At 46.1% G+C, this 48,362-nt stretch carries 48 protein-coding genes; 13 read left to right on the plus strand and 35 right to left on the minus strand.

What is annotated here, in order from left to right:
* Positions 1–390: 390 nt before the first annotated feature.
* The 3 genes from QUB64_RS15840 to QUB64_RS15850 form a co-directional block, all read right to left on the minus strand.
* Positions 391–600 carry a CsbD family protein gene (locus tag QUB64_RS15840; RefSeq protein WP_333271889.1) on the minus strand — a complete coding sequence of 70 codons (210 nt, stop codon included), beginning with the start codon at positions 598–600 and terminating at the stop codon, positions 391–393.
* Positions 601–890: 290 nt separating this feature from the next.
* Complete coding sequence (locus tag QUB64_RS15845) at positions 891–1,730, minus strand: PHP domain-containing protein (protein ID WP_333271886.1); 840 nt, start codon at positions 1,728–1,730, stop codon at positions 891–893.
* 219 nt (positions 1,731–1,949) lie between these two features.
* Positions 1,950–2,231, minus strand: coding sequence for a hypothetical protein (locus tag QUB64_RS15850; RefSeq protein WP_333271884.1), 282 nt, complete (start codon positions 2,229–2,231; stop codon positions 1,950–1,952).
* A gap of 457 nt (positions 2,232–2,688) precedes the next feature.
* On the opposite strand from QUB64_RS15850, the gene QUB64_RS15855 reads away from it, so the two are divergent.
* Positions 2,689–3,015, plus strand: a complete 327-nt coding sequence (locus QUB64_RS15855) for a hypothetical protein (RefSeq protein ID WP_333271881.1) — start codon at positions 2,689–2,691, stop codon at positions 3,013–3,015.
* A gap of 170 nt (positions 3,016–3,185) precedes the next feature.
* Here the strand turns inward: QUB64_RS15855 and QUB64_RS15860 are convergent, their stop codons facing one another.
* Positions 3,186–3,659: a hypothetical protein gene (locus tag QUB64_RS15860; protein WP_333271879.1), complete on the minus strand. Its 474-nt coding sequence runs from the start codon at positions 3,657–3,659 to the stop codon at positions 3,186–3,188.
* Between the two features lie 236 nt (positions 3,660–3,895).
* On the opposite strand from QUB64_RS15860, the gene QUB64_RS15865 reads away from it, so the two are divergent.
* The gene (locus QUB64_RS15865) at positions 3,896–4,270 is read left to right on the plus strand and encodes a VOC family protein (protein WP_333271877.1); all 375 of its coding nucleotides are present in this window, start codon (positions 3,896–3,898) and stop codon (positions 4,268–4,270) included.
* 165 nt (positions 4,271–4,435) lie between these two features.
* On the opposite strand, the gene QUB64_RS15870 is transcribed toward QUB64_RS15865, so the two are convergent.
* The gene (locus QUB64_RS15870) at positions 4,436–4,726 is read right to left on the minus strand and encodes a hypothetical protein (protein ID WP_333271874.1); all 291 of its coding nucleotides are present in this window, start codon (positions 4,724–4,726) and stop codon (positions 4,436–4,438) included.
* 42 nt (positions 4,727–4,768) lie between these two features.
* Positions 4,769–5,440, minus strand: coding sequence for a phosphoribosyltransferase (locus tag QUB64_RS15875; RefSeq protein WP_333271872.1), 672 nt, complete (start codon positions 5,438–5,440; stop codon positions 4,769–4,771).
* A 267-nt stretch (positions 5,441–5,707) separates the two neighbouring features.
* On the opposite strand from QUB64_RS15875, the gene QUB64_RS15880 reads away from it, so the two are divergent.
* From QUB64_RS15880 to QUB64_RS15890, 3 genes are all read left to right on the plus strand, one after another.
* Positions 5,708–6,394, plus strand: a complete 687-nt coding sequence (locus tag QUB64_RS15880; RefSeq protein WP_333271869.1) for a uracil-DNA glycosylase — start codon at positions 5,708–5,710, stop codon at positions 6,392–6,394.
* Positions 6,395–6,671: 277 nt separating this feature from the next.
* Positions 6,672–8,483: a bifunctional serine/threonine-protein kinase/formylglycine-generating enzyme family protein gene (locus QUB64_RS15885; RefSeq protein WP_333271866.1), complete on the plus strand. Its 1,812-nt coding sequence runs from the start codon at positions 6,672–6,674 to the stop codon at positions 8,481–8,483.
* 536 nt (positions 8,484–9,019) lie between these two features.
* Positions 9,020–9,316 (plus strand): hypothetical protein, encoded by a 297-nt coding sequence (locus QUB64_RS15890; RefSeq protein WP_333271864.1) that lies wholly within the window; start codon positions 9,020–9,022, stop codon positions 9,314–9,316.
* On the opposite strand, the gene QUB64_RS15895 is transcribed toward QUB64_RS15890, so the two are convergent.
* From QUB64_RS15895 to tyrS, 4 genes are all read right to left on the minus strand, one after another.
* Positions 9,313–9,546: a hypothetical protein gene (locus tag QUB64_RS15895; protein WP_333271861.1), complete on the minus strand. Its 234-nt coding sequence runs from the start codon at positions 9,544–9,546 to the stop codon at positions 9,313–9,315. The two genes, QUB64_RS15890 and QUB64_RS15895, sit on opposite strands and share 4 nt — an antisense overlap.
* A 39-nt stretch (positions 9,547–9,585) precedes the next feature.
* Positions 9,586–9,939 carry a hypothetical protein gene (locus tag QUB64_RS15900; protein WP_333271858.1) on the minus strand — a complete coding sequence of 118 codons (354 nt, stop codon included), beginning with the start codon at positions 9,937–9,939 and terminating at the stop codon, positions 9,586–9,588.
* A 136-nt stretch (positions 9,940–10,075) separates the two neighbouring features.
* Positions 10,076–10,795, minus strand: a complete 720-nt coding sequence (pyrF, locus tag QUB64_RS15905; protein WP_333271855.1) for an orotidine-5'-phosphate decarboxylase — start codon at positions 10,793–10,795, stop codon at positions 10,076–10,078.
* Positions 10,796–11,035: 240 nt separating this feature from the next.
* Positions 11,036–12,268 (minus strand): tyrosine--tRNA ligase, encoded by a 1,233-nt coding sequence (gene tyrS / locus QUB64_RS15910; protein ID WP_333271897.1) that lies wholly within the window; start codon positions 12,266–12,268, stop codon positions 11,036–11,038.
* A gap of 321 nt (positions 12,269–12,589) precedes the next feature.
* Here tyrS and QUB64_RS15915 point away from each other — a divergent pair, with 321 nt between their 5' ends.
* Positions 12,590–14,506: a transglycosylase domain-containing protein gene (locus tag QUB64_RS15915; protein ID WP_333271853.1), complete on the plus strand. Its 1,917-nt coding sequence runs from the start codon at positions 12,590–12,592 to the stop codon at positions 14,504–14,506.
* Positions 14,507–14,812: 306 nt separating this feature from the next.
* Here QUB64_RS15915 and QUB64_RS15920 read toward each other — a convergent pair whose 3' ends face one another.
* From QUB64_RS15920 to rimI, 9 genes are all read right to left on the minus strand, one after another.
* Positions 14,813–15,136 (minus strand): DUF1825 family protein, encoded by a 324-nt coding sequence (locus QUB64_RS15920; protein ID WP_332943384.1) that lies wholly within the window; start codon positions 15,134–15,136, stop codon positions 14,813–14,815.
* A gap of 261 nt (positions 15,137–15,397) precedes the next feature.
* Positions 15,398–15,541: a hypothetical protein gene (locus tag QUB64_RS15925; protein ID WP_333271851.1), complete on the minus strand. Its 144-nt coding sequence runs from the start codon at positions 15,539–15,541 to the stop codon at positions 15,398–15,400.
* A gap of 32 nt (positions 15,542–15,573) precedes the next feature.
* Positions 15,574–16,167: a signal peptidase I gene (gene lepB / locus QUB64_RS15930; RefSeq protein ID WP_333271848.1), complete on the minus strand. Its 594-nt coding sequence runs from the start codon at positions 16,165–16,167 to the stop codon at positions 15,574–15,576.
* Positions 16,168–16,605: 438 nt separating this feature from the next.
* Complete coding sequence (locus QUB64_RS15935) at positions 16,606–19,083, minus strand: ATP-dependent Clp protease ATP-binding subunit (protein ID WP_333271846.1); 2,478 nt, start codon at positions 19,081–19,083, stop codon at positions 16,606–16,608.
* 599 nt (positions 19,084–19,682) lie between these two features.
* Positions 19,683–20,858, minus strand: coding sequence for a calcium-binding protein (locus QUB64_RS15940; protein ID WP_333271843.1), 1,176 nt, complete (start codon positions 20,856–20,858; stop codon positions 19,683–19,685).
* A gap of 48 nt (positions 20,859–20,906) precedes the next feature.
* Positions 20,907–21,383 (minus strand): hypothetical protein, encoded by a 477-nt coding sequence (locus tag QUB64_RS15945; RefSeq protein WP_333271841.1) that lies wholly within the window; start codon positions 21,381–21,383, stop codon positions 20,907–20,909.
* A 164-nt stretch (positions 21,384–21,547) separates the two neighbouring features.
* Complete coding sequence (locus QUB64_RS15950; protein ID WP_333271839.1) at positions 21,548–21,985, minus strand: hypothetical protein; 438 nt, start codon at positions 21,983–21,985, stop codon at positions 21,548–21,550.
* A 292-nt stretch (positions 21,986–22,277) separates the two neighbouring features.
* Positions 22,278–22,685, minus strand: a complete 408-nt coding sequence (locus tag QUB64_RS15955) for a hypothetical protein (protein ID WP_333325511.1) — start codon at positions 22,683–22,685, stop codon at positions 22,278–22,280.
* Positions 22,686–23,314: 629 nt separating this feature from the next.
* The gene (rimI, locus tag QUB64_RS15960; protein WP_442921665.1) at positions 23,315–23,962 is read right to left on the minus strand and encodes a ribosomal protein S18-alanine N-acetyltransferase; all 648 of its coding nucleotides are present in this window, start codon (positions 23,960–23,962) and stop codon (positions 23,315–23,317) included.
* Positions 23,963–24,237: 275 nt separating this feature from the next.
* Between rimI and lysA the strand changes: the two genes are divergently transcribed.
* From lysA to QUB64_RS15975, 3 genes are all read left to right on the plus strand, one after another.
* A complete protein-coding gene (gene lysA, locus QUB64_RS15965; RefSeq protein WP_333271833.1) occupies positions 24,238–25,662 on the plus strand; it encodes a diaminopimelate decarboxylase in 1,425 nt (474 codons plus the stop codon).
* Between the two features lie 198 nt (positions 25,663–25,860).
* Complete coding sequence (gene cdaA / locus QUB64_RS15970; RefSeq protein WP_333271830.1) at positions 25,861–26,754, plus strand: diadenylate cyclase CdaA; 894 nt, start codon at positions 25,861–25,863, stop codon at positions 26,752–26,754.
* Positions 26,755–26,774: 20 nt separating this feature from the next.
* On the plus strand, positions 26,775–27,521 hold the full coding sequence (locus QUB64_RS15975) for an isoprenyl transferase (RefSeq protein ID WP_333271827.1): 747 nt from the start codon (positions 26,775–26,777) through the stop codon (positions 27,519–27,521).
* 114 nt (positions 27,522–27,635) lie between these two features.
* Here the strand turns inward: QUB64_RS15975 and QUB64_RS15980 are convergent, their stop codons facing one another.
* From QUB64_RS15980 to QUB64_RS16005, 6 genes are all read right to left on the minus strand, one after another.
* Positions 27,636–27,908, minus strand: coding sequence for a DUF3143 domain-containing protein (locus tag QUB64_RS15980; RefSeq protein ID WP_333271825.1), 273 nt, complete (start codon positions 27,906–27,908; stop codon positions 27,636–27,638).
* Between the two features lie 113 nt (positions 27,909–28,021).
* On the minus strand, positions 28,022–28,501 hold the full coding sequence (locus QUB64_RS15985; RefSeq protein ID WP_333271823.1) for a J domain-containing protein: 480 nt from the start codon (positions 28,499–28,501) through the stop codon (positions 28,022–28,024).
* A 141-nt stretch (positions 28,502–28,642) separates the two neighbouring features.
* Positions 28,643–29,530: an Rpn family recombination-promoting nuclease/putative transposase gene (locus QUB64_RS15990; protein ID WP_333271820.1), complete on the minus strand. Its 888-nt coding sequence runs from the start codon at positions 29,528–29,530 to the stop codon at positions 28,643–28,645.
* 64 nt (positions 29,531–29,594) lie between these two features.
* Complete coding sequence (locus QUB64_RS15995; protein ID WP_333271817.1) at positions 29,595–30,494, minus strand: Rpn family recombination-promoting nuclease/putative transposase; 900 nt, start codon at positions 30,492–30,494, stop codon at positions 29,595–29,597.
* A gap of 80 nt (positions 30,495–30,574) precedes the next feature.
* Positions 30,575–32,149, minus strand: coding sequence for a chloride channel protein (locus QUB64_RS16000; protein ID WP_333271814.1), 1,575 nt, complete (start codon positions 32,147–32,149; stop codon positions 30,575–30,577).
* A 572-nt stretch (positions 32,150–32,721) separates the two neighbouring features.
* Positions 32,722–34,155 (minus strand): hypothetical protein, encoded by a 1,434-nt coding sequence (locus QUB64_RS16005; protein ID WP_333271811.1) that lies wholly within the window; start codon positions 34,153–34,155, stop codon positions 32,722–32,724.
* Positions 34,156–34,240: 85 nt separating this feature from the next.
* On the opposite strand from QUB64_RS16005, the gene QUB64_RS16010 reads away from it, so the two are divergent.
* Positions 34,241–34,843 carry a pentapeptide repeat-containing protein gene (locus tag QUB64_RS16010; RefSeq protein ID WP_333271808.1) on the plus strand — a complete coding sequence of 201 codons (603 nt, stop codon included), beginning with the start codon at positions 34,241–34,243 and terminating at the stop codon, positions 34,841–34,843.
* A gap of 130 nt (positions 34,844–34,973) precedes the next feature.
* On the opposite strand, the gene QUB64_RS16015 is transcribed toward QUB64_RS16010, so the two are convergent.
* The 8 genes from QUB64_RS16015 to QUB64_RS16050 all read right to left on the minus strand — a co-directional run bounded on the left by QUB64_RS16015 (position 34,974) and on the right by QUB64_RS16050 (position 41,961).
* A complete protein-coding gene (locus tag QUB64_RS16015; RefSeq protein ID WP_333271806.1) occupies positions 34,974–36,497 on the minus strand; it encodes a Dyp-type peroxidase in 1,524 nt (507 codons plus the stop codon).
* The gene (locus QUB64_RS16020; RefSeq protein ID WP_333271803.1) at positions 36,497–37,711 is read right to left on the minus strand and encodes a hypothetical protein; all 1,215 of its coding nucleotides are present in this window, start codon (positions 37,709–37,711) and stop codon (positions 36,497–36,499) included. The genes QUB64_RS16015 and QUB64_RS16020 overlap by 1 nt, the downstream gene beginning before the upstream one ends.
* 342 nt (positions 37,712–38,053) lie before the next feature.
* Positions 38,054–38,467, minus strand: coding sequence for a putative toxin-antitoxin system toxin component, PIN family (locus QUB64_RS16025; protein WP_333271800.1), 414 nt, complete (start codon positions 38,465–38,467; stop codon positions 38,054–38,056).
* Entirely contained in the window at positions 38,467–38,706 is a 240-nt protein-coding gene (locus tag QUB64_RS16030) for a hypothetical protein (RefSeq protein WP_333271797.1), read from the minus strand. Before QUB64_RS16030 ends, QUB64_RS16025 begins: the two co-directional genes overlap by 1 nt.
* A gap of 294 nt (positions 38,707–39,000) precedes the next feature.
* Positions 39,001–40,431: a vanadium-dependent haloperoxidase gene (locus QUB64_RS16035; protein WP_333271794.1), complete on the minus strand. Its 1,431-nt coding sequence runs from the start codon at positions 40,429–40,431 to the stop codon at positions 39,001–39,003.
* A 5-nt stretch (positions 40,432–40,436) separates the two neighbouring features.
* Positions 40,437–40,589, minus strand: coding sequence for a hypothetical protein (locus QUB64_RS16040; RefSeq protein WP_333271791.1), 153 nt, complete (start codon positions 40,587–40,589; stop codon positions 40,437–40,439).
* Between the two features lie 179 nt (positions 40,590–40,768).
* Complete coding sequence (locus QUB64_RS16045; protein ID WP_333271788.1) at positions 40,769–41,161, minus strand: hypothetical protein; 393 nt, start codon at positions 41,159–41,161, stop codon at positions 40,769–40,771.
* A gap of 203 nt (positions 41,162–41,364) precedes the next feature.
* Positions 41,365–41,961, minus strand: coding sequence for a hypothetical protein (locus tag QUB64_RS16050; RefSeq protein ID WP_333271786.1), 597 nt, complete (start codon positions 41,959–41,961; stop codon positions 41,365–41,367).
* Positions 41,962–42,426: 465 nt separating this feature from the next.
* Between QUB64_RS16050 and QUB64_RS16055 the strand changes: the two genes are divergently transcribed.
* On the plus strand, positions 42,427–43,722 hold the full coding sequence (locus QUB64_RS16055) for an NB-ARC domain-containing protein (protein ID WP_333271783.1): 1,296 nt from the start codon (positions 42,427–42,429) through the stop codon (positions 43,720–43,722).
* Between the two features lie 5 nt (positions 43,723–43,727).
* Here QUB64_RS16055 and QUB64_RS16060 read toward each other — a convergent pair whose 3' ends face one another.
* On the minus strand, positions 43,728–44,243 hold the full coding sequence (locus QUB64_RS16060) for a methyltransferase family protein (RefSeq protein WP_333271780.1): 516 nt from the start codon (positions 44,241–44,243) through the stop codon (positions 43,728–43,730).
* A gap of 164 nt (positions 44,244–44,407) precedes the next feature.
* Positions 44,408–45,352: an aldo/keto reductase gene (locus tag QUB64_RS16065; RefSeq protein WP_333271895.1), complete on the minus strand. Its 945-nt coding sequence runs from the start codon at positions 45,350–45,352 to the stop codon at positions 44,408–44,410.
* 274 nt (positions 45,353–45,626) lie between these two features.
* On the opposite strand from QUB64_RS16065, the gene QUB64_RS16070 reads away from it, so the two are divergent.
* Positions 45,627–47,060: a BCD family MFS transporter gene (locus QUB64_RS16070; protein ID WP_333271777.1), complete on the plus strand. Its 1,434-nt coding sequence runs from the start codon at positions 45,627–45,629 to the stop codon at positions 47,058–47,060.
* Positions 47,061–47,268: 208 nt separating this feature from the next.
* Complete coding sequence (locus QUB64_RS16075) at positions 47,269–48,102, plus strand: inositol monophosphatase family protein (protein ID WP_333271775.1); 834 nt, start codon at positions 47,269–47,271, stop codon at positions 48,100–48,102.
* The last annotated feature ends 260 nt before the right edge of the window (positions 48,103–48,362 follow it).

Here is a 48,362-nt window from a genome sequence, read left to right on the forward strand (position 1 = left end):
AGGGCATAGGGCATAGGGCATAGGGCATAGGGCATAGGGCATAGGGCTATCCTCACCACGCTTGAGAACCGCTATAGGTAATTGCTAGTCCTTTAACTTCAATAGCCTGAATGATTTTTAGATCGTAATCTGAAACGATTGATTTTTCGTTGCCAGAGCGATCGCCCAAATCACATGAAACCTTTATTATATCGTTGGCTATCAAAAACTGTCCGAAGTATTGACATACAAAAACTCGCGAAGCAATCCCAGAGGCCCGGTGATTGCTTCGCTAACATTCGCAATGAGATATCAGCTTTGGGTGGGGGCGGGTTTACGAGATTATTGATTTGAGTCAGAGATAGTTGGTGAACCCGCCCATACCACAATTCGCGGTTTGATGTCAAGTTTCTACAATTTGTCGATCGCCTTTTTGGCCTTATCAGTCAGATTTTTCACCGCATCTTTCATATCTTCTGCTGCGTGGCGGGCGGCGGCTTCCGCTTGTTTGGCTTTACCTTCAGCCTGGTCTTTTTTGTTACCCGTGATGTTCCCGAAAATTTCCTGAGCTTTGCCTTCTACGTTTTTGCCGATCGCCTTTGCTCTGTCTTCTGTACTCATAATCAGCTCCACTGAGTAGTTGAATCTTACTACTACCCTAACATCTGCTCAACACAGATTAGTCTCTAACTTCACATTAATTTATGTTCTTTTTCCTTTTAATTGGTTTTCAGTATACCTATTGTCAAATATTTTATTGATACCGAAACCGCAGATGATAGCAGATAAACACAGATGAACGCAGATGAATTTCAGATAGTTTTCTACTTTTGTAATATGTCTAATAGGGTGCGTCAGGATAGATTGATTGTTCCCATTTACTCCAATCTAAGCTGACGCACCTACAGTTATCACTTCAAACTTGCCGCAGCAACTTTAATCGGATCGAGCAATTCTAACGGTACGTGCAGCATATTTAATTTGGTACTTTCAATACCTTTTCTTTCATTTCTTGCCTCTTCTGGGCCGTGATAATCGCTACCACCTGTCATCAGCAAACCGTAATCAAGACACCATTGTTTTAACTTGTGAATTTGGCTGGAACTGTGGGTGGGATGGTATACTTCAACTCCCATCAAACCTGCATCTACTAATTCTTTCAAGACTTCCTCAACCGCGCCACCGCGAAATAAATAAGGGTGAGCCCAGACTGGTACTGCGCCACAACTTTTGAGTAAATTGATGCCTTCGACGATCGAGAATTTCTCGTAATGCACGTAGGCGGGGCCATCGTCTCCCAGCCAGCGATCGAAGGCTTCCCGCGATGATTTGGCGTAACCGGCTTGTACCAGCGCGCTAGCAATGTGAGGCCTTCCCGGTGCCATTCCTGGGGATGATGTTTTTGGTAGTTCGATCGCGTATCCCATTGCTGCTAGTTTTTCTACCATTTCTTGCGATCGTCTCAACCGTCCTTCCAGGCGAGCATTTAAAGGAGTTTGCAATTTATTTGGGTCTGGATAAAAACCTAAAATGTGCAAAGATCTGCCGTTGTGGACTGTACTGAGTTCAAGTCCCGGGACGATTTCTATACCGTGCAAAGCAGCGGCGGCAAAGGCTTCATCCCAACCCGAAATCGTATCATGATCCGTGACGGCTAAAGCGCGAACCCCCGAAGACGCGGCGGCGGCTACGAGTTCGGCTGGGGTGAGAGTTCCATCGGAATAAGTTGTGTGACAGTGGAGTTCTAGCATTTTTTTAGGGTAAGTTTAAGTCGGCGAAACTTGCAATTATTCTCCTCACTCACACGAGATACCGTGTCACTGCAAGCAATAAGTTTTTTTATTTAAATCTGGTTTGGTTTAATTAAGTTACCGAGCCTTTAATTGCTAAATTTGTGTTGATTAAAACTCTTGTGGGGCGTTGCTCCGACGCCGCTCCCAAATTCACTTTTAAAGGTCGGAACAGTTTAGCTATTTACTGATTTCTCGCATTGGGTGAAGGACACCTTCTGGCAATTTGGGAGGAACCGGCGATATTTCAATACTTTGGATGTTGTGAACTGGGATAACTACAAGTTTATCTGCCAATTCAAGAATTATCGGATCTGCTGTCAACATTTTGTGCAGGCGAGTGCCTAAATTTGCTTGCTCTCCTACTCTTACCTCTGGCGGAATGAACTCGAAATGTTGCTGTTTGCCGTTGGTATAGTGGATTGTCAGAGTGATAATTCTTGCTTCGTTGGTTGCTTCCATAGTTTTTTCCCTGAACAGTCGATCGGGCTTCACCCCAAAATCAACAATAAATCTAAAGTTGCGATCGCACCACCTCGGTACGCCAGCCCGGTTCCTGCTAATTTTACCACAAAAACTGTACTGAAACTCCCCAACCTACCAAGTATATAATTGGCAGTCGCGCTGTCTTCGCTTCAGAAAGCGCGATCGGCTTTAACAGAGATCTTCTGGCGATTCCAGCGGACGATAGCTTCGCTTCACGGGCTTTCCCCTGTGCCAGTTGGCAAATTGGCTGAATTGGGCCTCTGCCGCGACTGGACTCAAAGCGCTCTCAAGTTATACAGCAGAAGCACTTGAGCGCTTTGGGGGTCAAGGTTTTTTGAGGTGGTAACTGTGGAGGTTGGGATAGCGGCATTGTGCGATCGCTACCGTTGAGGAATTTTTTATAAATTAATAACATAACATTCAGGTACAGCGTATGAAATCCACACTTTGCTTTCCCGAAACTTCCGTTCAGTCTAACGTAGTTGCTTTTGATAAAAATGCTATTGAATCTTGTATTGTCGCAGCCTGGATCGACTTAGTTGGAGGAGACTTTGATAGCATGGAAGGAGATGATTGGCTGCCATTGTGTGGCGACATTGATGACGGAGAAATCTACCGGGAATGGTTTTTGTGGCAAGATAGCGAAGTAACTCAAGAGTGGGAAGCTTTCGATATCATTACTAATTATCGAATCGTAGCAGCTACCCGAGAAATGCTGATTGCTAAAATCGACCAAATAGAAGATACCAGAAAAATTTAGCTGTTTGGGATAATCTTAAATCTTGATGTTCAACTTTAATAATAATTCTGTCAACCAACTCGGTTTCTCCCAAATATTTTGGCTCGAACACGATACATCGATCGCGAAACCGGGTTTCTCAGACATAAATTAGTAGGTTGGGTTTCGTTCCACGGGCCCAACCTACTAATTTATGTCGCTACTGCTTTTTCTTTTTCTTTTTCTCGTTCTAATTTGCGCTGCTTCAATGCTGCAAGATTTTGTTTAATCGTGTCGATCGCACTTCCATTCCCCTGCTCTTGGTATAATTCGCTAGCACGGATCAAATCTGCAACAGCCTCGCCATCCGATCGCAAATTCGCAAAAATCAAGCCGCGATTGTGGTAAGCTTCAGCCCAGGTAGAAATTTGTGCTAAAGCGCTAGTAAATTTATCTTGAGCTTTGCGGTAATTTCCCGACTGATAAGCCTCAATTCCAGCTTGGAAATAAGCCGCAGCTTTCCTACCGCTGTCAGTATCGGGAAATTCTGGCGAGTTTAAAATAGGTTCTTTAAACAGTACCGAAATGCTGCCCTTACCCGAGTAAGCCCAAGTCATTGTTCCCATGCCAATCCCCAGCGCAGCCACAACAATCACAGACAGAGCAATAAAATTGGTGAGTTCCATAGAGAAATATTTGTTGTATTACAATATGATAATCTATAGCGGTTCTCAAAAACATGAGGATAGCCCATAGCCCATAGCCCATAGCCCTATGCCCGGTTTGGCCTATGCCCGGTTTGGCCTATGCCCGACATACCTCACCTTTTTGAGAAAGGCTATAGTTTAGAGTTTTCACCACAGTCATTAGTTACATACCAATGATTGAACACAATTCCCCCAATTCCCCATTATAAATTTATATGAGTTTCCAGTACAGCGCCGCCCTAGTGACTTTAGCAGACATTGACAAAGAAGTTCTAGTTAAATTTTACACAAAATTTCTCGACCTAGAACCGAACCCTTACATTCCAAATACTTATGCAGAATTTCAACTACCAGGCTTAAGACTCGGCATATTCAAACCCAAAGACTCCCACAAATCCGAATTTGCAAATCGAGCAAAAACAGGCATGAGTTTGTGTTTAGAAGTCAGCGACATCGAAACTGCGATCGCCCGAATCTGGGCCTTAGGATATCCGCCCGCCGGAGAAATTATCAAAGCTGCTCACGGCTTAGAAATCTATGCCTTCGATCCCGCCGGAAATCGCATAATTTTGCATCAATCGAATCAGTAGATAAGACTTAGCGATTGAAATCGCCGCGATACAAACGATATCCACTCGCCTGCGGACTAAGAAATCAAGTTATACAACAATCACAAAAAATTTGTGAACTCTCGATCTTCTCTCCTCTTCCTTCGCGTCCTTAGCGTCTTCGCGGTTCGTTCAAAACCTCCTTAACTATCTAATCAATTCAGCAAAACTATAAAAACTGATAATTAACAACAACAATGCAGTCAAATGAGTCCACTGAAATTGAGGCCGCGGCCCCATAGATTCCCGCACCAAAATCGAAAAAGACGAACCAATGATATAACTCAAAGACAGCGTTAAATACTGCCACTGCAAAGTTACACTCCACAGCCCGAGAAAAATCGTCGCCAAAGTCAACATCACCAACTCAACAAAGCGAGGCGGATGGTGCTGAGCAGACAAAATCACAGTGTTCAACCAATATTCCCAAGGTCTCATGTTTTAGCGATCGAGCTTTTGGATGTAGCCTTCGAGCTTAACCTACGATCGCCATTCAGTTTGTTGCTGCAAACACACCAAAGCCTCCGCCGTCTCCACCTGCGGAAATTCGACATAAAAGCGGCTGACACTGTAAAAAGGGTGAGGAGTCTCCAGAATAATTGATTTATCGGCGATTTTGGCCAAAAATCCCATCAACTCTGGCGGGGCGACGGGCGCACAAATCCACAAAGCCGCCGGTTGCTGGGACTGCAAAGCCTGCGCCGCCACAGCCACCGTCATCCCCGTCGCAATCCCATCGTCCACTAAAATCGCCAAAGCCCCAGCCGCGCTGACATTGGGCCGTCCCGAAGCCAAATCTGCCAGCAGAGATTGAGCGCTATTTTCAGCCTGCTGGAGTGCAGATTTTTGCAAGCGCAAATTTGGCTGAATTTGCTTTTGCCAGAGAACGTGGCCGTCAGCAGTTGCAGCCCCGATCGCCAATTCCAAATTATCTGGGCGAGTAATTTTCTTCGCCACCACCACATCCAAAGCACAGCCCAAGCGGCGCGCCAGGGGTACAGCAACCGGCAAACCCCCGCGCGGTAAGGCATAAACAATCGGTTTCACAGCTTTCTGTGCGGTTAAATTAAACTTGCCGAGCTCGTCTGCAACTGCCTCGGCCAGTTTTTCGCCTGCATCGGCGCGATCGTCAAAAAACGGGTGAGATAACATATTTTTGCCTGTACGAGCTCAACCAAATAATGTGAGATTTGCGAGTCAGAAACCCGGCTTCTTCGCAGATACTTCGCTGCTCAACCAAGATTTCTTCGAGAAACCGGGTTTCTGAGGCGCTACTCCTGTGAGAGAAAGCGAGTGTTAATTTGGGATTGTGCGATCGCCGACAGTATCGGATAGAAGCATCCAGCCCATCTCAAATCGCCCAGCGCCATCTAAACTATAAACTCTCAGCTCAAAAAAATCTCTCCAATTGTAAAATGTATGTCCAGCGACTTGCAACTGTGCCTTTTTGACAGCAATCAAAGTGCCGCTTTCCAAAACGACTCAATCCCAGCAAATGCCAAAATTCCCATTCCCGCCGGTACTTATCAAAACATGGAACAAATCGGCGATCACTGCAACCGCTGTCACCGATGCGAATTGGGAAATACCCGCACTCACGCCGTCATCGGGCGCGGCAATCCTCAAGCCTCGATTTTGATTGTGGGAGAAGCGCCCGGACAAAATGAAGATGAAACCGGATTACCCTTCGTAGGGCGATCGGGTCAACTGTTAGATAAGATTTTAGAATCCGTAGAATTGAACACAGAAACCGACGTATTCATAGCCAACATCATCAAATGTCGCCCACCCAACAACCGCCCTCCCACAGCCAAAGAAATCGAAGCTTGCAAACCATACTTGCTCGAACAAATTCGCATCTTAGACCCCAAAATCATTTTATTAACTGGTGCAACAGCCCTGAAAGGTTTGTTAAGCGACAAGCGACCAATTAGTAAAATCCGAGGTCAATGGATAGAATGGGAAGGACGGCTGTGTATGCCAATTTTCCACCCATCATACTTGTTGCGAAATCCCTCCCGCGAACCCGAAAGTCCGAAATGGTTGATGTGGCAAGATATGCAGGCAGTAAAAGCAAAATTGGATGAATATAAAACGGTAAATTAATCATCACTTACGCCTTATATCATCTCCGGTAAACCACAATATTTGTAGGGGCGGGTTCACCAACAATCTCAGACTCAAACCAACAATCTCATAAACCCGCCCCCACCCACGCGACAGAATTGTCATTGCTTCCAGAATTGTCATTGCTTCCAAAATTGTCATTGCTAGGAACGAAGCAATCTTAGTCTTGGCGATTGGTTCGTTCCTCTTTTCGGACAGACAATATTTCTAAATACGTAAATCGTGTTACTCTTAAAATAGTAAACCATAAAATTGTATGAGTCAATGTCTTAATCCCGACTGCCTGCATCCAAACCCACCCATCACCAAATTCTGCCAAAGCTGCGGCAACAAACTGCTACTCGGAGATAGATATCGAGCAGTAAAATACATTTCCGAAGGAGCTTTTGGCCGTACATTTAAAGCCGTAGACGAACACAGACTCGATACAATCTGTGCGATCAAACAATTTCTCCCCCAACTCCAAGGGAATGCCGCCATCCAGAAAGCGACGGAGTTATTCAAACAAGAAGCAGTGAGACTGCGAGACTTAGGCAAACATCCTCAAATCCCTGATTTATTGGCATTTTTTGAACAAGATAAACGCTTCTATTTAGTACAAGAATTTATTGACGGTAAGGATTTATTAAAAGAATTACAGCAGCAGGGAAAGTTTAGCGAGAAACAGATTCAGCAATTACTAAGAGAATTGCTACCAATATTAGATTTTGTGCACAATCAAAAAGTAATTCACCGAGACATTAAGCCAGAAAACATCATTAGAAATTCTCGCGGTTCTCTCGTATTGATTGATTTTGGAGTTGCCAAAGAATTGAGCAGTAGTATTTTGACTAAAGCCGGAACTGTGACTGGTACTCCTGGTTATGCGGCACCGGAACAAATGCAAGGTCATGTTTTTCCGGCGAGTGACTTGTACAGTCTTGGTGTAACTTGTATTCGCTTATTAACCGGATGTTTGCTACGACAAGAAAATGGGACTTTTGTTGACGAGCTTTTTGACCCGATGCAAATGCAATGGATATGGAGAAATAAAGCATTTTTTCTCAATAATGACTTGGGACAAGTGTTAGATAAAATGATATTATTTCCAGTAGGTCTGCGTTATCAATCAGCAGTAGAAGTATTGAAATCTCTCGATCTCATTTCAATATTACCTACTCAAATACCAACGCCATCACAATCAAAAACTGTTCAGCATTCACTGATAGTACCTAATAAAATATCAGCAAAATTAAGACAAAAAGCCTCTCAGTTGAAATCCTTTACTGAAGACTTGGGTAATGGAGTTACTTTGGAAATGATTAGTATTCCCGGTGGAACTTTCACAATGGGTGCGCCCGAAACTGAACCAGAAAGCCAATATAAAGAAAAACCTGAACATCCTGTGACAATTCAACCTTTCCTGATCGGGAAATATGCGATCGCACAAGCACAGTGGAAAGCCGTTGCTAAATTGCCACAAATTCAATTTAATCTCAATCCAGACCCCTCTAAATTTAAAGGTAATAACCGACCAGTAGAAAATGTCTCTTGGTATGAGGCTGTGGAATTTTGTGCTAGGTTATCTCAAAATACCGGACACAATTATCGCTTACCCAGTGAGGCAGAATGGGAGTATGCTTGTCGTGCTGGTACGACTACACCATTCTATTTTGGTGAAACAATTACTACTAATCAAGTTAACTATAACGGCAAATACTCTTACAATAATTCACCAAAATGTCAATATCGCGAACAAACTACAGATGTAGGCAGTTTTTCCGCCAATAGTTTTGGTTTATATGATATGCACGGGAACGTCTGGGAGTGGTGTGCTGACCCCTGGCACGGTAGCTATTACGGAACACCAACTGATGGTAGCGTATGGGATGAAAATAGCAACGATAGTCGCTATCAATTTTCTATTGAATTATTAGTAAAATCTCAAAATAATAAACGAGCAAGGGTGCTGCGTGGGGGTTCGTGGCTATATCATCCGAGGAATTGCCGTTCTGCTTTTCGCTTTTTCAATGCGCCGGACTTTGACTATTATGACTGCGGTTTTCGAGTTGTATGTGTGACTGCATAAACTGGCGAGCTCTTTACGCTTCTCCTTTGGCACGACAATCTCGCAACCACAAACTAATCGCCTCAGCAATTGCGCTTTTCTCGCCCTCTGGCGGCAACAACGGGCTAATATCCTCCGCCGTACCAAACCTAGAAAACCCGGTTTCTTGCCATAGCGTTGGGGTTCAGAAACCGGGTTTGTTCCTAGATATTTCCTCACCCACCCAGATTTTTCGTAGAAACCCGGTTTCTTTAGCGATGCGATCGCTCTGATATAATTAAATGGCAATCTTATAAAATCTCTAAAACGGTGGTAGACTGGAATAACTTCACCCCCTATGAATTTGAGTATGACTTTGAGCAAGATAAACTGGCTGTACACAGAGTTACATTCAATGAAGCTGTTCAATGTTTCTTTTATGACTATGAAGTGCGACGCAACAAGTCTTACCCAGAGCGCTATCAACTGATTGGTACAACTTACGGTGGACGTACCCTCAAAATTATATTTCAACTCAAGCCAAATAACGTAGTTCGCCTTATTACCGGATGGCCAATATGAACTCAATCAATCCCACAACTCAAGAAACACTCTCTGAACCAGATATTGATTTAATAGTAGAAAGCCAAGCTAATAATGACTCAGCTTGGGAAACTCCGATTATTGTACAAAAACCGCCGACTTCTTTATCCATTCCCTCTGAACTTGCCATAAAAGCAGCTTTTTTAGCGGGATTGCATCAAGAAACAGATGTTGAGGCGTGGATTATTCGCCTAATTCGAGAACGACTAGAACTAGAAGAAGCAGCATATTTGGAAATCAAACAGAACTTGGCTAGGGAATTCAGTAGTTAAACCGCCGTCTTATTTTCTCGTTTTGCATGACAATCTCGCAACCACAAACGAATCGCCTCAGCAATTGCGCTTTTCTCCCCCTCTGCTGCTAACAACGGGCGAACATCTGCCGCTGTACCAAACCGAGAAACAATTTTTACTAATTCCCAACCCTTCTCGGTTTTAGCTAAAAACAACCAGTGATATTGCTGAATTTCGACTCGCTTTCCATCGCGATACTGCCTTTCCAAAGTAGTGATAAAAACTTGACTGGCATTTTCAGGAAGTGATTATTCAAAATTTAAAGGTAGCGGTTCAAATTCCGGGCGACCTGCTAAAATTATTTGAGGCAGCGCGTCAACGGGCGGTGTGTTAGTGTTAGGAGAAAAGTTCGATCGCACAATTACCCGATTAGCATAACTCGGCAAATCTTGCAACAGGCGATCGACTAAAGCTTCTAAATCAGCCGGACAGGGCGATCGCGCTAACCAACTATACCCACTTGCGTTTATACTGCGATCGCCATTTGTGACAACATTCACAGCCAAAGTCGGACTTGCGATCGCAGATATTAGCAGATAAACACAGATGTAGGCGCTTCGCCTTCCCGAAGGGTACGCGGATGGGATTTTATCTGGGTTCATCTGTCTAGATATCTCGTCACCAACGAAGATTTTTCGTAGAAACCCGGTTTCTTTCCCTAGCGTCGGCGCCCAGAAACCGGGTTTCTTCCTAGATATCTCGTCACCAACGAAGATTTTTCGTAGAAACCCGGTTTCTTTATCCAATCTCATCACAAATGCGCGCAAAAGTCGCCACCGGATCGTCGGAAGCTGTAATCGGGCGCCCAATCACCAGATAATCCGCACCAGCTTTTAAAGCAGCCTTCGGAGTCATCGATCGTTTTTGATCTCCCCCATCGGCCCATTTTGGACGCACGCCCGGACAAACCAACAGAAAATCATCCCCGCAACTCATCCGCAACTGTTCCGCTTCTTGGGGAGAACAAACCGCACCAGCTAAACCCGTTTCCTTCGCTAACAATGCCATGTGCAAAGCATATTCTGGCAATTCCAAAGGTATTTTTAACTCGAAAGCTAACTGTCGGGAATTCAAACTCGTTAGCAGTGTAATTGCAATCAATTTAGGAGTCGGTTTATCGACAGCAGCCGCCCCTTCTACTAAAGCTGACTGTGCTGCTTTCAAGGCATCTTTACCACAAGTAGAATGGATAGTCAATAAGTCCACATTGTATTTAGCAGCAGCCCGACAAGCGCCAGCTACAGTATTCGGGATATCGTGAAATTTCAAATCTAGAAAAATCCGTTTTTCCCTCTCTTTCAGAATCTCGATAATTGCTGGCCCGCAGCTAACGAATAACTCTAAACCGACTTTCCAAAATGATACATCGGGGAGTTGGTCGATTAGTGCGATCGCACTTTCGAGACTCGGGACATCCAAAGGAACAATAATTTTATCTGCGAGCGTAGTACCGTTCATAGTAAGAACTTCATATAGATTGGTATCAAAACGTCAAACGTAGTCACAGATTGCTGTTTGGCATTCGAGTCTAGATCCCCCCTAACCCCCCTTAAGAAGGGGGGGACAAGAGTATTCTCAAAGTCAACCCCTACTCCCCTTTTTAAGGGGGATTTAGGGGGATCTGGCCTGGGATAAAGGCGAGATTTATCAGGGGTTCTAGGCTTAAGTTGACACAAATGGCGGTTAACAAATCCCAACTCAATCCACTAAGCGGACAAACTTATTTTTGCCCACTTGCAAAACTTTACCGCATAAATCAGCAGGTGATTCAAATGTCTGATTGACATCAGATACTTTATCACCCTCTAACTTTACTCCGCCGCCTTGCATTAACTTCCGCGCGTCGCCGCTGCTTTTACAAAGCCCGCTAGCACTCAGAACATAAAACAACTTAGCCGGAAACTGCACGCTTGCTAAAGAAAACTCCGCCACAGCATCAGCTTGTCCCGCTGCACCTTTCACTAATGCGATCGCATCTTGTTGTGCCCGATCGCCCGCTTCCTTGCCGTAATACTGACTTACCACATCCACAGCCAAAAGTTTCTGTTTTTCTCGCGGATTTTCCGGCAGTTCATCAAGCGGCAAATCTGTCAATAGTTCAAAATATTGGGCGATCGAGCGATCGGCAATTTTTTCCAGCTTAGAATACATCGTCAGCGGATCTTCCGACAAACCCACATAATTGCCCAAAGACTTGGACATCTTCTGCACGCCGTCAGTCCCGATCAAAATCGGCATCAGCAAACCAAACTGCGGTTTCATCCCAAAATGCCGCTGCAAATCTCTCCCCACCGCAATATTAAATTTTTGGTCAGTTCCTCCCAACTCCACATCCGCCTCCAAAGCCACGGAATCATAACCCTGCATCAGCGGGTACAGAAACTCGTGCAGGTAAATCGCATTTTCCTGCTGCATCCTGTTATCAAATCCCTCTTTAGCGAGCATCTGCTGCACCGTCATCGTGCCTAGCAGTTCCAAAATCTTCGCCAAGTCCAATTTTGACAACCACTCCGAGTTATAGCGAATTTCCAGGCGTCCGGGTGTGTCAAAATCTAGAATCGGACGCACTTGGTCTAAGTAAGTCTTGGCATTTTCCGCCACTTGTTCGGCTGTCAATTGGCTCCTGGTCTCCGACTTCCCTGTCGGATCGCCAATTCTTGCGGTAAAATCTCCGATGATTAGTACCGCTGTGTGGCCGGCATCCTGAAAAGCTCGCAGCTTGCGGACACAAATGCTGTGTCCCAGGTGAATGTCCGCCCCTGTGGGGTCGATTCCCAGTTTGACTCGCAACGGTCGATCGACTTTTGCCAGCAATTGGGCCAGATTTTCGTCAGGGTTGCTAGAATCAGGTCGATCGGGAAAAATCTCGCTGATGCCGCGGTATATCGCTGAAAGGTTAGGAGAAATCATAGGGGAGCGATCGTCCATCATTATATTTTGCCAAAGTGCAGCAGAATTAGTTAAACTCACTGATTGACACATAAACACACAACTATCAAGCTACTATAATCCCAAAGTTGACCTGCTTTCATTAGCAAACCCATCCAGAAACGGATACCAGCCCCCACGCTATGAGTGTAGAGAAACCACAATTTTAGACGCTAGTTCAAACTCCTAAATTCATCTGTGGAGAAAATCTCAAATCTCAAATCTCAAATCTCAAATCTCAAATCTATTGACTGACAGCCTCCAGGGTTGCCATCTAAAATTAAAAATCTTAAACCCCCAATCGAGTGAGGAAGTGAAATCCACGTGTCAACCAACGCAGTCCGCAAAAATACGGAAAACTCAGCCCCTGTATTCGAGTTTGTTCAGTCAGTCAGTAAAGTGACCGCCGGAACCATACTCAGCATGACAATGCTTGCCAGTTCCGTAGTCGCCGGCGGACTGGTTGGCCTAGCGATCAGCTTCCGCAATTTGCCAGATGTTCGCATCTTGCAAACCTACTCTCCCACCGAAACTACCCACATTTACGACATCAACGGCCGCCCCCTAGCCAGCATCCACGATGAAGCTAACCGGGATGTCGTACCCCTTGAAAAAATCTCCCCGAACCTGAAACGGGCTGTTCTGGCGATCGAAGATAGCAACTTCTTCACCCATAAAGGCATCAACCCCGGCGGGATAGCCCGAGCTCTCATAGTCAACCTAGAGAAAGGTAGAACCGTTGAAGGCGGCTCGACTATGACAATGCAGCTAGTCAAGAACTTGTTTCTATCTCCCCAGTCAAAATTTAGTCGCAAGATAGCTGAAGCGGTAATGTCGATCCGCTTGGAGCAAATTCTCAACAAAGACCAAATTCTGCAACTGTACCTGAATCAAATCTACTTAGGGCACAACTTGTACGGCGTAGAGACAGCCTCTCGAAGCTATTTCAACAAGTCAGCAGAAAATTTGACTCTTTCAGAAGCAGCGATGCTGGCGGGCTTAATTTCCGCCCCCGAAGAATACAGTCCTTTCGCTAATTACAAGTTGGCAAAAGAGCGGCAGGAAATCGTTTTAACCCGGATGAAGGAGCTCAAATGGATTACGCCGGCTGAAGAGACTACCGCCCGAGGGCAAAAAATTAAGCTCGGCAAAATTACCTCTTTTGGCGGCTCTCAAGTTCCTTATGTCACACAAGCCGTAGTCCAGGAACTGACTAGGCGTTTCGGGCGAGATGCCGTGCTTAAGGGCGGAATGCGCGTTCAAACCACGATCGACCTCAAACTGCAGCGCATAGCCGAAGAAACCGTCAAAGCGTGGCACGATCGGCTTTCTGGCCAAGGGCTGTTTTACGGCGACCAAGGTCAAATTGCCCTAGCAGCCGTCGATCCCCGTACTCACTTCGTCAAAGCAATGGTTGGCGGCGTCGATTACGAAAAAAGTCAGTTCAACCGCGCCATTCAAGCACGCCGTCAGCCTGGATCTTCTTTTAAGCCTTTCGTCTACTACGCTGCCTTTGCTAGCGGCAAATACGGCCCAGATTCCGTTGTCTACGACTCTCCAGTCGGCTACCGCGACGGCGACGGCTATTATTACCCTCAAAACTACGGCGGCGGATTCTCCGGCGCTGTCAGTATCCGCAGAGCTTTGGAAGTCTCGCTGAATATTCCCGCCATCAAGCTCGGCCAAGAAGTCGGATTGAATAAAGTGATTGAGATTTGCCGGGTGCTCGGCATCAGAAGTCCGATGGAACCCGTGGTTTCTTTACCCTTGGGTGCAGTTGACTTGACTCCTTTAGAAATGGCCGGAGCTTTTGCTACCTTCGCCAACAACGGCTGGCATTCTGACACCACGTTTATCGTGCAAGTCACTGACAGCAGCGGCAACGTCTTGCTCGACAATACGCCCAAACCCAAATTAGTTCTCAATCCCTGGGCTGCGGCATCTCTCAACAGCGCCCTGCAAGGGGTAATTTACAACGGAACGGCAAGGGCGGCCCAACTTGGGCGACCGGCTGCTGGGAAAACTGGTACAACTTCCTCAGAACGGGATATCTGGTTTGTGGGTTATGTGCCGCAGTTGTCCGTGGCTGTTTGGGTTGGCAACGACGATTACACATCCATGAGCTACGGTGCTACTGGCGGTACTATTGTCGCCCCTATTTGGCGCGATTTTATGAGCCAAGCTTTGCAAGGTGTGCCAGAAGAAGATTTCAAACCTGCTTCATCTTTTGAACGACCTTAGTCATTAGTCATTAGTCATTAGTCATTAGTCATTAGTCATTAGTCATTAGTCATTGGTCATTAGTCATTAGTCATTGGTCATTAGTCATTGGTCATTAGTTTGCAATTATAGCCTTTCTCAAAAAGATGAGGATAGCCCTATGCCCTATGCCCTATGCCCTATGCCCTATGCCCTATGCCCTATGCCCTATGCCGGACATACCTCACCTTTACGAGAAAGGCTATACCAATTACCAATTACCAATTGCCCATTACCCATTACTTCCTGCCATCAACTGTCAACTGTCAACTGTCAACTGTCAACTGTTTATGATTGTTTTTCCAGCTCAGATTTCATCCGCTCCAGCGTTGAGTTCATTTGCTCAAACATCTGCTGGGGCGTGATGCCAAATTGATTGAGCTGTGTTTTTAACTGCTCTACAGTCATCTGAGCCATGAAGTCCTCAGACAGCTCGAAGCGCTTCATAAAAATACGGTAGCGCTCCATCATTGACTCCATCTGAGCGATGAACATTTTCTTGCCTTCGCGATCGAATTTGCCGTAATTGCCGCCTAGTTTGACAAGAGATTGATAGTCTTCAAACAACAACTTGGCTTCTTGCTGAACAATTTCTGAATCAAAAAATCCCATAATTTTCCTGCCTAATTTTTAAATATTGAATTGATTTTGATCTAGGCGGACAATCCCGCTGCCTTTGGTAGTATTTTATCATTTGCCGGAGGAAGTCCCTACCCCTCAAGGCGCAAAAATTAGTAGCAATTTCCGTACAGGAGAGTGGGAGACTGGGAGAGTGGGAGACTGGAGATTGGGGGAGATTGGGAGACTGGGAGACTGGGAGACTGGAGATTGGGGGAGAATTGCCCAATTCCCAATTCCCAATTCCCAAGTCCCTTAAAATTTATCCGTTAAATCCCGTACCTTGTTCGTTGGCCAAGCTTCCATCTTCCATCTTCCTCCTGACTGATGACTAATGACTAATGACCAATGACCAATGCCCAATGCCCAATGACTAATGCCCCATGCCCCATGCCCCATGCCCCATGCCCAATGACTAATGACTCATGAATTCAAACTTGGCCGATGCGTTCAAGTGGCCAAAACCGCACTACAGCGCGGCCGATGATATTCTTCTTAGGTAAAAATCCCCACCTGCTGGAGTCGTTGCTGTTGTTGCGGTTGTCTCCCATCACGAAATATTGATTTTCCGGCACGACATAGGGCCCCCACTGGTATTTAGGAGGTTCAGCAATATATTTTTCGACGAGGGGTTTGTCGTTGAGGTAAACTAGACCTTTTTTAACCGCGACGGTTTGACCCGGTAAGCCAATTACTCGTTTGATAAATGCTTGGTCTTGGGTAAATCCCTGTTCTTGCAACTTTTCGGGCGGCGCAAATACTATGATGTCGCCAGTTTTTGGAGGTTCGAGGTAGTAAGAGATTTTTTCGACTACGACGCGATCGCCCACGTGCAGAGTTGGTACCATAGAATCTGAGGGTATGAAGCGCGGTTCTGCCACCAACCCTCGAATCACTATTGCTAAACCCAAAGCAATAATCACTATCTGAAGATTTTCTCGCTGCGACTTCCAAGCTTTCTGCCACCATGTCTCAGCCTGAATTTCTGCTACTTCTGTACCCAAATTATTTTTTTCAGATGTCATTTATTTCTCCCGTATATAGTCGCTACTAATTATCTAATTGGCATGAAAGTAGGTCGCTCTAATTCAACGTAAAACTTTGTTTGGGTATTCAGTTTCCCTATCAATCAAAGTATTCGTAGGGTGCGTCGCCATTTTTAATCTCTCGCATTAAATCGAAAATCTCATGTATCCGCACCTTACACATGGGGTGAAACAAACCTAACAATTATTGTGTCACGACTTTTGCTAAATAGTATCAGGTGCGGATCTGTGAGATTGTCGATATTTGGTTAGAGATTTATCGCAGGCGACGCACCCTACGACTACTCTACGACGACTACTCACAAAAAAGGCAGAGAATTTTAATTCTCTACCTTTTTTATGTGAGGATTTCGAGTTATTTGCGATCGCCAGATTGGTTATTACACAACTTGACTTACGATCGCACGCCACTCAACCTTACTCAGCACCTTGGGGTAGCAATTCCCGCTTTTGGCCTTGCAGTACCTTGACAATTCCGTCCTCGCCCACATCCACAACAGCGATATCGCCATCTTTGATGCGGCCAGACAGGATTTCCTCAGCCAAGCTGTCTTCCAACAACCGCATAATGGCGCGGCGCAGGGGTCGAGCTCCGTAGCTGGGGTTATAGCCTTCTTCTACTAGCCGTTCCTTGAATTTTTCGGTCACTTCCAGAGTAATTCCCTGTTCAGTCAAGCGGCCGAACACTTCTTTGAGCATGATCACCGCGATTTCCTTGACTTCTTCCCTGTTCAACTGACGGAAGACGATAATTTCGTCAAGTCGGTTGAGGAATTCTGGGCGGAAGTAGTTCTTGAGTTCTTCGTTAACCAAGGAGCGAATGCGGTTGTAATTAGCATCAGCTTGGTTGTCGCTAAACTCGAAACCGAGACCGCCACCACCTTTTTCGATGACCTTAGAACCGATGTTAGAAGTCATAATCAGCAGCGTGTTTTTGAAGTCCACGGTGCGACCTTTGGCATCTGTTAAGCGGCCGTCTTCCAATATTTGCAGGAGCATATTGAAGACATCGGGGTGGGCTTTTTCGATTTCGTCGAACAATACGACGGTGTAAGGACGGCGGCGGACTGCTTCTGTGAGTTGGCCGCCTTCGTTGTAGCCGACGTACCCGGGAGGAGAACCGATAAGTTTGGAGACGGTGTGACGTTCCATGTATTCGGACATATCCAACCGAATCATGGCGTCCTCGGAACCGAAGAAATAGCCGGCTAAGGCTTTGGTGAGTTCGGTTTTGCCGACGCCTGTGGGCCCGGAGAAGATGAAACTGGCGATCGGGCGATTGGGATTTTTCAACCCAACGCGAGCGCGACGGATGGCGCGGGAAACGGCTTTCACTGCTTCTTCTTGGCCGATCAAACGCTGGTGCAAGGTATCTTCCATGTGCAGCAGTTTTTCGGACTCAGATTCAGTTAGTTTGTTAACCGGTACGCCCGTCCAGCTTGCCACGATTTGGGCGATATCTTCTTCGGTAACTACTGGCGATGGGTCGGTGTCGCCACGGGCCGCCGAGTCGGTTTTTTTGGCTTGGGAAATAGCGCGAATTTCGGCTTTGATCGTCATTTCTCGATCGCGCAATTCACCTGCTTTGTCAAAATCTTGAGAACGCACCGCTTCGTCTTTATCCTTGAGGACTTGGCGGAGTTCCTTGTCAAGTTCCTTAGCTGCTGGCGGCAGTTGGGAGTTGATCAGGCGGACTCTGGAACCAGCTTCGTCTACCAAGTCAATGGCTTTGTCTGGGAGGAAGCGGTCAGAGATGTAGCGGTGAGAGAGTTTGGCTGCGGCTTCCAGGGCCGTGTCCAAGATTTTCAGCTTGTGGTGCTGTTCGTAGCGTTCCCGCAGGCCGAAGAGAATCTCGATCGTCTCATCTACGGTCGGTTCGCCGACCATCACCGGCTGGAAGCGGCGCTCTAGGGCGGCATCCCGCTCGATGTGCTTGCGGTACTCATCAAGGGTTGTAGCGCCGATACACTGGAGTTCGCCTCTGGCCAGAGCTGGCTTGAGAATGTTAGCTGCGTCGATCGCGCCTTCCGCCGCACCAGCACCGATCAAAGTGTGCACTTCGTCAATCACCAAAATCACGTTACCCGCCGTGCGGATTTCGTCCATGATTTTTTTCAGGCGCTCTTCAAATTCCCCCCGGTATTTAGTACCAGCGACGAGCAGACCGATGTCGAGGGTGACGACGCGCTTGTCTTCCAGGATATCTGGGATATCGTTATTAGCAATGCGTTGGGCCAGGCCTTCGGCGATCGCAGTTTTACCGACTCCGGGTTCGCCGATGAGTACCGGGTTATTTTTAGTACGGCGACCGAGGATTTGAATTACCCGTTCGATTTCTTTTTGCCGTCCGACTACGGGGTCAAGCTTACCATCGACAGCCATTTGAGTCAGGTTAGCACCAAATTCGTCTAGAGTTGGGGTTTTAGTGCGAGCGCCGCCACCAGTTGCTGCGACTTCTGCGGTTTCTCCCAGCATCCGAATCACTTGGGTGCGGACTTTCGACAAGTCTACCCCCAGATTTTCCAGAACTCTGGCCGCCACGCCTTCACCTTCACGAATCAGGCCGAGCAGCAGGTGTTCGGTGCCAATATAATTGTGTCCGAGTTGGCGAGCTTCTTCGAGGGACAGTTCTAGAACCCGCTTAGCGCGCGGGGTGAACGGAATTTCGACTGCTACGAAGCCCGAACCGCGCCCGATAATTTTTTCGACCTCAATCCGAGCATCTTTGAGGTTAACCCCCATTGATTTGAGGACTTTAGCCGCAACTCCGGTTCCTTCCCCGATCAGACCCAGGAGGATCTGTTCTGTCCCTACGAAGTTGTGACCCAGGCGGCGAGCTTCTTCCTGGGCCAACATGATTACTTTTATTGCTTTTTCTGTGAAGCGTTCAAACATGGTTTATTCCCACCTGCTATGTGCCCGTTTTGAGGTCACGCTCGCACAACGAGCGTTTTTGTTCGAGTGTTAACTCGTAATGCTAATTCTAGCGCGACACTCCCACCGCAAAAGCCGCACTCGGCTGCGGTTGCAGATTCCAGGCTCATGTTGCAGGGTGGCTTTCAACTGGGAAGACCCAAATGGTGGCTGACCTACAACCTCCCCTAGACTGCAAGAAGATTGCTCTTCTCGGCCTGTGCCCAACCTACGACTACGTATTGATGGATTCTAGCACAATCTTTTTTGCTCTTACGTGCGATCGCCAAGTCATAAATCTGGAAGTCTGTGGAGGTTGCTTCACAAAACTTATGTGTTACAGGTGCGATCGAGCCCTTCACTGTTAATTCAGTTCGCGAATCGCAGGGGAGGTCAGAAACCGGGTTTTTGGAGAAAATCTTTCGCTGTAGCTGTCAAATTAATTGAAAAACCCGGTTTCTTTGGTCAGGAGTGCGTCCGGTGTAATTGTCACGTGCTTGGCTTAGCTCTCAAGTAGCGTTCCTCAACTTTGAGGATTTAAAATTCACAGCGGTCTCTACAAAACCGAATAAAAGTCAAGCCTAAAAGATCCTTGTCGGGAACTGTAGTTCCGAAGCCCAGAGACCGTCAATCTTGGCAATCAATTCACTTCCAGCCCAGAGAAAGGTTTGAGTGATGAGGTTTTGTGCTTCAATATTCACCCCACCCAAAATTATGTCAGTTACTGGATTAAAGTTAACTATTTTGGCGTAATCATTTCCACCACCGACTGAGTACCAATTTGTTGTGCGATCGCCAATATAAAATGCGTTTAGTCTGGCGCTAGGGTTGCCAATTAAAGTATCTACCTCATCACTAGACATCGTGTTGGTGTCTGTACCTTTGAGTAAATTTAGACCCGTACCACCTTGTAGAACATCGTTGCCAGAACCCCCAAAAAACCTATTAGTGCCGTTTCCACCAGTCAGATAATCATTACCCCGATCGCCATAAATGTCATTAGTCCCATCTGGGCCATTAATGATATCAATTCCCTCGCCGCCGTAGATGGTGTCATTACCTATACCAGCACCGAGAATATCATTGCCGTCATCACCATATATCTGATTATTCCCATCTGGGCCATCAACCGTGTCATTTCCAGCCCCGCCGAAGATGATGTCGTTACCTATGCCACCAAAAACAAGATCGTTGCCGTTACCAACATTATAAGTATGGTTGCCGTTGTTGTTGTAATATTTCGCAAAATTCCCACTTAATCTAAATTCGTCGTCTCTGTTAGTCCCATAGATGAAGCGATCGTTAATTCCGCCATTAAGCTTAGCAGCAACCAGAAACAAAGGATTATCTTCAGCATCAACGGGAATCACTCCTTCATGCACTTGTAGGGAGTTAGGAGAATCCCCTCTATAGAAGTTTGGTCGAAATGGATGATTTGCCTGCGTGTCGTTCAAACCCAAAATATTTGTTGCTAAACGAGAATTGTCGGCTGCATTAGTTGTCACCAAATTTGTGTAGGCGGTGACGACACGGCTGTGTTGATCGTTTGCAGTGGTACCGAAGTCAAAAAGGAAAGATTCCCTGGCAGTTCCAGCTTGAGCTTCATTTCCCGCTACACTGCTGATGCCATTAAAACTTCTTCTTAAAGCCACAGCATTAAGATCTAAGCGTTTGATTGGGTCTGCAATTCCTCCATTTTTTACGTATCCATTTGATAGGTCAGTATCGAAGCCATTAGTTATATCGTAGGGACTCACGAATCTTGCGCTATTTGATGCTGGGTCAAGGGCTGTAACCGAACCAACTTAACTCCCGTAGGTAGTATTGAAAGTGGCGGCAAGTTCGCTAGCAAGGTGAGCACCAAGACTATGACCAACAATATTGAGTGCTGGAGCTGGCATTCCCCACTCAACAAGTTTGTTTTGGATTGCTGTTGCTACTGGGGTAATCCACGAACCCGATCTATAAAGGTCTCCTCTAGCGATCCCTGTTAATGCATTATTTGTCAGGGAGCCACTGACTTGAGTCCAGTCAAGGACTAAAACTGTATCGTTTGGGTTAGCATCATCGATGGCTGTGGCCAGATTTGCATCAAAAGAATCGCTTGGTGCTGTGAAACCAGGAATCAGCAACCACACTTTTTCACCAGTCCATTGCTCAGCAGAGGGAACGGAGAAGGGCGCACGGATATTTATTTGACGCTGACTTGGACTAAAAGCATTGCTAGGTGGTCTGTTAGTTTCACCACCTGTTACCAAAAACGGAGTATTTATTACTGTCATTGTCTATTCCTCTCAAGTTAGGTTGGTAAAGATGATTATTTGTTTGCCTTTTTAGACTTTCTCCACAAGTGAACTCCACCCAATCCCAAAAAGGCCAACAATGAGGCCAAGGGGGACGCGTTCTCCGGTACGGGAGTAGGTTCAGGAGAAGATTCGTTAATTTCTCAGGTCACACCCCCATTACCTGAAACAGTTCCATTTCGCAAGACGAAAAAAAATGTCCCAGGATCTACAAACATAAATCCGTTATTTCCACCCCAAACTCCGCCATCATTTCCCGGAGCAACTTGGAAGCCAAATTGAGAGGGAATTCCGTTCAAGAAAGCCAAAACGGGATTATCTGGGAAGTTTAAATCATCACTGGCCGTATAGGTGACAGGAGTTAAGCCATCAGCAAAGTCCAGAAATCTAAAGTTCAGAGATAGCAGTCCTGGTCGAGCTTGATAGTCACCATCATTCATGACCAGGAACTCTGTGCCGACTTTGGTCAGATGTGTATCGTCGTAGGAAAAGTCACCTGTGTAGGCACCCGCGAATTTGGGATCGGTAACGTAGGCGACATCGACGTTGACTTTGATTGTGCCTGCGATTGTAGCTGCCATAGAGGTCGCTCCTCCTAATGTGGATATTAAATATGTACCCAGGATAGCGGTTAGTCCATATTTTATGTTCATTAGATATTCCTGATTTGAAAGGCTTCACCCACAGCAGTGAGTTTGTCTTCGTCTGTAGCAGCAATTAACGAAAACAACATCTTGAGATACAGATTAAAGCTTCCGATCGGTATTGTAAACCCGTAAATATACTAGAGTTTTTGAGCCAAAGTCATGAGATATTTTTTAAATGTAAGTAATTCTATCTATATCCAGCTTCAAGTTAGGTTGGTAAAGATGATTAATTGTTTCCCTTTCTCGACTTTCTCCTGAAGTGAACTCTACCCAAGCCCAAAAAAGCTAACAATGAGGCCAATGGAGAGGCGTTCTCTGGTACAGCAGTAGGAGGAGATTCGTTAATTTCTAAGGTGACGATCCCCGAACCTTCAATAGTTCCATTTCGCAAGGCGTAAAGAAATATCTGGGAATCTAAGAACGCAAATGCCTCATTTTCAGATGCAGAAATAAGTCGTAAGCCAAATTGAGTCGGAATTCCGTTCAAAAAAGCCAAAACAGGAAGATCGTCTGGGAACTCGTCAACATCTCTAGCTGTGTAGGTAACAGGAGTTAAACCCGTAGCAAAGTCCAGAAATTTAAAGTTAAAAGATAGCAGTCCCGATCGATATCCATTTCCACCATTGATGGTCATAGATTCCTCCCCTACTTTGATCAGGTGTGTATCATCGTAGGAAAAGTCACCCGTGTAGACACCCGCGAATTCGCCATGACTTATGTTGACTTTGATAGTGCCTGTTATTTTGGGCATAACGGTCGAGCATCCTAATATGGTAAATATGTTCCAATGATAGCGGTTAGTCCATATTTTATGTTCATTAGATATTCCTGATTTGAAAGGCTTAACCCACAGCAGTGAGTTTGTTTTCGTCTGTAGCAGCCATTAACGAAAACAACATCTTGAGATACAGATTAAAGCTTCCGATCGGTATTGTAAACCCGTAAATTTACTAGAGCTTTTGAGCCAAAATCACGAAATGTTGTGGTAAAAATTCAGTAATTCTATCTATCTACGCCGTGCTCTCAAAAGGCTCGGCGCGCGATTATTTATTTGACGCTGACTTGGGCGAAAAGCATTGCTAGGTTGGTTCTTAGTTTCGCCACCTGTTAAGTAAGTAGGCGCCAATAAACATTGCTGTGTAACACAATGTGTATTGCTGTGAGAACAAGAGCGATTTCTTTCCGTGTCGAAAGCGATTGCTAAGGCTTCAATTCGTTTCGCTCTCGAAGAGAGAGGGCTTGTGTATTTTCCCACTCATCTACTTAGCGCTCGATCGCCCCCTGCCAGTTTTTCTGGCTCAGCCGATCGCAAATTTTCACTTTTTCATTCGCCAAATATTGCTGAAATTCGGGTTTTTCAATGCCGCTGCGCCACATGATCGCAGCATCTTCTCCTGTATCTGCGTAGTATCGCTTTCGCCGTCCTGCTTCCTTAAAGCCAAATTTGTGGTATAGAGACAGTGCGACTAAATTAGAGGCTCGCACTTCTAAAGTTGCCCTTTCTAACTGTCTGCGGTTTGCTGATTTTAGCAATGCCCAAAGCAGAGCTTGTCCCAAACCCTGACCTTGAAAGCGCGGATCGATCGCCAAAATGGTAATGTGAGCTTCTTCTAAAATTGCCCACAGACAACCCAAACCGATGAGGGTTTGGGGCATTTTTAGGGGCCCTCCCCCCGTACTCGCCGGGTTTTGGGAGGTGAAAATATCAACAGACTCAAGTTCGCTGTCCAATCTTGCCGATCGGCAGTCCCCGGTTGCGGATGCCCACAAACCGAGTAAATCGCTATTAGGACTGTCTAACTCGCGCCTGTAGCCTTCGATTGTCCAAAGTCCGCCAAAACACAGGCGATCGAGCTCTACTGCACTGTTGAGGTGTTCGGCGGCGAGATGTTTAATTTCTAGAAAACGCACGGCTGTAAATTGTACACTAGAAAACACAGTAGCGATTACCTGTTTGTGGCTAAGCTATTTTGCATTTAAATTTAAGCTTTATGGCGGGCTCTACTGCCCACCCCACAAGAGTTAGACTACACAGTAGTTTACAGATTAAATGCAACGCCAGCTCGCGTCAGCAGTCATGACTCCTAAGTCTCCAGACATTAGTCTACTGCCAACGACCAATGACTGCTGATTAATGACTGCTGATTAATGACTAATAAAAATAACCAAGGATAATTATTGCGCCAATGGTCTCAACTCAATCTCCCACGTCTAAGTATCCAGAAGCCATGCAAAGTCGATCGCCCAATCAAGAACTTTTACCGCTGACAGCCAGTGTCAATAGTCGCGATCGGTTGGAAATAGGAGGCTGCGAGGTGACAGCTTTGGTGGAGCAATTTGGCTCGCCACTGTACATCTTAGATGAAGAAACGCTGCGGGCGACCAGCCGCCAGTACAAAGAGGCTTTTGAACGGTACTATCCGGGCGAAACTCAAGTGCTCTATGCTTCTAAGGCTTGGAGTTGTTTGGCGGTTTGTGCGATCGCCGCTTCCGAGGGCTTAGGCATAGATGTGGTATCTTCTGGAGAAATTCACACAGCACTAAAAGCGGGTGTGAATCCCGACAAAATCTACTTTCACGGGAATAACAAATCCCGCGAGGAAATCAAACTAGCTGTCACCAGTGGCTGCACGATCATCGCAGATAATTGGTGCGATTTAAAGAATCTAGAAGAGTTGGCAAAATCTGGTGTCAGTCACAAAGCCGGTGAGCCGATACGAGTGATGGTAAGGTTTACGCCTGGAATTGAGTGTCACACTAACGAATACATTAAAACTGGTCAAATTGACAGTAAATTTGGCTTCGATCCCAACTCTCTCAACGATGTTTTCATTTTCCTCGCCCAGCAGCCGTCTTTATCGTGCGTCGGATTACACGCTCACATCGGCTCTCAGATTTTTGAACTGCAACCCCATCACGATCTAGCCGATATTATCGTTAAGGCTTTCAAGAAAGCAATTCACCACAAGTTGGAGCCGACAGAAATAAATATTGGCGGTGGGTTGGGTATTCGCTATACTGAAGCGGACAAGCCTCCCAGCATAGATGATTGGGCTAAGACAGTCTGCGGGGCAATGGTAGCAGCTTGCGAACGACAGGAATTGCCATTACCCAAATTGCTTTGCGAACCGGGTCGATCGCTCGTGGGTACAGCCTGCGTCACCGCTTATACGGTGGGCGCTAAAAAAGTCATTCCCGGAATCCGGACGTATTTATCAGTGGATGGCGGTATGTCGGACAATCCCCGTCCAATTATCTACCAATCAGTTTATCGAGTGCTCGCAGCCAACAAAATGTCTGCTCCCTTAACGGAAACAGTGACAGTTGCTGGCAAACACTGCGAATCAGGCGATATTCTGATTAAAGATGCTAAGTTGCCAGAGTGTCAGTCGGGAGATATTCTCGTCGTTACGGCTACAGGAGCATACAATTACAGCATGGCTTCTAACTACAACCGAGTCCCCAGACCGGCGGCGGTTTTGGTGAAAGATGGGAAAGTTGACACGATCGTAGAGCGGGAAACTGACGAGGATTTGCTGAGGTTCGATCGCCTTCCTGAAAGACTCGGAACTAAAAAGCGAGGATTTGCTGAGGTTCGATCGCCTTCCTGAAAGACTCGGAACTTAAAAGTAAGAAGTAAAACATAAAAAGTAAAAAGTAAGATGATTCATTGGGATTTCTTGATGATTGTTTTTAAACTTTTTACTTTTGGCTTGTTCAGTCACGCGATTGGAATAACAACTGTTCATGGTTCACGGGTTCGAGTGCATCATAGTTCGCGGTTCACAGGCGGTAGGGTTCGATGAACCATGAACAATCAACAATCTGGCTATGACTTTGGCCTCATTCAGTCCTTATTGATTCAGGCGATCGATATTGGACTGGTATTTGCCCTTGCGTATTTGGTGCTCGTCATTGTTGGGGAGCGCCGGACGCTGTGGATGGTACGGGGATTTATCCTTTTGATGCTGGCGGCGGCGGTGAGCAACTGGGCTGGATTGAGGCTGTTGCACGTGGCGCTCAACAGCTTGGTGACCGGTTCTGCTGTGGCAATGGCGGTAATATTACAGTCGGAGTTTCGCCGATTTCTGGAACAATTGGGTCGGGGGGAAATTATACAATTATTTGGACGCGATCGCCGACCAACTCCCGAACCGGACAGCGTAATAGATGAAATTGTGGACGCAGTAAAAGAACTTTCGCAAAACCGCACGGGCGCTTTATTAATTATAGAAACAGATTCTCCGATCGACGATCGGGATTTTTCAGTGCCGGGAGTGAAGCTAAATGCTGAAGTCTCGAAGGAATTGTTGCAGACTATCTTTCAGCCGCAAACTTTGCTGCACGACGGAGCTGTTTTAATTCGAGCTTCGCGGATCGTGTCGGCGGGGGTGATTTTGCCTTTGTCCGATCGCAGTGCGTCGCGGCAATTGGGAACCCGCCACCGGGCGGCAATGGGGATTACAGAAAGGGTGCAAGCTTGCGTGTGCGTCGTGGTGTCGGAGGAAACGGGTTCTATTTCTCTGGCGCAGATGGGAACTTTAAATCGACCTTTGACTAGCAGCAAACTTAAGGAATTGCTGGAAGCCAAGCTATTTCCGTCGGATGGAGAAAGAGCAGTTGCTCCAATTCCGATCGGCAATTTCGGACGGCAGATAGGATTGAAGGGAGTGACACTGTTAAAACGGATACTGCGCCGTTAGTCGGGTAATTGGGAGAAACCATGAGTCAAGGAATTTGCTTGGAAAAGTTGCCTGCGGATCTACAACTAGAACTACTGCCTAAGCACATAGCAGTGATTATGGACGGAAACGGGCGCTGGGCTAAGAATCAGGGGTTGCCACGGATTGCGGGCCACCGCCGGGGAGCTAGCGCTCTGAAGGAGTTGCTGCGCTGCTGCAAAGATTGGGGAATTCCAGCTTTAACGGCCTATGCTTTTTCGACGGAGAATTGGGGGCGGCCGGCTGGGGAGGTGGATTTTTTGATGAGTTTGTTTGAGGGCAAACTGCGGCAAGAATTGCGCGAGATGGTGGACGAGGACGTGCAAATTCAATTTATGGGGAATTTGCAGGCTTTGCCAAAGTCTTTGCAGGCGGAAATCGAGCGCTCTGTGACGGCAACTCAGCACAATCGGGGGATTCTGTTTCGGGTGGCGACGAATTACGGCGGGCGCCAGGAGATTGTACAGGCTTGTCGGGCGATCGCCACTCAGGTACAAGAGGGCAAGTTGCAGCCAGAGGAGATTGATGAGGTTTTATTTAAACGCTATTTGTATACTGCTGATGTTTGCGATCCGGATTTGCTGATTCGGACGAGCGGGGAAATGCGGCTGAGCAATTTTCTGCTGTGGCAAATGGCTTATTCGGAAATTTACATTACTGAGACGCTGTGGCCGGATTTTGACCGATCGGAATTTCACCGCGCTTTGTCTACTTATCAGCAGCGCAATCGCCGATTTGGCAAAGTCTAACGATTTGAGATTTGGGATTTGGGATTTTAGATTAATTTTTCAGTTTCCAATTAGGTATTGATTCTGAAGTGTATTCCTCAATCTAAAATCTAAAATCCCCCATCTCAAATCAAATTAGGGGCCTGAGAAAACGGCATCTTCAATGTCGTGACGCGAGAGAGAGTATTTGAAGGCTCGCTGAATGTCTTGGCCGTCGGCTCCGGCGTCAATGTAGCGGACAGTGAGTTGGTCGATATCCAGGGAGAGTTCTGCTTTCCAGGTAGGTCGATCGATCTGCCAGCAGTGGAGTTCTCGCCGGTCTTGCTGGCAGCCGCGGCCCCTTAGCCACTGCTCGATTTCCGGGAGTGGATGGCTGTATAAAGGAGTGTCAGCGGAAGGAAGAGTCATGAGGAATTGGGAATTGGGAATTGGGAATTGGGAATTGGGAATTGGGAATTGGGAATTGGGAATTGGGAATTGGGAAAACTGTGGTTAATCTTTCAATTTAGAACTTTTAGTTGTCAATTGCCACGAATTAGCCCGATCGCGATCGCCAGTACCAAGCATCCGACTAAAGTAGCCCCCATGATAAATAGAGCGAATATTTCGCCGGGGGACAGAGGGCGATCCGTGGGATCTAGGTAAGCCGAGTTAGAAGTTTTTTTACTCGATCCCGAAACCGGAGTGTTGAAGCCCGGGGGCGACTGAATCACGTTCAGGCGAGAATAACCTATTTTGAGGTCGTAGGCGAGGCGGCGTTCAGGGTTGCTGAGGGTGGCGTAGGCGTTGTTTAATTGCTGAAATTTGGCGGTAGCGACTGCGGGTGGCAAGTCGGTGGTATCGGGATGGTAGAGTTTGCTCAGTTCCCGGTACGATCGCCGAATTTCGATCGCGGAGGCTGAAGGATGCAGCCCTAACAAGCCGTAATGACTGGAACCCAAGGGGGTTTTTCCTGATGTTTTCTGACTTTTGTTTTTCGCAGTTGCCTCGTTTCCTGCCACCGAAGCCCCTCTCTGCCGATTGTGAGTAATATTTGATTATTTTAGCCCAGAGTTGAGGGTAGCGCCACTGTCTGCCCGATCGAGGGGTTGAGTGCGGGCGATGATTGGTGGGTAAAGTGCGATCGGCACAATTACTTGAAACTATGAATCGGGCGATCGTAAATTCCGCACATCCTCAAGACTCAGCCCTGTAGTTTGGCTGATAGTTGCATCATCTAGGCGTGAAAGTAGTTGTCGGGCGATCGCCAGCTTTGCTTCTCGCTTTCCTGCTTCTCGTCCTTCCTCGCGTCCTTCTTCTATTCCTTCCTCTCGTGCTTCCATAGTAGCTTTAAGAATCGCACCCTGTTGGTCATAAATAAACTGTTCTATTTTTTCCATATTCGTTATTTCTTCCGGGCTTAATCTCGCTTGATTCGCAATATCAAATGCTTTATGGATTTCTGGGATAATGTCCATCGTTTCTGGCACTGATGTCAGACTTCTGGCATTTTTTATGAAATAAATCCATTTATCGGCTAGCGTCTCTAGTTCCTGCTCTTTTTTGGTAAACTTCGGTAATTCTACAAATACTAAATCCATCTCGTTCTCGGGATATATTAAGTTAGTTTTTACTTCTTTATACACAAATCTCGATATTAAATTTGGGCTGTTGGCAAACATTTCAAAATCTGTAATCGTCAAAGCAATCACTGGTTTGAGCATTCGATAGCCTTCTCCTGCTTGTAATTGAAATGCGTAAGTTTTCGCGGTATTGTAAAAAACCCGCTTCCCGAAAGACTGCACGTTGAGCACTTGCATTTCAATAATTACTAAAGTGCCATCGCTGAGTTGGGCTTTGACATCGAGATAGGTATCTTTTAATCCTTCTACTTTGGGAGGCAGATTTGGGTTGATTATTTCTAAATCTTCAATGGTGGCATTTCCTTCGTAAATTAAGGCGTTGAGAAAGCTGATTAAAATGTCTTTGCTTTCTGATGAACCGAAGATTTTTTTAAAGGCGTAATCGGTTTTTGGGTTGATAAATGTCATGATTTTTCACTGAATAACTTGAGGATTTTATCGTGGCTACAATAATTTAGGTTGGGAGGAACTTTTAGGAATCGCTGACTCGCAAATTCCGCACATCCTCAAGACTCAGCCCTGTGGTTTGGCTGATGGTTTCGTCATCTAGGCGTGAAATTAGTTGTCGGGCGATTGCCAGCTTTTCTTCTCGCTTTCCTTCTTCTCGTCCTTCTAACTTTCCTTCTTCTCGTCCTTCTTCTTTTCCTTCCTCTCGTGCTTCCGTAGTAGCTTTAAGAATCGCCCCCTGTTGGTCATAAATAAACTGTTCTATTTTTTCCATATTCGTTATTTCTTCCGGACTTAATCTCGCTTGATTCGCAATATCAAATGCTTTATGGATTTCTGGGATAATGTCCATCGTTTCTGGCACTGATGTCAGACTTCTGGCATTTTTTATGAAATAAATCCATTTGTCGGCTAGCGTCTCTAGTTCCTGCTCTTTTTTGGTAAACTTCGGCAATTCTACAAACACTAAATCCATCTCGTTGTCGGGATATATTAAGTTTGTTTTTACTTCTTTATACACAAATCTTGAGATTAAATTTGGGCTGTTGGCAAACATTTCAAAATCCGTGATTGTCAAGGCAATCACTGGTTTGAGCATTCGATATCCTTCTCCTGCTTGTAATTGAAATGCGTAAGTTTTGGCTGTATTGTAAAAAACCCGCTTCCCGAAAGACTGCACGTTGAGCACTTGCATTTCAATAATTACTAATGTGCCATCCCTGAGTTGGGCTTTGACATCGAGATATGTATCTTTTAATCCTTCAACTTTTGGGGGCAGATTTGGGTTGATGATTTCTAAGTCTTCAATGGTGGCATTTCCTTCATAAACTAGCGCATTCAGAAAGCTGATTAGGATGTCTTTGCTTTCTGATGAGCCGAAGATTTTTTTAAAGGCGTAATCGGTTTTTGGGTTAATAAATGTCATAGCGGTAAGATTTAAGTTTGAGATTATGCGTTTTGTGGCGAAGCGGCCGAATTCGATCGCACTTCAACTGCTTCAACCGCTTATTTTGTTTCCGACAAAGGCTTGACATCTTCGGACAAATGTGCATTAGCCATTACCAACGCTGGCTCCTCCATAGTGTGTTCGTCTTCGGTGGGAAGTTCGCAAGAAATCAGCTCTGTGACAATTCTTTCTCCGAGAGCGTCTTCCCAATCCTGCAACTGTTCTCGGGCTTTGATTGGTGTATTGACAGCTACGTCTACGCCCATTTGTTGGAGGTTGAGGCTGTGGGCTGTCGATCGACGATTCACAAACTCCACCAGCCAAACACTCAATCCGACTGCGGCCATCAAAGGCAACACAATCCGGTAATCGCGGGTTAATTCAAACATCAACAGAATGGCTGTCAGCGGTGCTCTAGCGCTACCGGCGAGGACAGCAGCCATGCCCACCATGGCATAGGCGGCAGGGCCTGCAACTCGATCGCTCAATGCCGGCAGCATTTCCAAAAAGATGCCGTAAGCCGAACCCAGAGAAGCTCCCAAAAACATCGCCGGAGCGAATATGCCGCCGACTAAACCGCTGCCGAGGCTGATTGCTGTCACAGCCAGTTTGACAAATAGCAGCAACAGCAGCAAAGGCAAAGAAAATTTCACATCTTGGAGCATTGCTTGGACTGTTTCGTAGCCGACGCCCAAAATTTGAGGCAATTTCAGAGCGACTAAGCCGACACAGGCGCCGCCGACGATCGGATGAAGCGGCCGGGGCAGTCGTCCGAGCCAAGCAAATCCTCGGGTTTTTCCTTGAAAACAGCGATCGGCCAATTGAATTGCTTCTGTATAAGCTAGGGAAACTCCGCTCGCCAAAAGTCCCAATCCCATGTATAGAGGCAGTTCTAGGGGGCTGCGGACATCGTAGATTGGCAAAGCAAAGGCCGGCTGAGATCCCAAACAAATTTGAGCGATTAGCGCCGAAACTACGGCGGAGAGCAAGACAACGCTGACTGACGAAGTGGCGAAGGTGCTGCCGAGCACGACTTCTAAGGCAAAAAAGACTCCGGCGATGGGAGAGTTAAATCCGGCAGATAAACCTGCTGCTGCTCCCGCACCGAGGAGCAAGCGCTGCCGTTCTGGGGAAAGCTGCAAGACTTGAGCTAGCAGCATTCCGAAGTTGGCGCCGATTTCGACGCTGGGGGCTTCCGGGCCGAGGGAGGCGCCGGTGCCGAGGGATACTGAGGCGGCCACCATTTTGGTGATAGGTTTAAGCGGAGAGAGTTCTTGCAGCCCGCGGGTGGCTGCAATTAAGGATGACATATTCGGGCCAAAGTCCCGAAACCGCCACCGCATCAGCCCGATGATGACTCCGCCGAGGGTGGGAATGCAGGCTAGCGTCCAAGAGCCTTTCGAGGCGATCGCCCCCATAAAGTCTTCCAGCATCAGGCTGTGGATCAAGTGGATCAGGTAGTGAAAGGTGACGACGCCTGCGCCCGTAACTCCCCCGATGACTAGGGAGAGGATGAGTAGCAGGGTTTCTGGACTCGGGTGCAGGCGGTTGAACAGCGGGCTGAGGCGGGAGGAATGGGGAGTTTCTGCGGTTGGGCCGGGTGGTGGCAGATCCAGAGGATAAATGGCTCTCATTTAGGGGTTAATTCTTCTGTGAGAAGTTAGATAAATATTACATTTTATTTCTTATTTTCATTTTGAGTGATTTTAGGGGAATTGACAAGTTATACGATTTTCCATTTTTCGATTTGAGATTTGAGATTAAAGACTTGAAGAATTGGGAATGACTGATGAAGATCGTGCTTTAGAGCTTGCCTACAGTTATATTGTTTTTTGAACTGGGGTTAATTAAGGTGTCTTTTAGGGCGGCTATTTGGGGCTGGCGGCTGGGGTGGAATGACCGATTCTGAGGGCGAGCGGATTTTAGCAGAAAATTGTACGATCGGTGACATTCAAACTGAGATAAATTGAGTGATAATGCTAATTAACTATATCTAAAGTGTTAGTGATTCGGGCCGAAAGTTTGTAGTGAGGACTTCAGTCCTCGGGGAATAGGACTAAAGTCCTCACTACAAACCTAATTTGAGATTTGAGATTAAACAAAAAATCTCAAATCGAAAGTTTGTAGTGAGGACTTCAGTCCTCAGGGAATAGGACTAAAGTCCTCACTACAAACCTGTTTCATGGTGGCTGTTCGATCGCACATATCATATCGGTTGTTGGGCGGCCGGGATTCTGGGTTTGGGTTTGGCGATCGACATTAGCGGATCGCCGATGGTGGCGACTTTCCACGGAGGCGATTCTAGCTGGCGGGCTGCGATTAAAAAGGGCGCACCTCGTTTTAGGCGATCGACCATAATTTTAGGCGGAATAAACGCAGATAACAAAGGTTCGTTGACGCTGCCGACATAGGCGTAAGCGCCATTTTGCAACCATCTACCAGCAACGGTACTTGCATCATCTGGATCAGATGCTGACCAACTGTGAATCATGTGGATTGCGGCGGGAAACTGGAGTTTTGGTATATCCTCAACTGGGGCATCGCCGTCGCCGACTTGAAAGGATTTCGGATAGCCTTTGGAATTGAGCAATATTAAGTCAAATGTCCACGGTTTTGATGCTAAACTCCGCCATGTTTGCAGGCTAGAATCGGGTTGCTGGACTAATTCTACATTAATGCCTATGCTTTTTAGTCCGCTAGCTGCTGATTCCATTTCATATTTTCCCCAATTTCCTTCTTTTGGGTAGCTGTCATACAGCATAGCTGTTTCGCTGTCGAGAAATATGGCGCACATGGCTTGATAGATCGATCGCACTTGGGATCCGTAAATCCAGCCAGCCGCCGCCCAGCGTTCGCCGTTGGGGTGCCTTCCCAAACCGTCGGTAACAGCTAATTGTTCGTCTTTATTTTGGGGGGATTGATATTTTACTGCTAGTTGGCGTACAATAGTTATTGTGTCGATCGCATCTCCGAGTTGAGAGTAAAAATATCCAGTAGATTCGACGGCTTTGGTAACTGCTGTTTGCAGATTTTTCCACTGCGCGCTATTAAGGTTATCGTTGGGTTTTCCGAAGTTACCTTCGAGAAATACTAAAGGTTGACCGCGGGCGGCTGCTAAAGCCACTGCTGCTGTGCGTGCTGGGTCATTTTCTGAGGTGATGACTACTCCTGGAGGTTCCCAGCCGAGCTCTTTCCATTTTGCTTTTAAGGTTTGAGTATCCGTAGCATTCCAGGCTGTTGCTACGCTCTTGTGCATTAATTCTTGGAATTTTTGATTTTTTGGGAGTTGCTGTTTGATGCTGGGTAAACGGACGATTTCTTCGGGTTGGAAGCGCTGCAAAAACATCGGCGCATATTTTTTGTCTTCGATGAGAATGGGCCAGTGTCCTTTGAGATTCCACTTTTGGATTGCTGCTAAGAATGTGGCTTCGTCGGGGACTAAAACTATGCGGTTAACTGTTGGGATGTTGTCGCGGATTAGTCCGACTCGCAGGCCTGTTTTCACTGGCCAGGGCTCTTGTTTGGCTGATGCGGGAAGTTGGAAGGGTTTTTGGAAAGTGCGATCGCACCCGACGCCGATTGTTGCTAGGATCGAGATTAGGACGATCGCTAGCAATTGAAGTTTTAACTGTTTTTTCATAAGGGAAGGGAAGAGCGGGAAAAAACTCGATCGCCAACACTATCTTTTATGCGTATCTTTTTATACTAACAGCGGTTTTCGAGGTATGACACAAAGAAAGATTGTAAGTGCGATCGGGATGGCGACTGTTTGGGCGATCGGCTTAGCAACTACAGGTTTAATAATCTTCGCAGCCAACGGTTCCTCAGTCAAGCATCAAGTCCGACAGTTGCTTGTAGCGAGAGAATGCCGGGGCTGCAATCTTTCTGAAGCTAATTTGAGCCAAGTTTTTCTCGAAGGCGTCAATTTAGAAAATGCCAACCTAAAAAATGCCAATTTGTGGAGTGCCAATTTGGTAAATGCTAACTTGAAACAGGCAAATTTGGCTGGTGTTTATCTGATAAGCAGCAATTTGGTAGGGGCAAATTTGGCAGAAACAAATTTAGAAAAGGCTTTTTTAGAGGATGCTTATTTGGGAGGAGGTCACTTAAAAAATGCTAATTTAACAGGTGCTTTTATGAAAGGTATTTTTCTAGTTAATGCTGACTTGGAAGGGGCGAATTTAGAGGGGGCTAATCTGTGGATGGCAAATCTGGAAGGTGCTAATTTGCAGGGTGCTAATCTGAGGAATGCTTTGCTGTTGGATACTAATTTGAAAGGGGCGAAATTAAAGGGTGCGGTGATGCCTGATGGTACGCGGCAGGAATGAAAGTCAGCAGTCTGAACTTCCCCCCCCACCAGGGGGGAGTTAAACTGAACTCCCCCCCCCACGAGGGTAAGTTTCAATAGTCGCACAGTGGTGAGACAGTTTCGAGTTTTTTGCAGGGGGGAAGTTCAGGTTAAAGGACATTTGAAAAAAAACGGATTCCTGGAGCAAACATATACTCGCCCCCCGTTGCTACTACCCACCCACCCGGAATTGGCAGGTCAAATTTGTTAGTGCCATTTACCAAAGAAATTTTAGTATTACGTACAGCACTGACGATCGGATCTACGCCTCCATTAGCATGGGGCTTATTTGCTTCATTTACCCAGTCATTCATTAAAAACTCGAACTGGTCAACGATTGATGTTTGGAACGCCACGAACAAAAGACCTCTCTCAGCTTGAGGTTGGTCTATTTCTGGACCAAAAGTAATACCGCGCCGAAGGAGTAACTTCTGAAAAGTTCGCTCCTTTGAACCAATATCTGTTGCATCATCCCTCGGGTTTACCTTGCGAATGTGTGCTGCAAAAGGACAGATTAGTCCATTTGGATCGGCTAGGTTGAGCGGATATGGATCGTTCGGTAATGATACAGTCGTTGCTTCAGTAAAAGTGAAATAGTTCTCACCTAATTCTTGTTCTCCGCGATCGACATTGCGATCGCGCATTACTGGCCATCCAGATGGCCATCGACCCACAAGCAATGCACCAAGTCGTTCAGGAGTCAGATCTGGATCGAAACCATTTTGACGTAGAGTTTCAGATGCTTCAGCAAGGAATGTATGAAACGCTTGCACCTCTTGGGATAATCTCCGATAGACTAAGAACGAGCCGTTCACTGCCCAATCTGGCCCAGGAGGCTTAGAGTTTGGACGACTCGATTCTGGCTCATCGCGCTCTTGTCTCAAGTAGCCAAACAAGAAATGACCAGGCCATACTAGAGGACGACCAGGCGCAGCAAATCTACTGTGGTTATCGAATGCTGAATCTTCTGGCAATGTTCGTGGTTCGATAAAATCATCTGGTGCAGTGGATCTGCGCCCTCTAATTGCTGGATGGGAAATACCATCCTTGAAACCGAAGTGCTCGTGTCCAGACAGTTTGCCTGGTCGAACTCGACCTCGATCGACGTATATTAGCTGTAATCCCTGCTGCTGTGCTGAAGTGATGAGCTCCTCTTCAGTTCTCACTGCCCAATCAAGATCGTCAGTTGCGAGAATCAAAAGTACATCTGGACGACGAGATCCAGATCCAAACAGCCAATTTTCTGGCGCGCCCGGTTCACCACTACCGAGAGGAGGATCGCCAATGGAGGCAGATCTCTCCTCAAGTCCTAGTTTGAAAGCTCGATCGTCGAACTCCTCAATACCTGGTACAGCAAGTTTCGCCAGTCCTTGTGCTGAAATCGCACAGTTGAGAAACAAGAAGTCAAGATTGTCGGGTTCGTGTCCCAATTTCGCCCGCATCGCCTTCCACATACTGTGAGCAGAAAGAACCTCTCTGGCTGTCCACAACCTTGGAGCGAGTGACTTGAGCCACAGTCGTGCTGGCTGTGGATCGACAATTTGAAGGAAAAGGAAATGCTGACTATCCTTCTTAAAGCCTGGCAGGACATTGCCCTGGATATCGTCAAGATCTAAAACTGGCTCTTCAAGCATTACATCCCTCCGCTGGTTCTGGTTGCGTTCATAGGGCTAGACATATCACTAAGAGCAGCTACTGTACTTGAAGGAATTACGTCCATTGGAGTTGGTAATGGGAATGGAGGTGTACCAGTGCAACCGATCGCTCGGGGCAACGGAATTGGTTGCGGATTGCTTACCAAAACTCCGACACGAACATCAATACGCTTGGCAATCTGGGCACCAAAGTCGATCGGCTCACCATCAATCTTGATATCCGAGACAGTGTAACCCTTGCTCTCAGGTACTGAGTACACAGCACGAACAATATAAGATTTCTCCGGCTCGGCATCCTGTGAACCGCGTAACACTTTCCAGAACTCATCGGCTGGAGTTCCATCAGGAGTTTTCCAACCCTTCCAATCAACACCACTCATATATAATCCAACTGGATTTTCAATGGTAATGAATCGGTTTTCCCTAGCAAACTGATTAATGGCATTGCCAATGCTCGGATCGCTCTGACGTGCTTCATCACCATACTGACCACAGCGAATAAGTCCTTGGGCATCTGTAATCGGATTGCCAAGGCGATTGATTCGCAAAATACAAGAACGTGACACAATATTTACCTGTGCGCCAAGCGTGTTGTTTGGTTGCTGCATATGTACAGCAAATTCGTTGTTGTAACGGTTGTACCAGTCATATTCACCACTGCTGTCCACTAAATCATCAATCGTGATTGATTTATTTCCAACGATCTCGCGATAGACATCTACTAATAGGTCGCGTGATTCCTGTGAAGTATAGAACATGAAATTGTAATATTCTGGAGGCTCACTCGTGAAGATAACTTCTGTAATCTTGTTGTCAGTGTTACGTTTGACAACCCACTCGCAGTATTCATCTTGAATGCGGGTGAGCACAGATGAGCCATTCCTAACAGGGTAGCGCTGCGATCGATCCAAGTAGGTATACTTCTCATTTGTATTGTTGAATTGTCCATCAAAGCTTGTAGGGAGTGCTGACCAAATAACATTCTTAAGCTCTGAAGGGGACACAATAGGCATTGATGCTGGATTGTATACGCGCAAATCACTGTCAGAACGCCCCCATCTTTGCAATTCTCTTAGCGCATCACCATAGAGATTCCTTTCATACTGATCGTTGATGAAGGAACTCCATAAGTCTTTTAGTCCAGAAACACGATCGAAATCAGTCAATTTTGCAGTTGGCTCGAATACCCACATTTTTAAATGCTCCTTTATATCTTATTTGCAGTACAATACTCTTCCTAGCCGGATTATCCTCCACATCTGCGGTTTAACTCCCAACAGTCTGAACAGCTTTTGCTTGATCTTAATTCAAAGAATAAATCACCCCGATCGCCCTGTCGGTGAGAAAAAGTGACAGACTTTTGTAAACGTTTGTAAATTGGTAAATTGTCGATCGAGAAGAAAGAGCGATCGCCATCCGAATAGGTAGCAGTTTGGTCTACGAAGGGCGATCGGGCTGATGGATCTCTCTTAGGGCGATCCTTGACAGAGATGATAACTCAAAAGTCCAGACTTTTAAGCTGCTGGCAACATTATCTAAGCTTGCGATAATAACGCGATAAACTCTGTCGCCTTTACAATTTTGATATTCCTGTAAGCCGTCAAGGTTAGAAGGTGCTTATCGCCCGTGACAATATGAGTAGCATTTCCATTCACTGCACACTCCACAACCATGTCATCATCTGAATCTGCGGGAACTGCCTTGAGAGTTGCAGAAATCTCCACAATCCGGGAGAACCCACGAACCTCTTCTACAGCAGCTTTGGTCATCTCTTCAGAAAATTTAAATTTGATTAGCAGTTTTTCTGCAAATTCATCCAATATTTCTTGGCAGGTTACAGACTCAATCTGCCCAATCTTTGCCAGTGCAAGGCATCGGAATGGATTGCCATTTAGAGATAGCAATGCAGAAAGAAAAATATTGGTATCAAAAACTACAATGTACTGCATTACTCTTCATGCACTATGCGATCGATCAAAGATTCACGTTCTTCTTCAGACATCTCATCCCAGTTGCAGCCTCGCTCTTGGGCAAGGAGTTTAACTCGATCGACACCATAACGCGATAATGATTCCCATTGACTCCACTGCTGAAGAAGTAAGAATCTGAACACTTCTACTTGTTGTTCAACTGACAACTGTTTGACGAGTTCGACAACTTGCTCGCTGCTCAAGATTAGTGTTGGCATCCTGCCTCTTTAAAATCTAATAAAAATATTCTGTATCTTTCTATTGTAAGCGAAATGGCAACCTTTGTGACGCCGCGGTATTCGCTGCGCTATAAATCCGCGCCGGTGAGAAAAAGTGACAGGCTTTTGTAAAGGTTTGTAAGTTGGTAAGTCGATCGAGAGGAAAGGGCGATCGCACCTGCAACCTTCATTTCCCGTTATTGGGTGAGGGAATGAAGGCGTGAGGTGCGATCGCCGGCAGACAAGATTAACCCTTATAACCGGACTTTGCCCAAAGTCGATCGGCAATAAGTTTTAACTCCGAGGGCCAATACTTGATAAAGTCAGACCGTTGTTACAAATGTCTTCAGCAATCGTAATTCCCAGCGGAACACCACCGATATTTCGGGAGAGATCGGGGTTATCTTCACTGTCTAAAGCAAAAGCATCAAACACCCAATGCACTCCTAAAAAGACCCGACTGAGGCCATTTTCTACAATCATTTCCCACAACCCACCTGGAAAACTGCGAGTATGTTTTGGTCTTACTGTACCCTTGTTATCTCGACTAATACCATTGAATTCATCGGAGACCAAGGTAAGACAATCAAACAAGTTGTCATTGCAGCAGTCAGTTACGCCGTAAAACAGCCGAGTGATGTGCAATGCGGCTGCACCGAAAGTAGCGTGTCCAGAGGGATAGGCGGGGAAGGGTGGCGTAAAGTTTTTCTTGGTCTCCTCTTTTGTTTTGGAATTTGTGTTCGGTGCACCTAATGGCAACCAGGAAGAGTCAGAATTCTCGGAAAGGCAGTTATTGCCGATCGCTGCTGGTCCTAGAGACGGGTCATCTTCCCGAATGCCAAGAACGGGTCGCCACAGATCGTGAATGTATTTCTGATCCCAGGCCAAAACACCCGCATCTCCCATCGCAGCATTGACTAGCGCAAAAAGACGGGCATTTTGCTCGACACTATTATTTTGAGCGATCGCCACGGTACGGACAATCTGGTTGTACAACCGAGGGGGAGTCCCTAACTCAGCTACGCCATCATAGCCCCAGTAGATACCAATGAGTGTTTCATTTGCAGTTCGAGGAGAAAGTCCTGCGGGTAAGGTTCCCATCAATTCCGGCGCAATTCCTTTCGCCCGCACCTGTTGCAAAGCTTTGATGTATTCATCACTTCCTAGCTGAGGTGGAGCATCCAATTCGTGGCGGCAGGTGACAGCAAAACATCTCGATTTTGCACCGTAGAAGGGAGCATGAAATCCTTGAGGATTATCTGGATCGGGACGATGGGCACCTGGAGCCATTGATGCAGCATAACCATCATCGCTAGCGATCGGGTCTTCTTGTCGCTTCTCTAGAATTTTGTGTGCTACCAAAAGACCAAATTCATGCCCTTCCTTTAAACCATCACCTGTTAAACCAGCTTGCAAATGTTTCAAGTCAAAAAAAAATTTTTGGCTGGGATACAAGCTAGACAATGTAGCGTGGGCCGCAGCAGCAACAGCAGCCGATGCTGAGGCATGGGGTTTCGGATCGGGTAAGCCAGGGAGATAAGGTGATAAATTAACCGGAGCGATGGGATTACCTCGTACTCCTGCATAAGCGTCATACATTGCTAAGTGAACGATCGCTAAAGCGCGGGAACTCAGAGTGGGGCCAGGCTGCTCGTTCTTACCATTAGTAAAACTAACGCGGTTAGCTTCGAGGGCAACTTCATTCCAATATAAAATCTGGTCCATTCTGCTTATCCTATTAAGTTGGTAAATTGTCGATAACTCAAAGAATAACCAAACTCGATCGCCCTGTCGGTGAGAAAAAGTGACAGACTTTTGTAAAGCTTTGTAAGTTGGTAAATTGTCAAGGTAGAGGAAAGGGCGATCGCACCTGCAAGCTTCATTTCCCGTTATTTTGTGAAGGAGTGAAGGGTGATGAGGTGCGATCGCCATTCTAATAGCTAGCAGTTTGGGCTACGAAGGGCAAGCGCGAAGCGGAGGGGATTGGGCTGATGGAGGAAATCTGATTTTACAAGCGCGCAGGCTGCTGCGAGCGCTCAACTGTTGAGTTTTGCCTGTTGTATCATTTTTGTTCTAGATCGGATGTAGATGGCATTTTAATTACTAAATCTCCTATCATCAGTTCTGCTTCTATAAAAGCTTGGGTTAAAGCCTTAACAGAACTTTCACCTTCACGAAATCTAATTGTTTCGGCTTTTAAGTGTCTTTGGGCTTGACGAAATCCATTACCTTTTCGTCCAACACCTGTCGTCTCAAGGATAGCCACTGAAGTTGCGCTTAGTCCAGCAAAAACTTTTGTCCTGAAACTTCCTAGTTCGTCGATAAAGGTAGCGACAATTATTGATGAGAGTACCGAAGTGACTCCTAAAGTTACAGCAATAGAGTGCAATATTACGGCCGAGCGATGCCATCTATTGGTTTGATTCTCCATTTTTTCAAGCAGTTCTTGTGTCATACAATTAACTATTTATGCAATTTTATATCTGAGGTAAAGTGCGATCGCACCTGCAACCTTCATTTTCATTTCCCGTTATTTTGTGAAGGAGTGAAGGGTGATGAGGTGCGATCGCCATTCTAATCGCTAGCAGTTTGGCGTACTGCGGGCAAGCGCGAAGCGGAGGGGATCTGGCTGATGAAGGAAATAAGGACGATCGTTAATCAAGTGGAAGGTTTAAATGTAAACAGCCCACCATTCTGAACTGGTAGAGAATAGGAAATTTGATCGCGACCTGCCGATCCAGTACCTGTAAGATTGTCAAAAAAGGTTCCTCGGTGTTCTGGGGTTATCAGAACAGCCACATCACTTACGCTAGATGTTAAGGTAGCAAGGGAAACTTCAGCGAAGCCTCTCACTTCAAAATTAGCATCGTCAAGCAGTTCAGGTTTTCTGATGATATTAGGTTGTACGAGAAATAGTCCAGTGCTTTGTGACATCAGAGTAACAGAAGCAATAAACTTGTTAGTAAAACCCTTAATAGGCTCTAACTTCCCAGGCATATCTTCGCCCATATCCGATCCTGTTGTGTCAAAGAAAGTAACCAAATCATCAATGGAAATCCCAGGAGGAAGCTTCACTGTAAAAGTCAGTGTGAGAAAAATATCTACCGATCCCAAGTTTGCAATTGTTAGGAAGTATCCTTGAATAACTGTGCGCCTTAATCTCTCTATTTTTTGCTGGACATTATTAGGTATAAATCCAGGTAAATCTTTAGGAAGTTGAGGCTTAACCAAAAGCTCAAAAGTAGAAATTATCATTGGTTGATACTCCAGAAAAAAATGATGAAGACTAGACTAATTAATTGATTTGTAAAAAAAATGAGGCTGGTAAAGTTTGTACTCTTCCTTAAGTCAAAGAATAAACTACCCCGATAGCCCTGCCGGTGAGAAAAAGTGACAAGCTTTTGTACGGCTGAAATCATCAGTTTTGAACTGTCTGAAAAACTTGTTCTCTGCCTGAACTCAAAGAATAAACCACTCCGATCGCCCTGTCGGTGAGAAAAAGTGACAGGCTTTTGTAAACTTACGTAAATTCCATTAAAGGCTGCTAGCAGTCAATCGATTTTAGATGTTAAATTTTAGATAACGGAATTAACCTCACAGTCTGTACGGGGGCTTGCAACCCTATTGCTTTCGATCAATTGTGTAAATTTGTTTATATTTCCTGAAAAGTAACTCGCAGTTATGAAACATCAGTAATTTACTAAAGAGGTCAAAATCCCTATGACAGCACAAGAGGCGATCGCCCTAGTTGATATTTTGTTACAATCCGCAAACAAAAAGCAAAAACTCAATGACATTCAATCCCGCGTTGTTCTGTACACTTGGGAAGGATACTCTTATCAAGAAATAGCGGAGCGCTTACTTTACGAGCACGACTATATCAAACAAGTCGGTTCGCATTTGTGGCAAAAGCTCTCTCAAATCATCGGTGAACAAGTCTCAAAGCAAAATCTTCAAGCAGTCTTGCGCCGCTACCAGCATCGCAGCGCACTCAATAACTGCATCCAAGATTGGGGAGAAGCGATCGATGTTTCCTATTTTTACAACCGCCAACAGGAATTGGAAACATTAAAAACTTGGATTACTGGCAATTCTACCCGTGCGATCGGTATTTTTGGACTTGGCGGTATCGGCAAAACTTCTCTGTCTGTCAAACTCGCTCAGCAAATTAAATCTCAATTTGAATTCGTGATTTACCGCAGTTTGCAGCAAGCACCAACCTTAGATGTTATTCTCAGCAATATTTTACCGATTTTAACTAATTCATCAGCCACAACCAATAACTCTATTTCTACTCTGATGGAACAGTTGCGGCAAAAACGCTGTTTGTTAATTTTTGACAATCTGGAGTCGATTTTGCAAGCCGGAAATTGCAGCGGACAATATCAACCAGGCTTTGAAGATTACGGACTGTTATTTGGGCGCATTGCTGACGAATCTCACCACAGTTGTCTGATTTTAACCGGACGAGAACAACCGGGCGGATTTGCTGTGCGATCGGGCGAAAATTTGCCTGTGCGATCGCTCAAACTCTCCGGCCTTTCACCGCCTGTATGCCAGCAAATCCTCGCCGACAAAGGATTAAAGGCAACGCTACTACAAAGTAGAGATATTGTCAACTACTTTGGCGGCAATCCCCTGGCGATCAAAATTGCAGCCACTACGATTCAAAATAGTTTTGGCGGTGATATTCAGGCATTTTTAGTGCAAGGAAATACTGTTTTTAGCGATTTGTGGGATTTGCTCGATCGCCAGTTCGATCGCCTGTCTCCCCTGCAACAACAAATCATGTACTGGTTGGCCGTTAATCCAGAAGCCGCGACTCCTGCGAAGCTAAAAGCTGAAATTTTGCCCAAAGTTGCTGGACGGCAACTGATGGAAGCGTTGGAGGCGCTGGCGGAGCGATCGCTCATCGAATATCGGCGATCGCTCAATGAGAGCGCGCCAACAACTTTAATCCTACAGCCTGCGATCGTTGAGTATATCATAGAACGGTTGATTCAAACCGCAATCTAAAACTTTTAATAAATTCCTGGAATTAGTTTTTTGACTCGCTGGCGATATTCTGAATAGTCGGGATATTTTTGACTTAACCAGGTTTCTTCGCGGTTGGCTTTGATGTCAAAAAATATCAGTAAAATTGCAGTGGCGATTAAGTGCGATATGCTCGTTTGCCAAAGTGTCCAGCCGAGGGCTGCTAAGATTAAGCCACCGTACAACGGATGTCGCACTATACTGTAAATTCCTGTTTGGACTAATTCTCCATTTTCTATGGGATAGGGTAAGGGTGTGAGGTTTTTTCCTAAGTCTATCAATCCTTTGACGATTAAAATGAATGCGCCTAAGCCGAGGATGCTTGCCAGAATCCAGGTAAGATAAATTAATTGAGTTGATTGAATTTTGAATCCTGGTAGTTGATAAACTGGTAAGATGGCAAATCCTGCGAGCAATGCCCCTTGAAGCAATACTAAATATTCGCCGCGGCTGTTGTTGCGTAGGCCTTCGCGGGTGAAACCCCAGTCTGTTAATAGTTTCATAGTCAGAGGAAGGAAGTTCGGCAACGGATTTTGTAACGGATGTAACGGATGGGTGGAAGAAGGAAGAACAGGACTTACGGATTAATAAGACCAAAGAAACCGGGTTTTTCACATAATCTACGGCTACAACCTTTGTATTGTCGTAAAAAAACCCGGTTTCTACTTTATTCTCGCCAAGGACGTGTCATTAGTTCTAGTTGGTTGACTTCATCCTGGCTTAATGTCCAGCCTAGGGCGCCTGCGTTTTCTTCGGCTTGTTTGGCGGTTTTGGCGCCGGGAATTGGGATGACTCCGTTTTGGGCTATTAACCAGTTTAGGGCAACTTGGGCGGGCGTGCGATCGCGCTTTCTTCCCATTTTCCGTAAGGTGGACATGACTAATTCGATTTTTTCGAGGCCCACTTTGCTGAACCGGGAATCAAATTTGCGGGCTCCTGTCGGTTCTTCTTGAGCGCTGTATTTGCCTGTCAGCAATCCTTGGGCTAAGGGGCTGTATGCTAAAATTGTTACTCCCAATTCGCGGGCTGCACGCACAATTCCTTGTTTTTCTACTTGCCGCGATAGCAATGAGTAACGGACTTGATTTGTTGCTAGGGGAACGCCTCTGGCTGCTAGTATTTTGTGAGCTTCGCGCATCTGTGCTTCGGAATAGTTGCTGACTCCTACTGCTTGGATTCTGCCTTGTTTTACTTCGTCTGCTAAGGCGTTCATCAAGGTTTCTTGACTCAGCAAAAAACTGAAGGGCCAGTGTACTTGGTAGAGGGTTATTTGTTCTACTTGCAACCGTTTTAAGCTGGCACTTAAGGCTTCGGAAACAGATTTTCCGGTGAGGCGCCAAGGTACGGGGCCGAATTTGGTGGCTATTTGCACGGGTTGGCTGGTTTTTTTGATAAACTGCCCCAGCAATTCTTCTGACAAGCCGTTACCGTAGACTTCGGCTGTGTCGAAAAAGTTGACTCCGGCATCTAGGGATGTTTTGAATGCTGCTTCTACTTCGGCGGCGCCGTAGTTGCTGCCGTAGTTCCAAAATAGTTTGTCGCCCCACGCCCAAGTTCCGACGCACAGGGGAATGACGGCTGGGCCATTTTGTCCTAAGGTAATGGTTGTCACGGTTGGTAAATCCACAATTGTAGCAGTTGACAGTTGACAGTTGACAGTTGACAGTTACATAGTACGGGAATCAAACGGTTTATCGATCGCGGGATCGGGGCTCGATTCCTGAGGTTATTTATGTCCGCGCTTTCAGGTGGCGGTTGCTATATTGATTGATTCTCTTTATTTTTATATGAATAATGTCATTTGAGCTTCTAACTGTGGGAATAATGGCGGCCGGTTACAATATCTCAGTTACTATAAGTGCAAAGTTGTGTTTATTTGAATAGTTATGCCGATCGACCCTTTGCCAGATTTAAGATTAACAGATTCCGCGACTGCTGCTGTCAAAAGAATTGACCTCGCGACGATGTTCCGGCTGGGTTTGTTTCAGATGGGGCTGGGCATGATGTCGATTTTGACCCTGGGAGTGCTCAATCGCGTGATGATTAAAGAGTTGGCGATTCCGGCTACTGTGGTGGCGGGTACTCTGGCGATGCACCAGTTTGTGGCCCCGGCTAGGGTGTGGTTCGGGCAAATGTCTGATGCTAAGCCTTTGTTTGGGCATCACCGCACGGGTTACGTGTGGCTGGGAGGGCTGTTGTTTGTAATTTCGGCTTTTTTGGCGGTGCAGGTGATGTGGCGCTTGGGCGCTAGTTTGGATGCTGTGGGGTGGACGAGTCCGACTTACGGCTGGGTGGGTTTGTTGGGTTTGATTTTTGCAGTTTACGGTATCGCGATTTGTTCGAGCTCGACTCCTTTTGCTGCTTTGTTGGTGGATGTTTCGGATGAGGAGGATCGATCGAAGTTGGTGGGTGTGGTGTGGTCGATGCTGATGGTTGGTATTATTATTGGGGCGATTGTCAGCAGCGGTTTGTTGAAGCAGATTGATGGGGATGTGCCCCGGGAAGTTTTGCAGGCTTCGATTAATGGTTTGTTTGTAAAGGTGCCGGCGGTGGTTTTGCTGTTGGTGGGGATTGCGACTTTTGGGGTTGAGAAGAAGTATTCGCGTTACGGGGCGCGATCGATCGCAGTGAATCGAGAAGATAAAATTACTCTGGGAAGCGCGCTGCGGATTTTGACTGCTAGCCGCCAAACAGGTTTGTTTTTTACTTTCCTGCTGGTGATGACAATTTGTTTGTTTATGCAGGATGCGGTTTTGGAACCCTACGGCGGGGAAATTTTTAAGATGCCGATTTCGGAAAGTACCAGGTTGAATGCTATTTACGGTACTGGTACGCTGATTGGTTTGAGCGCCACAGGTTTTTTAATTGTACCGCGCATCGGCAAGCAAAATACGATTAGATTGGGTTGTTTGTCGGTGGCGGCTTGTTTTGGCTTGATTATTTTATCGGGATTTACTGGTAATCCGATTGTGTTTAAGTCGGCTTTGATGTGTTTCGGGTTAGCTTCGGGAATTACGACGACGGGGGCGCTGAGTTTGATGTTGGATTTGACTGCTGCGGAAACAGCGGGGACTTTTATTGGCGCTTGGGGTTTGTCGCAGGCGATGGCGCGGGGTGTGGCGACGGTTAGCGGCGGTGCTATTTTGGATGTTGGCAGAACTTTGTTTGGTGTGCCGATGTTAGCTTACGGATTGGTGTTTGCGGTGCCGGCGGTGGGTATGATTTTTGCTGTGTATCTGTTGAGTCGGGTAGATGTTGCCGAGTTTCAGGATAATGCCAAAAGTGCGATCGCAACTATTCTTGAAAATGAATTAGACTAAGGTTCGTAGTGAGGACTTCAGTCCGCATGATATTGTGAAGAAAAGACCAAACTCCTGACTGCGAACCAAATAAATTAGACGAACGTTCGTAGTGAGGACTTCAGTCCGCATTATCTCAGCAATAAAAAACTCAGGTTTGTAGTGAGGAGTTCAGTCCTAATGATATCGTGGAGAAAGGACTAAAGTCCTTACTACGAACAAAATACAAATGAAAGATTTCTGGGATTCAATTTTAACGTTTTCTCAAACTACTGTCAAGACAGTCGGACAGCAGTTTTTGAAAGATTTCGGTTCAGCACAAGCGGATGAGAAATCCGATGGCAGTTTGGTTACGCAGTCTGACAATTGGGCGGATGCAGAGATTAGAAATGCGATCGCACTTGCGTTTCCCAGTCACGGGATTTTGAGCGAAGAAGGAGAACACATTTTACCCGATACTGAATGGTGTTGGGTGGTCGATCCTCTCGATGCTACTACTAATTTTGCTCGCGGAATTCCGATTTGGGGAATTTCTTTAGGTTTATTGTATCGCGGAACTCCGGTTTTTGGCTGCGTGCATTTGCCACCTCTGAATCACACTTTTCATGGTTTTTATGCAGAGAATTTCGGGAACGATGATGTATTGACAAATATGCCTCAAGGTGCATTTTTAAACGATCGCCCGATTCGCCCGAGTGCTGATAAACTAAGTGGAAATCATATTTTTAATTTGTGTTCCAGGAGTGTGGGCATTGGGCCTCATCTTCCGAGTAAAATTAGGATGTTGGGGATGGCCAGTTACAATTTTTTGATGGTGGCTTCCGGTGTTGCGATGGGAGGCGTAGAAGCGACTCCGAAAATTTGGGATATTGCCGGAAGTTGGGTAATTGTGAAGGCTGCGGGTGCGGTTTGGCTGCCGCTAGAATCTCAGGCGATTTTTCCGCTGACAGTGGGGAAGAATTACGGGAGGGTTTCTTTTCCGACTTTGGTGATGAGTCGCCAGGAGTTGGTGTCGGTGTTTTTGCCGTTTGTTGAAGCTTGGAAGAAGAAAAAAATGGGCTGATATCAAGTCACATTGAACCGAATTGGTTTGTAGTGAGGACTTTAGTCCGCTCTTTCATAAGGACTGAAGTCCTCACTACGAACCTATGTGATCTTAGTTGAGCAATAAAAAAATAGGTTTGTAGTGAGGACTTTAGTCCGCTCTTTCATAAGGACTGAAGTCCTCACTACGAACCTATGTTATCGTAGTTGAAGGATAATCAGATTGGTTTGTAGTGAGGACTTTAGTCCGCTCTTTCATAAGGACTGAAGTCCTCACTA

It is taken from the genome of Microcoleus sp. Aus8_D2, assembly GCF_036702665.1.
In the GTDB taxonomy this organism is placed as follows: domain Bacteria; phylum Cyanobacteriota; class Cyanobacteriia; order Cyanobacteriales; family Microcoleaceae; genus Microcoleus.

What these genes read in the sequence shown, in the direction of transcription:
- QUB64_RS15840 (WP_333271889.1), bottom strand. Translation starts at nt 600, where the DNA reads ATGAGTACAGAAGACAGAGCAAAGGCGATCGGCAAAAACGTAGAAGGC.
- QUB64_RS15845 (WP_333271886.1), bottom strand. Translation starts at nt 1,730, where the DNA reads ATGCTAGAACTCCACTGTCACACAACTTATTCCGATGGAACTCTCACC.
- QUB64_RS15850 (WP_333271884.1), bottom strand. Translation starts at nt 2,231, where the DNA reads ATGGAAGCAACCAACGAAGCAAGAATTATCACTCTGACAATCCACTAT.
- QUB64_RS15855 (WP_333271881.1), top strand. Translation starts at nt 2,689, where the DNA reads ATGAAATCCACACTTTGCTTTCCCGAAACTTCCGTTCAGTCTAACGTA.
- QUB64_RS15860 (WP_333271879.1), bottom strand. Translation starts at nt 3,659, where the DNA reads ATGGAACTCACCAATTTTATTGCTCTGTCTGTGATTGTTGTGGCTGCG.
- QUB64_RS15865 (WP_333271877.1), top strand. Translation starts at nt 3,896, where the DNA reads ATGAGTTTCCAGTACAGCGCCGCCCTAGTGACTTTAGCAGACATTGAC.
- QUB64_RS15870 (WP_333271874.1), bottom strand. Translation starts at nt 4,726, where the DNA reads ATGAGACCTTGGGAATATTGGTTGAACACTGTGATTTTGTCTGCTCAG.
- QUB64_RS15875 (WP_333271872.1), bottom strand. Translation starts at nt 5,440, where the DNA reads ATGTTATCTCACCCGTTTTTTGACGATCGCGCCGATGCAGGCGAAAAA.
- QUB64_RS15880 (WP_333271869.1), top strand. Translation starts at nt 5,708, where the DNA reads ATGTCCAGCGACTTGCAACTGTGCCTTTTTGACAGCAATCAAAGTGCC.
- QUB64_RS15885 (WP_333271866.1), top strand. Translation starts at nt 6,672, where the DNA reads ATGAGTCAATGTCTTAATCCCGACTGCCTGCATCCAAACCCACCCATC.
- QUB64_RS15890 (WP_333271864.1), top strand. Translation starts at nt 9,020, where the DNA reads ATGAACTCAATCAATCCCACAACTCAAGAAACACTCTCTGAACCAGAT.
- QUB64_RS15900 (WP_333271858.1), bottom strand. Translation starts at nt 9,939, where the DNA reads ATGAACCCAGATAAAATCCCATCCGCGTACCCTTCGGGAAGGCGAAGC.
- pyrF (WP_333271855.1), bottom strand. Translation starts at nt 10,795, where the DNA reads ATGAACGGTACTACGCTCGCAGATAAAATTATTGTTCCTTTGGATGTC.
- tyrS (WP_333271897.1), bottom strand. Translation starts at nt 12,268, where the DNA reads ATGATGGACGATCGCTCCCCTATGATTTCTCCTAACCTTTCAGCGATA.
- QUB64_RS15920 (WP_332943384.1), bottom strand. Translation starts at nt 15,136, where the DNA reads ATGGGATTTTTTGATTCAGAAATTGTTCAGCAAGAAGCCAAGTTGTTG.
- QUB64_RS15925 (WP_333271851.1), bottom strand. Translation starts at nt 15,541, where the DNA reads ATGGGGCATGGGGCATGGGGCATTAGTCATTGGGCATTGGGCATTGGT.
- lepB (WP_333271848.1), bottom strand. Translation starts at nt 16,167, where the DNA reads ATGACATCTGAAAAAAATAATTTGGGTACAGAAGTAGCAGAAATTCAG.
- QUB64_RS15935 (WP_333271846.1), bottom strand. Translation starts at nt 19,083, where the DNA reads ATGTTTGAACGCTTCACAGAAAAAGCAATAAAAGTAATCATGTTGGCC.
- QUB64_RS15945 (WP_333271841.1), bottom strand. Translation starts at nt 21,383, where the DNA reads ATGACAGTAATAAATACTCCGTTTTTGGTAACAGGTGGTGAAACTAAC.
- QUB64_RS15950 (WP_333271839.1), bottom strand. Translation starts at nt 21,985, where the DNA reads ATGGCAGCTACAATCGCAGGCACAATCAAAGTCAACGTCGATGTCGCC.
- QUB64_RS15955 (WP_333325511.1), bottom strand. Translation starts at nt 22,685, where the DNA reads ATGACCATCAATGGTGGAAATGGATATCGATCGGGACTGCTATCTTTT.
- lysA (WP_333271833.1), top strand. Translation starts at nt 24,238, where the DNA reads ATGGTCTCAACTCAATCTCCCACGTCTAAGTATCCAGAAGCCATGCAA.
- cdaA (WP_333271830.1), top strand. Translation starts at nt 25,861, where the DNA reads ATGAACAATCAACAATCTGGCTATGACTTTGGCCTCATTCAGTCCTTA.
- QUB64_RS15975 (WP_333271827.1), top strand. Translation starts at nt 26,775, where the DNA reads ATGAGTCAAGGAATTTGCTTGGAAAAGTTGCCTGCGGATCTACAACTA.
- QUB64_RS15980 (WP_333271825.1), bottom strand. Translation starts at nt 27,908, where the DNA reads ATGACTCTTCCTTCCGCTGACACTCCTTTATACAGCCATCCACTCCCG.
- QUB64_RS15990 (WP_333271820.1), bottom strand. Translation starts at nt 29,530, where the DNA reads ATGACATTTATCAACCCAAAAACCGATTACGCCTTTAAAAAAATCTTC.
- QUB64_RS15995 (WP_333271817.1), bottom strand. Translation starts at nt 30,494, where the DNA reads ATGACATTTATTAACCCAAAAACCGATTACGCCTTTAAAAAAATCTTC.
- QUB64_RS16000 (WP_333271814.1), bottom strand. Translation starts at nt 32,149, where the DNA reads ATGAGAGCCATTTATCCTCTGGATCTGCCACCACCCGGCCCAACCGCA.
- QUB64_RS16005 (WP_333271811.1), bottom strand. Translation starts at nt 34,155, where the DNA reads ATGAAAAAACAGTTAAAACTTCAATTGCTAGCGATCGTCCTAATCTCG.
- QUB64_RS16010 (WP_333271808.1), top strand. Translation starts at nt 34,241, where the DNA reads ATGACACAAAGAAAGATTGTAAGTGCGATCGGGATGGCGACTGTTTGG.
- QUB64_RS16015 (WP_333271806.1), bottom strand. Translation starts at nt 36,497, where the DNA reads ATGCTTGAAGAGCCAGTTTTAGATCTTGACGATATCCAGGGCAATGTC.
- QUB64_RS16020 (WP_333271803.1), bottom strand. Translation starts at nt 37,711, where the DNA reads ATGTGGGTATTCGAGCCAACTGCAAAATTGACTGATTTCGATCGTGTT.
- QUB64_RS16025 (WP_333271800.1), bottom strand. Translation starts at nt 38,467, where the DNA reads ATGCAGTACATTGTAGTTTTTGATACCAATATTTTTCTTTCTGCATTG.
- QUB64_RS16030 (WP_333271797.1), bottom strand. Translation starts at nt 38,706, where the DNA reads ATGCCAACACTAATCTTGAGCAGCGAGCAAGTTGTCGAACTCGTCAAA.
- QUB64_RS16035 (WP_333271794.1), bottom strand. Translation starts at nt 40,431, where the DNA reads ATGGACCAGATTTTATATTGGAATGAAGTTGCCCTCGAAGCTAACCGC.
- QUB64_RS16040 (WP_333271791.1), bottom strand. Translation starts at nt 40,589, where the DNA reads ATGAAGCTTGCAGGTGCGATCGCCCTTTCCTCTACCTTGACAATTTAC.
- QUB64_RS16045 (WP_333271788.1), bottom strand. Translation starts at nt 41,161, where the DNA reads ATGACACAAGAACTGCTTGAAAAAATGGAGAATCAAACCAATAGATGG.
- QUB64_RS16050 (WP_333271786.1), bottom strand. Translation starts at nt 41,961, where the DNA reads ATGATAATTTCTACTTTTGAGCTTTTGGTTAAGCCTCAACTTCCTAAA.
- QUB64_RS16055 (WP_333271783.1), top strand. Translation starts at nt 42,427, where the DNA reads ATGACAGCACAAGAGGCGATCGCCCTAGTTGATATTTTGTTACAATCC.
- QUB64_RS16060 (WP_333271780.1), bottom strand. Translation starts at nt 44,243, where the DNA reads ATGAAACTATTAACAGACTGGGGTTTCACCCGCGAAGGCCTACGCAAC.
- QUB64_RS16070 (WP_333271777.1), top strand. Translation starts at nt 45,627, where the DNA reads ATGCCGATCGACCCTTTGCCAGATTTAAGATTAACAGATTCCGCGACT.
- QUB64_RS16075 (WP_333271775.1), top strand. Translation starts at nt 47,269, where the DNA reads ATGAAAGATTTCTGGGATTCAATTTTAACGTTTTCTCAAACTACTGTC.